The sequence below is a fragment of the Stenotrophomonas nitritireducens genome, assembly GCF_001700965.1.
GTDB classification, from domain to species: Bacteria; Pseudomonadota; Gammaproteobacteria; order Xanthomonadales; family Xanthomonadaceae; genus Stenotrophomonas; species Stenotrophomonas nitritireducens_A.
The window spans coordinates 1,667,271-1,723,719 of the sequence record NZ_CP016756.1; the positions used below are offsets into that span (position 1 = coordinate 1,667,271).

The following is a 56,449-nucleotide window of genomic DNA, read 5'->3' on the forward strand; positions in this document are numbered from 1 at the left end:
GGCGTCAACTGGGCCGAGTATCACCGCGACGGCAACAACGGCGTCGCCTTCAGCCAGACCGAGGACAACGTCAGCCCGTACGCCGGCCTGACCTGGGACTTTAACGACAGCGTGCTGGGTTATGTCAGCTACTCCGACATCTACCAGCCGCAGGACCAATACGACATCAAGCATGTCTACCTGGACCCGACCAAGGGCGTGAACTACGAAGTCGGCGTCAAGGCCGAATGGCTGGACCAGCGCCTGCTGACCACGCTGGCCGTGTTCAAGGCCAAACAGGAAAACCTGTCCACCTATGGCGGCTATGACTTCGCCACCGCCAACTACTGGTATTACGGCGTTGACGTGGAGTCCAAGGGCGTCGAGTTCGAAGCCACCGGCAAGCTCAGCGACAACACCAGCCTGGTACTGGGCTATACACAGTTGAAGATGAGCAACCAGGACGGCGGCAGCACCTATACCTGGGTGCCGCGCCGCACCGCAAACCTGATGCTGACCTCACGCCTGCCAGCTTATGAAGCGCTGTCGTTCGGCCTGGGTGGCCGGTGGCAGAGCGATACCTCCACCAAGGAGAGTTACACCAACATGGTGGTCCGCCAGGGCAGCTACGCGGTGCTCAATGCCTTCATCGCCTGGGATGTACTGCCCAACGCGACGGTGCGCGCCAACATCAACAATCTCACCGATCAGAAGTACATCAACAGTCTGTATCAGATTGGCTACTACGGTGCGCCGCGCAACTACCAGTTGAGCTTTGACTGGCGGTTCTGAGTGAGGCTGATGGCAGCAAGGCCGTAGGTTTGCTTTTGCTGTTTGGCTTTTGCTGTTTGGCTTTTGCTGTTTGGCTTTTGCTGTTTGGCTTTTGCTTTGGCTTTTGCTCCATCCCCTCTCCCCTTGCGGGAGAGGGTGCCCAACGGGCGGGAGAGGGGTTGCACTTCACGGCCAACCTCGCCCTCTCCCCAACCCCTCTCCCGCAGGGAGAGGAGCTTCAAGCAACGCTCCGTCCTTCATCGATACCCGAGACCACCCCACACCATGTCCCAACCCTCCACCCTCGCCGCTCCATCCCGCTCACGTCGCCTGCAGATCATGCTGCGCGTGCTGATGGCCATGCTCGGCGGCTACGTCTTTGCCTGGGGCACGGTGGCGTTGGCGACCTGCCTGTTGTTCGCGGCCAAACTGGATTTCCACGATGCCGAGTTCCTTGGTGCCTTCATCGGCCTGCTCGCCTATGTGCTGGTGTTCCTGTGGAGCATCGCAAGCAGGCAACTGTTGCGGGTGGGCATCGTATTGCTGGGTGGCGGTCTGCTGATGGCGGGCCTGGCCTCCCTCGTGCAAACCCTGCTGGTGTGAACGGAGAAACCCATGTTCAATAGTTTCCGGCAAGCCATGGCGTGGCTGCATACCTGGTTCGGTCTGGTGCTCGGCTTCGTGCTGATGGCAGCGTTCTTCTTCGGCGCCTTGTCCGTCTTCGATCGGGAAATCGACCGTTGGGCGATCCCGGCAACCCGCATCGAGCCGCAACCGATGCCGTCCTTCGAAAAGGGGCTGCGGCCTGCCTTCGAGCGCATGCAGCCGAACAAGCAAGCCATCGACGCGATGCGCCCACGCGTCAACGGGCCGATGCCGGAGCACTTCGACAAGGTCGCCAGCTGGAGCGCCTACACCACCCACCGCGATCCGGTCCTGGCCCTGTATGCCGGCTACCAGGTACCCAACGCCAAGGACCCGGAAGAACTCATCTGGGCTTACGCCACCATCGATCCACGCGATGGCAGCGTGCTGCCCGACGACCGCCTGAAGATCGGCAGCGGCTTTTTCTTCCCGCTGCACTATGGGCTGACCCTGGACTGGAAAAACCTGGGCATCTGGATCGTCGGCTTCTCCGCGTTGATGATGCTGGCCGCACTGATCAGCGGCGTGGTGATGCACCGCAAGCTGTTCCGTGAATTCTTCACCTTCCGCCCTGGCAAGGCGCGGCTGCGCAGCGTGCTGGACCTGCACAACCTCACCGGCGTGGTGGCATTGCCGTTCCACTTCTTCTTCGCGCTCACCGGCCTGCTGATCTTTGCCGGTACCTATTATTTCCCGGTCGGCCACACCCAGCTGCACGATCTGCATGACCTGCACGAGCGGACCGAGGCACAGGAAACCGGCCTGCCACACCAGCGCGCCAGGGTTGCCGCAGGGCTGGCATCGGTCGATGCGATGGTCGCGCAGGCACAACAGCGCTGGCAGGCCAATGACAAGGCCGGTGACGTTGGCTTCCTGGTGCTGCAACACGTGGGCGATGCCAACGGCTACGTCAGTGTCTATCGCGCCGGCACCGACCGCATCGCGCTGGTTGGCGATGGCATCCACTTCAATGCCGCCGACGGCAAATTGATCCGCGAGGACCCGGCTGCAACGCCGGTGGCACGCATGAGCGAGTTCCTCACCGGCCTGCACCTGCAGCACTTCCGCCATTGGCTGCTGCGCTGGCTTTACGTGTTCGGCGGCCTGGCCGGGGCTGTGTGCATTGCCACCGGCTTCGTCTTCTTCGTCGAGAAGCGCAAGCGCCAGCACGCACAGCAAGGCAGCCAGGGCGCGCGCATCGTGGATGCGCTGGCGGTGACCACGGTGACTGGCATGGTATTGGCCACGCTCGGCATCCTGATTGCCAACCGCCTGCTACCCGACGCGCTGCCCGGCCGGGGTGACTGGGAGCGTTATGCGTTCTGGGCAGTGTGGGCGCTGGCGCTGGTGCATGCCGGCATACGCGGCGCGCCGGTGGCGCGCGGCCTGAGCAACCCGGCGTGGCGCGAGCAGACCTGGGCCATCGCGGTATTGGCGGTGGCGGCGGTTGCACTGAACTGGATCACCACCGGCGACCACCTGCTGCGGACGTTGTCGCAGGGTTACTGGCCGGTAGCCGGCATCGACCTGTTCCTGCTCGGCACGGCAGCCGTGGCGATTATTGCCGGGCGCAAGCTCGGCCAGCGCGCGCACGCCAGGCAGCTGAGCCACAGCCAGAATGAGAACGCCCATGCATGAGTCACTCTCCGCCAATCTGATGCTCACAGCCGCGCTGTTGCTCAGCTTCTGCGGCATGGCCTGGCTGGCGCTGTCGATGCAGGTGCATGCCGCGCAGGTATGGCAATACCAGCCCTCGCCCGCCGTCCTGCGCCTGCTGCGCATCCTGGGCGGCTGCAGCATCGGCGCCGCGCTGCTGCTGTGCCTGGCCGTCGATCACGCAACGATGGCAGTGCTGGTATGGGTCATGGCCCTGAGCGGTGGCGCATTGTTGGTGGCGTTCACCTTGTCGTCGCGGCCGCAGCGCCTGCGTGTTCTGGCACCGTGGATCAGGTAGGCGTGCGAGTCGCTCGCGTCAGGCTGCGATTGCAGGCGCCGACGCGCGGCTCACTGTTGCTGCTCACCCATCATCACCCGGTATTCGGCCGCTTCCGCATGCAGCCATTGCCGGAATGCCTGAAAGCCAGCATGGCTCTTCGATCGTTCGGGATAGACCAGCCAGTGCGACCACGCCGTCTTCAGACGGTGATCGGACAGCAACTGCAACTGGCCTGACTGCAGCAGCAGTTGTGCGCGTGTCACCCGCCCGAGTGCTACGCCAACGCCCTCCAGGGCAGCACGGTGGTGTGATTCGGAGTCATCAAAGATCGCAACGTAGCGCTTGGGCGCTTTTGAACCGGTCAATGCGAACCAGCGGTCCCATTCGCCATCCGGGTCACCCAGCAGCGGCCATTCCGCCAGCGGCTTCGCGCCGATGCCGCCCATGCGTTGCACCAGTGCCGGGCTGGCCATTGGCACCAGCCACTCGTCGATCAAGGGTTCTGCGATCACTCCCGGCCAGCGACCATCGCCGATACGCATCGCCCCATCAAACTGCAGTTGCCGTTCGAAATCGATCAACAGCTGGTTGGATTGCAGATTGATCTCAATCTGCGGATGCGCCGCCACGAAGCGACCCAGGCGCGGCACCAGCCATGCCGAGGCCATGGTCGGCACCGCGCTGACCGACAACACGCAATCACGCCGTGCCTGGAAGGGGCGGAACGCCTCGTTGATGGCATCCAGGTGCGGCCCGACCTGATCGAGCAGGCGCCGCCCTTCCGGCGTGGCTTCAACGCCACGCGCCTGCCGCAGCAACAATGGGTAGCCAAGCCGCTGCTCCAGCTGCCGCATCTGATGGCTGAGCGCGCTGACAGTGACGTTCATCGCTTCGGCCGCACGCGACATGTTGCCCATGCGTGCGGCAAGCACGAAGCCGTGCAGGAACTGGAGGGGTGGCCCGCTCATATGCCTTTAATAATGCTCAACCCTTGCTTGAGGAATGCTCGCTTTTGCGGACTATAGCGCGGAACTAACCTCAGTCCCTCTCAAGACGGAGCAGGGCAATGAGCATCTATACCGATCTGCTGTTCATGCATGGCCACATCACCAATGTCGCGTTGGCCAAGCAGCTGGCAGAAGACGCGGCCACGCCCCCAGCCCGTGAGGACATCGTTGCTGCGGGCGAGCCGCCGCCGCGTAATGGACGCGAGCGCAGGCAAGCTGACGAACCGATGCGGAAGTTGCCCCGGGCAATCGATGCCTGCTCGAATCGGTGAATCGGCACCTGTCCCGCTGTGGTAGCCCGGATAAGCGCAGCGCGCCCGGGGCTTTGGAGCAGAGCGGCAATACCTGCCGAGCATCATTCCCCGGGTGCGCTGCGCTTACCCGGGCTACTGCCCTTGTGGGAGCGGTGTAAACCGCGAAGCTGATGTTGCTGAAGCCGTTGGAACCCGTCCCAGCTGACGATGTATCTGCTTCGCGGCTTACGCCGCTCCCACAAGAAACATCAGGCCATTTCACCAGAACGCTGGATTGCCGTAACCCTGGGACGCACAGCACATTGGCGGCTTTTTCAGCACAGCCGCAATCCTGCCGAGCATCGTTCCCCGGGTGCGCTGCGCTTACCCGGGCTACTGCCCTTGTGGGAGCGGTGTAAACCGCGAAGCTGATATTGCTGAAGCCATTGGAACCCGTGTCAGCTGATGGTGTGTCTGCTTCGCGGCTTACGCCGCTCCTACAAGAACCATCAGGCCTTTTCACCAGAACGCTGGATTGCCGTAACCCTGGGGCGCACAGCACATTGGGGGCTTTTGCAGCAGAGCCGCAATCCTGGAGCATCGTTCCCCGGGTGCGCTGCCCTTACCCGGGCTACCTTGCTGCATTGAAGCGCAAGTGTTCCAACGGCGCTTATGATGCCTCCATGAAAACCAGCAACTGGCGCGGCCGCGCGGCCGCCTTGCTTACCACCGTCGTGATTCTGTGCATCGTTTCCAACCCGGAACTGGCTACGTTGGTGCCTGTGCTGGATGCGCTGGGGCTGGAAGTGTTGCTGGCGCTTTTCTCCGCACAGTTGATGGTGATCTTTTCGGATGTGCTGCTGCCCTACGCACGGCATATCCATCAGCGCTGGGGCAGGCGCGTACTGAAACCTGTTGGCGACGCGCTGTGGTGCTTTGCAGGCAACTACCTGCGGGAGCTGATCAGGCATATGCGGCTTGCCGGGATGCCAGCGCGGATTGGTTGAGCGCTCATTTGTAGGAGTGGCGTAAGCCGCGAAGCTGATGTTGCTGAAGCCGTTGGAACCTGTGCCAGCTGACGGTGTATCTGCTTCGCGGCTTACGCCGCTCCCACAATGAGCCAAACAGCCAGAAAGCCAGAAAGCCAGAACAACAAAGACCCGCCAATGGCGGGCCTTTGCGTTTATTGCCTGTTGCGAAGAAACCGCGGCTGCGATTACTTGGCGGCAGCTTCCTCGGTCTTCGGGATCGAGGCTTCGGTGGTGATGCGGATCTTGACGTCGTCGCTCACGGCCGGGGCGTAGGCGCCGATGCCGAAGTCGCTGCGCTTGATGGTGGTGGTGGCATCAAAGCCCACCGACGGCACCTTCATCATCGGGTGCTCGCCGGCGCCGTTGACGGTCACGTCCAGCACCACCGGCTTGGTCACGCCCTTGACGGTCAGGTCGCCGGTCACGGTCAGCTTGTTGGTGCCGGCCGCTTCCACCTTGGTGCTCTTGAAGGTGGCGGTCGGGAACTTGGCGGCGTCGAAGAAATCAGCGCTGCGCAGGTGCTCGTCGAACTTGGCGGTGAAGCTGTTCAGGCCCGACAGCGGCAGGGTCACTTCCACGCTCGACTTGCCGACATCGGCAGCGTCGTACACCAGGGTGCCGTCAGCATTGCCGAAGTGTGCGGTCGGGTTGGAGAAACCCATGTGGTTCCACTGCACCAGCACGTCGGTGTGGCTTGGGTCGAGCTTGTAGGTACCCGCTGCGATCTGGATCGCAGCGGCTTCCGGAGCAGCCGGCGCGGCGGCAGCGGCGTCGGCCGGAGCAGCAGCGGTTTCGGCCGGGGCGGCAGCCGGGGTGGCGGTGTCAGCCGGCTTGGAGCAGGCGGTGATGGCAGCAGCAAGGGCCAGCGGGAGCAGCAGCTTGGACAGGGTGGACATGGGTCTCTCCTTGGAGGTGATAGACGGAACGCGATCAGTTTCAACAAGCACGGCGTCAGCCGATGTGACGGGCGCCGCGTGCAACACTTCGGTACTCAGGCAATGCGCGCGGCTTCATCGAAGGAAAGGCGCGGCAGCCGGGGGAAGATGCCGGACGGGTCGCCATAGCCCAGGTTGACGAGGAAATTGGACTTGATGGTGGTGCCGGCAAAAAACGCTTCATCCACCTTGGCCGGATCGAAACCCGACATCGGGCCGGCATCCAGCCCCAGCGCGCGCGCGGCCAGGATCAGGTAGGCGCCCTGCAGGCTGCCGTTGCGGAACGCGGCCTCGTGGCGGCCTTCGCGCGGGCCGTCGAACCAGGCCTTGGCGTCGGTGTGCGGGAACAGGTACGGCAGCTTTTCGTGGAAATCCAGATCAAACCCGATGATCGCGGTGACCGGCGCGGCCAGGGTCTTGGCCAGGTTGCCTTCGGACAGCGCCGGCGCCAGCTTCTGCTTGGCTTCGGCCGATTTGACGAACACGAAGCGCGCCGGGCTGGTGTTGGCGGACGTGGGCGCCCACTTCAACAGGTCGTACAGGGCACGCAGCTGGCTGTCCTCGACCGGGCGGTCCTGGAATGCATTGTGGGTGCGGGCCGTGCGGAACAGCTGGTCAAGCGCGGCATCGTTGAAGATGTCGGACATGGAAACTCCGTGATGAATTGGCTACGGTCGTGACATTGTCCCAACAACCCCCGGACAATGACCCGCCGATCAGAGAGCCCAGTGTAGAGCCCTCTGGCTGTTGCAACACCCAGCCTTATTGAAACGAATTAATGCCATACGCGAAACGATCGACGCTCCCCTGGACGATCACCGACGGCCGCGCCGGCAACGTGCGCCAGGCGGTGGCGCTGGCGTCCGCGCTGGGCCTGGGCGGCCAGCAGCGCCTGCAGCTGCAGCCCCAGGCGCCCTGGCGCTGGCTTGCGCCGCGCCTGTTGCCGGGTGCGGCACGCGGGTTTGGTCCGCTGTTCACGCAGCTGGCCTGCAACCCCCCGGGGCTGGCGATCGGCTGTGGCAGGCAGGCTGCAGGTGCCCTGCGGGTGCTGGGCCAACGCGGGACCCGCACCGTGCAGATCCTCGACCCGCGCATTGCACCGCGCCACTGGGACCTGCTGGTCGTCCCGGAGCACGACCGCCTCCAGGCGGACAACGTGCTTACCCTGCTGGGCAGCCTCAACCCGGTCAGCGATGACTGGCTGGCCTGGGGCCGGGCCGCGTTCTCCAGCTTCGAACAGCTGCCGGGGCCACGCACCGCGCTGCTGGTCGGCGGCCCCACCGATCACGCGCCTTGGCAGGAAGACGAGATCCAGCCCCTGTTCCAGCAACTGGCCGCGCGCATCCGTGCCGAAGGCGGCAGCGTGCTGGCCACCACCTCGCGGCGCACCCCGCGCGCGGTCACGGCCGCCCTGCTGCATGCCTTCGACGACGTGCCCGGGGTGATCTGGGCCGATGGCGGCGACGGCTCCAATCCCTATGCCGGGCTGCTGGGCTGGGCCGATCGTATTGTCTGCACGCCGGATTCGGTCAACCTGCTGTCGGAGGCCTGCGCCACCCGCGTGCCGGTTGGCGTGCTGCTGGGCGGTCGCGCACAGGCGCGGATGGCGCACTTCCAGCAGGCCCTGCGCGAACGCGGCCGCCTGCTGGATGGCCTGGCAGCACTGGATGCCGATCCACAGCAGCCGGTTGAACCCCTGCGCGAAACCACCCGGATCGCCGCTGAAGTAAAACTGCGCCTGGGTTTGTAAGCAGGGCCGGCACCGCGCCTGATGGCGGCAGCTGCAGTGGTCAGGATTCTTGCGGATGGCAGCGCCACCGGGCGCTGCTGCGGCTACACGCGCAGCAGCGGACTCCGCCGCCACACGGAGGCCACGCGGCACACAGGCGAAGCGGGCGCGAAAGCGCAGGTGAACGCAGCAAGCGCGGGCGCGGCCTCTGCAGCAGCCCGCCGCCGTGCACCATGCGCAGCCCACCAATCGCCTAGAATGGTGCCTGTTTTTCTGATTGGAGCAGGCCCCATGCCTTCCTTTGACGTCGTATCCGAAGTTGACAAGCACGAGCTGACCAACGCCATCGACCAGGCCAACCGCGAGCTGTCCACGCGCTTCGATTTCAAGGGTGTGGCTGCGAGTTTCGAGCAGGACGGCGAGAAGCTGATCAAGCTTACCGCGCCCACCGATTTCCAGCTCAAGCAGATGGCCGACATCCTCAAGCAGCGCCTGGCCGCGCGCAGCATCGATTTCCGCTGCATGGAGTTCGGCGACATCGAGACCAACCTGGGTGGCGCGCGCCAGCAGGTGACGGTCAAGCAGGGCATCGAGCAGAAGCTGGCCAAGCAGATCGCCGCCAAGATCAAGGAATCCAAGATCAAGGTGGACACCCAGATCAACGGCGACAAGCTGCGCGTGAACGGCAAGAAGCGTGATGACCTGCAGGAAGTGATGGCGCTGCTGAAGAAGGATGACTTCGAACAGCCGCTGCAGTTCGACAACTTCCGCGATTGATGCAGCCTGGCTGCAGCAGGCTCAACCGGCCTGCTGCAGTTTGCGGTACAGCGTGGTGCGCGAGATGCCAAGTTGGCGCGCCGCCGCGCTGAGGTTGCCGGCATGCGCCGCGACCGCTTCCCTGACCGCGTGTACGCCCTGCATCCGCAGCGATCCCGTTGCTGTCGCCGCTGCAACCGCAAGCGCGCGGGTACTGCTACGCGCATGCACCGGCCCACGCAGATACTGCACCTGCACGGCGCTGTCGGCGTGCAGCTGCACCCGATGCACAGGACCGGCCTGCAGCAGGCGACGGCGCTGGTGCACGCTGGCATTGGCAAACAGGCCTTCCAGCGTCATCAATGGCAATGTGCCGCTGCGCGGCAAGCGCAGGATGCGCCGCGCCACGCTGTTGGCGGCGCGCAGCTGGCCGTCCTCGCCCACCGCCAGCACGCCCTGCAGCGGCGTTCCCAGCCAGCGTGCGTCGTGCTGCAGCGCCAACAGATGGCAGTTGCGCTGCTGCTGGATCAACTGGTTCTCGATGGACAATGCCGCCTGCCGGAAATAACCACGCAGCAGTTCGCTGTCGCGTTCGCCGATGCCGGTGATGTCCAGCGCACCCAGCACCTCACCGTCCACGCCGTGCAGCGGCACGCTCAGGCAGTAGACCCGGGAAAATTCGTCGAGGTAGTGTTCGTTGCCACGTACCAGTACCGGCGCGTCCTCGGCCAGTGCACAGGATGGCGCGGTGGTGCCGATCTCGATCTCGCGCACCCGCCGCCCGACCTGGATCGGCCGCAATATCGCCACGTCGGCCAGGCCATGTTCGCGCTGGGCAATGATCAGGCCCTCGCGGTTGACGCATAGCAGGGTCCAGCGGCGGCCGCCGAAGGCTGCCCACAGATCATCCATGTCCTGGCGCACGCATCGCGCCAACAGGCGATCGGCCGGGTCGTCCAGGCGCAGCTGGCGTTGCCCCAACGGCGCATATTCCGGCGCATGCTGCGGGCGTATGCCGGCCTGCCGCGACCGCTCCCAGGAGCGCAGCAGCGCCGGAGCCAGCAACTGTGCGGGCAGGCGTCCGCCTTCGGCAAAACGTTGCCGCGCGGCAGCCAGGCGTTGCTGCTGTTGCACGAGCGTGGTGGCCATGGGCATCCTCCAGACGACTGGCCCCAGCCTACACCGCGCCCGCTGACTGGTTAACCATCGCGGGCCGGCATGGCCCGCGATGGTTTGTTCCATCAGCCGATCTTGAGAATGGGCTTCAAGGTGATGCCCTTGGTGCTGTCTTCAGCGGCCTGGTTGATCTGCTCCAGTGGATAGAACTTGACCAGTTTGTCGAACGGGAAGCGGCCTTGCTGGTACAGCTGTACCAGCTGCGGGATGAACACCTTCGGCACACTGTCACCTTCGACGATGCCGCGGATGCTGCGTCCGCCCAGCAGCAGGTCGTTGATGTCGAACTCGGCCTTGGTGCCGAGCTTGGGCGCGCCGACCACGCCGATCACGCCCAGCCCGGCCAGCGCCGCGATGCCCTGTTCCAGCACCTCCGGCCGGCCAGTCGACTCCAATGCGTACTCGGCGCCACCGCCGGTGATCCCGCGCACCGCCTCGACCACATCCACCTCGCGGCTGTTGATCACATGGGTGGCGCCCAGTTCGGTGGCCAACGCCAGCCGCGATGGCACCACGTCGATGGCGATGATGGTGGTGGCGCCGGCCACGCGCGCCGCCATCACCGCGCTCAGGCCCACCGCGCCCGCGCCATAGGATGCAAAGCTGCTGCCAGCGCCGACCTTGAGCGAGTTGATCACCGCGCCGGCACCGGTCTGGATGCCGCAGCCAAGCGGACCGAGCAATTCGATCGGCGCATCCTCGGGCACCTTGATCGCATTGTTCTCGCGGCTCAACGCATAGGTGGCGAACGAGGACTGAGCGAAGAAATGATCATGCAATGGATGGCCGTGCGGGTCCTGGATGGCGGTACTGCCGTCCAGTTCACCGCCACCGAAATTCAGGCCGTAGAAATCCTTGCAGTACGCGCCGTGGCCGCTGCTACAGGGATTGCAGTAGCCGCAGGCGCCGTAGGTGAGCACCACATGGTCGCCCACCCGCAGGTCCTTGACCGCCGGGCCCACCGCTTCGATCACACCTGCGCCTTCATGGCCAAGCACCGCCGGCAGCGGCACCGGGTAGTACTGGTCACGCACGATCAGGTCGGTATGGCACAGGCCGGTGGCCACCACCCGCACCAGCACCTCGTCATCCTTGGGCCCGCGGATGCGCGCCTGTTCGATGGTGAAGGGTTTTTCCTTCTCGCGCACCACCGCCACGGTGATGTCGCGCAGTTCTGCAGATGCACTCATGGTTTTCTCCTGTTCACAGCGGATAGGCGGGGGCTTCGCCCTTGATGCTCAGCCATTGCCATTGGGTGAATTCCTCGATGTTGGCCGGGCCACCGATGCTGCTGCCATTGCCCGATGCGCCGACACCCCCAAAGGGATTGATGACCTCATCGTTCACGGTCTGGTCGTTGATATGAAGAATGCCGGTGTGCAGCTGTTCGCCCAGCTTCAAGGCACGGCCGACGTTGCTGGAGACGATGGCCATCGACAAGCCGTACTCGGTGTCGTTGGCCAGGGCGATCGCGTCCGCGTCGCTGTCGAACGGCACCACCACCGCCACCGGCGCGAAGATCTCCTCATGGAAGGCCGGGTTGCCGGGGCTCACATCGCTGAGCACGGTCGGCTCGAAGAACAGATCCTGATAGGTGCCGCCGGTTTCCAGCGTTGCGCCGGCGGCGGCGGCCTCGGCAACCACGCGTGCGGCATGGTCACGCTGCTGGGCGTTGATCAGCGGCCCCAGCGCGACATCGGAAACGGCCGGGTCACCGACGGTCAGCGATTGCGCCTTGGAGATGAGTTTCTCCAGGAAGCGGTCATAGATACCGCGCTGGACCAGCACGCGGCCGGTCGCCATGCAGATCTGACCCTGGTGCAGGTAGACGCCCCATGTGGTGTTGGCGATGGCAAGATCAATGTCCGCATCGTCGAGCACGATCAGCGCGTTCTTGCCGCCCAGCTCCAGCGACACCTTCTTCAGATGCCGGCCTGCGGCCTCGCCGACCTTGCGCCCGGCAGCGGTGGAACCGGTGAACTGGATCATCGCGATATTGGGATCGCTGGTCAGCGCCGCGCCCGCGGCACCATCACCCGGCAACACATGCAGCACCCCGGCCGGCAGGCCGGCCAGCTCGAACAGGCGGGCAATGACAAAGCCACCACAAACCGCCGTGCGCGGATCAGGCTTGAGCACCACCGCATTGCCCAGCGCCAGCGCCGGCGCCACCGCGCGCATCGCCAGATACAGGGGGAAATTGAACGGTGAAATCACCCCCACCACACCCAGCGGGCGGCGCCGTGCAAGATTGAGCCGCCCCGGTACCGACGGCAGCAGTTCACCCACGCTGCGCGAGGGCAGCGCTGCCGCCTCGTGCAGCGCCTTGGTGCTCACCTTGTTCTCGAAGCCGGCCTTGAGCCGGGTAGAGCCGGATTCGCGCACGATCCAATCGATGATGTCGGCCGCGTATTCATCGGCAAGCTGCGCCGCACGGCGCAGCACCTGCGCGCGGGTTTCATGGGGCGCGTTGGCCCAGTCGCGTTGTGCCGCGGCCGCAGCGGCAGACGAGCGCGCGATCTGCGCCGGGTCCGCCATCGCGATGTTGCCCAGCACCTTGCCGGTGGCCGGCTCGATCACCTCGTGGGTGGTGCCACCTGCTTGCCACTGGCCGTCAAACTGCTTGCCCAGCCACAAATCCGGTGGAAGAAACGCCTGTTTTGCCATTGCCGTACTCCTTGCGTGGTCAGTGCCGACATTGAATACCTGCGCCCGGCAGCTGCCTATTAGCCAACGGCCAGAACGCCGCAAGCCGCTGAAACGATGGGGTTTTCAACAATGCGCCGTGTCCAGTTTGTGGACAGTGAACGTCAGCGCGATGACAGCCGCGCGGCAGCGGGCCCGGATGCCCTCTACAATCGCCTGCCCTGCCAGCGCGAGCGCCAGCCATGAACGAACACACCGCCACCGATCCCATCGCCGTCACCCGCAACTGGGTGGAAAAGGCGGTGATCGGTTTGAACCTGTGCCCGTTCGCAAAGGCGGTGTACGTCAAGCAGCAGGTGCGTTTCGTGCTCAGCGATGCGAGCACGCCGGAGGCACTGCTGGAGCAGCTGGCCGAAGAACTGGTGTTGTTGCGCGACACCCCGGCCGAGCAGACCGACACCACGTTGATCATCCACCCGCAGGTGCTGGAGGATTTCCTGGACTACAACGATTTCCTCGAAAACGCCGATGCCGCGGTGGAAGCGCTGGATCTGCAGGGCATCCTGCAGGTGGCCAGCTTTCATCCGCAGTACCAGTTCGCCGGTGCCGCCGTGGATGACGTGAGCAATTACACCAACCGCTCGCCCTACCCCACCCTGCACCTGCTGCGCGAAGACAGCGTAGAGCGCGCGGTAGCCGCGTTCCCGGACCCGGACGTGATTGTCGAACGCAATATCGCCACGCTGGACCAGCTGGGCGTGGATGGCTGGCATCGCGTGCTGGCCGGTGGAGAAGGCAACGCCTGATTGATGACCTGTAGTGCCGAGCCATGCTCGGCATGAGGCTTTACCGGTAACGCCCATGCCGAGCATGGCTCGGCACTACAGGTGAAGCGCCTGGCTGCGGCATTGCTGGTAATGCCTCTGCCGAGCATGGCTCGGCACTACCGGTCAGGCGTTACGCTGCGCCTACCGGCAGCCATTGCTGCAGCAGTTCGCGCACGTCATGCAGCGAGGCGGTGATGTGGTGACCGTAGCCACGCACTTCTTCGTCCGGTTCCAACAGGTCTGGAATCTGGATGGTGGTCATGCCGGCGGCCAATGCCGCGCGCACGCCGGTGGGTGAGTCTTCCAACGCCAGGCAATGCGCCGGAGCGATGCCCAGCCCGTGCGCGGCATGCAGGTAGATGTCCGGCGCCGGCTTGGAATGGGCCACATCGCTGCTGGTGGCAACGAACTGGAAATACGGCAGCAGGCCCGCCGCCGCCAGCTTGCGCTGCGCCAGCGGTGAGCGCGTGGCGGTGGCAACCGCACGCGGGATGTCGTGCTCGCGCAGCAACTCCAGCAGCTCGATGATGCCCGGCCGCAACGGCACCCCGGCATCGACGATGCCCGCGTAACGCGCGTAGGACTCGGCCAGCAGCGCATCGGTGCGCTCCAGCCCCAGCACATCGGCCAGCTTCTGCCGGGTGGTGGCATCGGAGGAACCAATCAATGACAGCAACAGGCTGCGCGGCAGGACGTGCCCCTGCAGCTGCGCCACCTGCTCCAGGCAGCCCATCAGCGCGCGCTCGCTGTCCAGCATCAGGCCGTCCATGTCGAACACAACGGCCTGCGGGCGGACCAGCAATCCCATCAGGCGGGCTCTCCAAACAGCACGGCCAGATCGGCGGCATCCAGCTGACGCCATTGGCCTTCGGCCAGATCGCCCAGGCCCAGCCCGCCAATACGCAAGCGGTGCAGTGCCTGCACGTGGTTGCCCACTGCGGCAAACATGCGCCGCACCTGGTGGTAACGACCTTCGTGCAGCGTCAAGCGCGCGGCGCGCGGGCCAAGCACCTCGAGCTCCGCCGGCAGCAAGGGCTTGTCGTCCGATTCCAGCAACAGCGTGCCACTGCCGAACTGCACCGCTTCGCTGCCGCTCAGATCTTCCGCCAGCTGCGCCTCGTAAACCTTGTCCAGCTTCGACTTGGGCGACACGATCCGGTGCAGCAGCTGGCCGTCATCGGTCATCAGCAACATGCCTGAGGTGTCGCGATCGAGCCGGCCGACGCTGGACAGCACCGGGTCACGGTCGCGGAAACGCGGCGGCAGCAGCTCATAGATCAGGCGGCCATGGTCCTTGGTGGAACAGGTGTAGCCGGCCGGCTTGTGCAGCATCAGGATCAGGCCCGGCGGCGGGTCCAGCACTTCGCCATCGATACGGATGTTGGCGTGCTCCACCTTGTCATCGGCATACAGCACCTCGCCCTGCGCATCACTGACGCGGCCTTCGCGAAACAGCTGCTGCACCTGCTTGCGGCTGCCGTAACCCAGGTTGGCGATGTGCTTGACCAGCTTCATGCACGGCCCCGGGTGCCGACGATGACCTTGAAGCCATCACGCTCGGCGGCCACACGCACTTGGCCGAAACTCTCGGTGAGGATCTGCTCGTACGGCAGGTGGCGGTTGGCGACCATGAACAACTGCCCGCCCGCACGCAGCGACTGCGCGGCGACGGCGATGAAGCGGCGGCCGATGTCGGGCCGGTCTTCGCGTGCCGGGGTGTGGAACGGCGGGTTGGAAACGATGAAGTCGTAGCGGTCGTCGATACCGGTGGTGACGTCCTGCCAGCGGAAGTCCAGCTTCACCTGCGCACCAGCGTCGGCCAGGTTGTGACGGGCCAGCGCCAGCGCGCGCGCCTCGGCTTCGTACAGATCCAGCGCGGTGACCTTGGGGCAACGCGCCAGCACTTCGGACGAAAGATAGCCCCAACCCGCGCCCAGATCGGCGCCACGGCCGGCCAGGTCGGCCGGCAGCTGCTCCACCAGCAGGGCCGAGGCCGGATCGATGCGGTCCCAGGCAAACACGCCGGGGCGGCTGAGGAAGCGCCCATCGACGATCTTGCGCGGCGCATCCAGTGCGGCCCAGCGCGTGTGCAGGGCGACGTCGTGCTTGCCCTCGGCCGGCTGCGACCAATAGGCGCGGCAATGGTTCTTGGTCAGCGTGCCGCCCAGGCCGGCCAGCTGCTGCAGATCGCTTTCGCCGGAGCGCGCGCCTTCGTTGTTGGACTGGCAGGCGACGATGATGCCGCCCGGGGCCAGCTTGCTCAGCGCCTGCGCAAACAGTGCGCGGGCCTCGTCACGCTGACGCGGCGGCAGCACCAGCACCACCGCGTAGCACTCATCGGACTGCTCCAGCGCCTGTTCGTCACGCACTTCCCAGCCGCTGCGCTGCAAGGCCTCGGCAAACGGACGGAAACTCTGTGCGCAGACCAGCTGGGTGCTGCCGGCGTGCTCGCGCAGCGGCCAGCCATCGCGCGCGCGCAGGAACAGGACCGGCCCCTGCGGCCAGCGCAGGCCAGCCTTGGAGAACGGAAGGAACAGGGTTTCCAACGGAGCGTCGTGCGGAGCAGGCATGCCGGTAATTCATCAAGCAGGGCCGGCCATTCTACCGGGCCGGCCGCCGCCACCGGCCGCAGCCAGCTGAATGAGGCGCCGAACCGTGCTGGCTCAGGCTTCGGCAGCCGGCAGGTGCAGCACCTGCAGCACGCTGTCCAGCCAGACCACGTGCTGCTGGCAGGCGCGCAGCAGGTCCTCCAGGCGCACGGTGGCATTTACCCCGGGCTGCTCGTTGTGGTCGGCGAAATGCTGCAGCGCCGGCTGCGTGGTGACGGTTCCGGCTACCCGGCTGCCGTCCTTGAGAACCAGCATCACCCGCGCCTGCTCAGGCAATTGGCCGAGCAGCGCCTCCAGCGACGCAATGAACACCGGGTCGGAATAAACATGGGGCGCGTACAAGGGCATGGCAGCGTCCATGGGTGAACGCCATCACATTACCGTCTTTGCGCGTGAAACCCACGAAAAGAAATCAACGCGGTAGACGCGCGTCGCGGATGGCCGAAATCAGCTGGGCCACGCTGTAGGGCTTGGCCACATGTCCCTGGAAGCCGGAAGAGAATGCGCGCTCGCGATCATCTGCCCGCGCCAGCGCGGTCACCGCCACCGCCGGCAGCTCGTCCCCGCTCACGCCCAGGTTCTGCCGCAGCGTATGGATCAGGCCATAACCATCCATGCCCGGCATGCCGATATCGCTGACCAGCACATCGAATGCGGTATGCCCGCGCAGATCCAGCAGTTCCAATGCCTCGCCGGCAGTGCTGGCCGTCACCACCGAAGCGCCCTGTTCCTCCAGCAGGCGGCGCACGTAGCCGAGCATGTCGACCTGGTCTTCCACCGCCAGCACCCGCAGGCCCTGCAGCGCATTGGGCACCAGCACCTGCTCGCCGATGCGCCCGCGCTGTACCCGCCGTCGCGGGTGGCTTGCTGCCTTCTGGGCCTGGAATTCCGGCAGCCGCACGCGGAACGTGGCCCCGCGCCCGGAGCCGGCACTGGCCGCCGAAACGGTGCCGCCATGCAGTTCGGTCAACTGCTGGACGATGGCAAGCCCCAGCCCGAGGCCACCATGGCGACGGGTGGTGGTGCTGTCGGCCTGGCTGAAACGGCTGAACAGGTGTTCAAGGAACTCCGGCGCGATGCCGTCACCGTCATCCTTGATCTGCACCACCAGGTGGCCAGCTTCCTGCAGCAGGCTGACCTCGATCCGCCCTTCGACCGGGGTGAACTTGATCGCGTTGGACAGCAGGTTGCCCAGGATCTGCTGCAGGCGCGTGGCGTCGGCCAGGACCGGCTGCGGCAGCTCGGGCAGCTGCACGCTCAGCGTCTGCGCCTTGCCCTCGACCACCAGTTCCTGGGCACGCACGGCTTCACGCACCTGCTCGGCCAGGTCCAGTACTTCCACTTCCAGCTGCACCTTGCCCAGCAGCATGCTGCTCAGGTCGAGCATGTCCGACATCAGGTTCTTCTGGGTCATCGCGCTGCTGGCGATCACCTCCATGCCACGCCGCATCGGGTGATCAGGCTCCATCCGCTGCAGCAGCAGCTCACTCCAGCCCAGCACCGTGGTCAGCGGGGTGCGCAGTTCGTGCGACAGCGTGGCCAGGAACTCGTCCTTCATGCGCGCCATGCCCTCGGCTGCGTTGCGCGCCACGCGTTCGGCGGTGAGCAGGTCCTCGCGGGCCATTTCGATCTCGCGCCGCTCGGTGATGTCCGAGCTGTTGCCGGCCAGGCCGATGAAACGCCCATCGGCGGAAAAACGCGGCACTGCGTTCATTTCCAACCAGCGCCATTGGCCATCGTGGCGGCGCATGCGGGTATTGGTGTGCAGCTCGGTACGCTCGCTCAAGGCGGCCTGCAACTTGAAGCCGAACGAAACCTGCTCATCCGGGTGCAACAGCCGCTGCCAGGGATTGGTGCCCAGGTCCTGATCGGCATGCAGCCCGAAGAAGGTGAAAAACGCGGTATTGGCGAAACGCAGCTGGCCCTGGTCACCTACCACCCAGACCGGCATCGGCAGGCCGTCGGCCAGGGCGCTGAAGCGCGCCTCGCTTTCGGCCAGCTCAGTTTCAATACGTTTGCGCGCGGAGATATCGAAAAGAAACACCGCTACCCGGTGTTTGTCCGGCTCACCAATGCGTACCGCCTCCACCGAATACCAGCGTGCCGGGTCGGAAACCTCCCGCTCGAACTGGCTCACCCCGCCGTCCTTGACCACCCGGCCGAAGGCCTCGAACCATTCGCTGCCCATCGCCGGCACCACTTCACTGGCACGGCGGCCGGTGACATCGCTCAGCCCGGTGACCTTCTGAAAGCCGCCGTTGACCTTGCGGTAGATGAAATCCACCGCCGCGCCACCGTCAAACACCAGCTCGATGACGCACAAGCCGCTGCCCACCGCATTGAATACCTCCCGATAAAGGCTGGAATTTTCCAGGTCCTCTTCATCCAGAGACAGCATCGAAAGGGGGGAGTCCAGGCTGGAAGCAGGCATTGTCTGAAAAGAAGCAGTTCACGTCAGAAAAGGGGGGGAGGACGTCCAGCAGTCTGGGTGATGGGCCATCCACACCCCGTGATGATGAACCATCGCGCAATCTGCCGCAGCGCAGCGTTGCGTGCTCATTGCAGCCTATTCCTATCGGCCGCACACTTTAGTCATCGAAGTCCCCAGGAGTACGTCATGAAAACCCTGACCATCACCGGACTTGCCTTGGCCTCCCTGCTGGCCGTTGCTGGCGCCGACGCCAAGCCGCGCACGGTCACCGCCCCGGAAGCCCCGCGCGCACTGAGCGTGGAAGGCCCGGTGCAGGTGCAATGGACCGATCCATCCCAATTCACCGAGCTGCGCTACAGCCGCAACCGCTGGGATGCACAGCGCGGCAACTGGGTGGAAACCCTGGCCGAACACCTGCGCAAGCAGGCCAGCAAGCAGCTGCCGGAAGGACAGAAGCTGGAGGTGACCATCACCGACATCAAGCGTGCCGGCGATTACGAGCCGTGGCACGGGCCGCGTCTGGACGATGTGCGCATCATGCGCGACATCTATCCGCCACGGATCGAGCTGCAGTTCACCCTCACCGATGCCAACGGCCAGGTCATCGACCAGGGCGAGCGCAAGCTGGCCGATACCGGTTATCTGCTCAACAGCAGCCTGCCCAGCAACACCGACCCGCTGCGTTACGAGAAGCGCCTGCTCGACGATTGGGTACGGCGCGAGCTGCGCAACGATGGCACTACTGCCGGGCTGTAATCCGCAGTTGCCGGATTGGAATTGAAAAAGGGCCGCATCGCGGCCCTTTTTGCGTTACCTGTAGTGCCGAGCCATGCTCGGCATTGGGCGTTACCGGTAATGCCCCTGCCGAGCATGGCTCGGCACTACAGATCCATCTCTACTGGTAAAGCCCCTGCCGAGCATGGCTCGGCACTACAGATCCATCTCTACTGGTAAAGTCCCTGCCGAGCATGGCTCGGCACTACAGGGCTACTGCGATAGGTACACCCGCGGGGTGCGCTTGAGGCTGCATGGCAGCCGGTAGGCACTGGTATTGCAGCGCGGTGCCAGTTCCGAAATGGTCGGTGCATTGCCCCACAACTGCACGATGCTGCCGCGTGCGGCCTGCGGGTGGTCGGTGAGGTCCACGGTCAGCATGTCCATCGATACACGGCCGATCAGCCGGCCCGGCACGCCATCGATCAATACCGGCGTGCCATTCGGCGCGAACTGCGGATAGCCATCGGCATAACCCATCGCCACTACGCCGACGCGGGTCGGCGCTTCGGCAACAAAACGCGCGCCGTAACCCAGCGGCTCGCCCACCGCCAACTCACGCACGGCGATCACCCGCGACTGCAGGGTCATTACCGGGCGCAGCTGCGCCGCGTGCGGGCTGGGCTGCGGATACAGTGGATCGGCGCCGTACAACATCAGCCCCGGCCGCACCCAGTCGCTGCGCACATCCGGCCAGCCCAACAGTGCCGGCGAATTGCACAGGCTGGTTTCGCCGGCCAGGCCCTGCACCGCATGCTTGAACACGTCCAACTGCTCGCGGGTACGGTTGCTGTCCAGTTCGTCAGCGCGCGCCAGGTGGCTCATCAGCACCAACGGGCCAACCTGTGGCAGCGCGCTCAGCCGCGCATGCGCATCGCGGAACTCTTCCGGCGACAAACCCAGCCGGTGCATGCCGCTGTCCAGCTTCAACCAGATACGCAGCGTGGCATCGGTCTTGAACGCTTCCACCGCCTCCAGCTGCCAGGAGGTCGCTACCACTACCCAGAAATCATGCTCGACGATCAACGGCAACTCAGCCGCGTCGAAGAAACCTTCCATCAGCAGGATCGGGCCACGGATACCGGCCTGGCGCAGCTCCAATGCTTCCTCGATGCAGGCCACGCCAAAACCATCGGCTTCGTCCTGCAGCGCGCGTGCGCAGGCCACGGCGCCGTGGCCGTAGGCATCGGCCTTGATGATCGCCAGCGCCTTGCCGCCGCCCAGCTGTCGCGCCAACTGATAGTTGTGGCGCAGTGCTTCCAGGTCGATCAGTGCCTGTGCCGGGCGCATCAGTGCTGCCCCTTGCCGTAACGGAAGATATCCAAGCCTTCGGTGCTGATCTGCGGCTGCTTGCCGCTCATCAGATCGGCCAGGTAACGGCCGGAGCCGGCCGCCATGGTCCAGCCCAGGGTGCCATGGCCGGTATTGAGGAACAGGTTGCGATACGGCGTAGCGCCGATTACCGGCGTGCCGTCCGGGGTGGCCGGGCGCAGGCCGGTCCAGAAGCTGGCCTGGCGCAGGTCGCCACCGTCCGGGTACAGATCCTTGACCACTTTTTCCAGCGTGGCGCGGCGGCGCGGTTCCAGCGATAGGTCAAAGCCGGCCACTTCGGCCATGCCGCCGACGCGGATGCGGTCTTCGAAGCGGGTGATGGCGATCTTGTAGCTCTCGTCCAGGATGGTCGAGTTCGGTGCCATTGCCGCATTGGTGATCGGCAGGGTCAGCGAATAACCCTTCAACGGATACACCGGCAGCTGCATGCCCAGCGGTGCCAGCAACTGCGGCGAATAACTGCCCAGCGCGAGCACATAGTGATCGGCGGTTTCCAGCTTGCCGTTGATGCGCACGCCGGTGATGCGGTCGCCATCGGACTGGATCGAGGCGATGTCCTGGTCGAAGCGGAACTCGACGCCGGCTGCCTCGGCCAATGCCGCCAGCTTGTTGGTGAACAGCTGGCAATCGCCGGTCTGGTCCTCGGGCAGGCGCAGTGCGCCGACCAGCATCTCGGTCTTGCCGGCCAGCGCCGGTTCGACCCGGGCAATGCCCTGGCGGTCCAGCACTTCATAGGGCACACCGTATTCGCGCAGCACTTCGATGTCCTGCGCGGCGGCATCCAACTGCTGCTGGGTGCGGAACAACTGGGTGGTACCCAGCTGGCGGCCTTCGTAATCGATGCCGGTGGCCGCGCGCAGCTCGTTGATGCAATCGCGGCTGTAGTCGGACACGCGCACCATGCGCGCTTTGTTGACCGCATACCGGGCGGAGGTGCAGTTGCGCAGCATCTGCCACAGCCAGCGGTACTGGGCGATGTCCGCGGTCGGGCGGATCGCCAGCGGCGCATGTTCCTCGAACAGCCACTTGATCGCCTTGAACGGCACGCCCGGAGCGGCCCACGGCGAGGTATAGCCGAACGACAGCTGGCCGGCATTGGCGAAGCTGGTTTCCAGCGCCGGGCCAGGCTGCCGGTCAACCACGGTGACATCAAAGCCGGCCTGCCGTAGATACCAGGCACTGGTCGTGCCGATCACACCGCTGCCAAGCACCAGAACGCGCATTTTCATTCTCCGGACCACATCATTCCCTGCGCATGGGATGGCAGGGGCTAGGAACGGCGCAGTATATTCAGGGTCAACCAGTGTTTTTACCTTTATTGATGCACTCCATCAGGGTAATTTCCTGTTTCGTTCATCAAAAGCAGAGCCGCCATGGCCACCCGCAGCCGCGAACTGGACAAGATCGACCGCAAGATCCTGCGCATCCTGCAGCAGGAGGGGCGCATCTCCTTCACCGAGCTGGGCGAGCGCGTTGGCCTGTCGACCACGCCCTGCACCGAGCGCGTGCGCCGGCTGGAACGCGAAGGCGTGATCACCGGCTACTACGCGCGGCTGGACCCTTCTTCGGTCAAGGCCAGCCTGCTGGTGTTCGTGGAGATCAGCCTGGCCTACAAGTCCGGCGACATCTTCGAGGAATTCCGCCGCGCCGCGCTGAAGCTGCCCAACGTGCTGGAATGCCATTTGATGTCCGGCGATTTCGACTACCTGCTCAAGGCGCGCATCAATGAGATGGCCTCCTACCGCAAGCTGCTGGGCAGTACCTTGCTGACCTTGCCGCATGTGCGTGAATCCAAGAGCTACATCGTGATGGAAGAAGTCAAAGAAACCCTTTGTCTGCCAATCGCCGAGTAAACGATGCCCGGCTCGGCAAATACCGGCTCCTGTAGTGCCGAGCCATGCTCGGCAGAAGCCTTACCGGTAATGCCCCTGCCGAGCATGGCTCGGCACTACACGGGCAAACGCCTGCCGAACATGGTTCGGCACTACAGGCAATCGCTTGCCTAGCGCGTGCCGGCCGGCGGCGGCACCACCTGCTGGCCCATGCCGCTGGGCACCGTGTCGTAATAACGATTGGTCCGCGTATCCAGCACCCGGCCTGGGCTGGTCTGGCGCATATGCGGCGCCGGCTGGCCCTTGCTGTCGTAGATCGGCCGCGCACGCTGTGGCGGTTGCGTGATCGGTTTGAACTTCGGCACCGGTTTGGCCGGAATGGTCGGACGCGGTGGAAGCACCTCTTCCTGCTGCTCGCGCGGCACCGTTGGCGGAGGCAGCGACGGCGTCAGGGTCACCGGACGCGTTGCGGTCGGTGCCGGGGGCTGCTTCAGCTGGGCCTGCAGCAACAACGGCCAGCTCGCCAGCACTGCCAGCACCAGATACATCGCCCGTTTCATCGGCCCCTCCTGTTGTTGCACGCAAAAAGCATGCGCCGGCACAGCTTGCGCCGGCATGAATGCGCCCTTGGACTGGACCCTGCCCGCCCCTACCATTGATACCTGTCCCACGGATGCCGCCCATGACCGCTTTCGACCTCACTCCCCCCAGCGACGCCCAGCGCGACGCGCTTGTTGCCGGCCTCAGCGCCGACGAACAGCGCGTGCTGCTGCAGCACGGTACCGAGGCGCCGTTCTGCGGCGTGTTCCTGGATAACAAGCGCGATGGCGTGTATTGCTGCCGTCTGTGTGCGCTGCCGCTGTTCCGCTCCAGCACCAAGTTTGATTCGGGCACCGGCTGGCCAAGCTTCTTCGCCCCGTTCGACCCGGCGCATGTGCGCGAGATCCGTGACATCAGCCACGGCATGATCCGCACCGAGATCGTCTGTGCACGCTGCGGCAGCCACCTCGGCCATGTGTTTCCGGATGGCCCGCCGCCGACCTTCGAGCGGCATTGCCTGAATTCGATATCGCTGGGTTTCGTCGAGAACGGCCAGCCCTACCCGGACCCGCTGCAACGCGGCGGTGCCGAGGCACAGCCAGCGGCGTAGCACATAGTGCCGAGCCATGCTCGGCAGAAGCGTTCCCGATAGAGCCTCAGCCGAGCCTGGCTCGGCTCTACAGGGCTTTCTGCCCCCGGCCCATCAAGGCAGCGCTCTACAGATTCTGCTCTGGCGGCCGACAACGGGATATCCCCATCCCCGCGTCTGTTTCCCATGCTCATCATCGTTGGCCTGCTCGTTGTCATCTTCGCTGTCCTGGGCGGTTACGTCGGTGCGCACGGCCGCCTGGCCGCGCTGTGGCAGCCCTACGAACTGGTCATCATCGGTGGCGCGGCGCTGGGCGCGTTCCTGATCGGCACCCCGCTCAAGACCGTCAAGCAGACCCTGCGCGCCACCGTCAGCGTGTTCAAAGGCCCGCAGTACAAGCGCCAGGACTATCTGGACGTGCTCAGCCTGCTCTACGAACTGCTCAACAAGGCACGCCGCGAAGGCTTCATGGCGCTGGAAGACCATGTCGAGAACCCGCAGGACAGCGCGGTGTTCGCCAACTACCCCAAGGTGCTGGCCGACCACCATCTGCTGGACTTCATCACCGACTGCCTGCGCCTGATGATCGGCTCCAACATCGAGCCGCACGAGCTGGAACCGCTGCTGGAAATGGAGCTGGAAAAGCACCACCACGAGGCGCTGGAACCGGCCCACGTGCTCAACAAGGTGGCCGATGGCCTGCCCGGTTTCGGCATCGTCGCTGCGGTGCTCGGCATCGTCATAACCATGGGCGCGATCGGCGGTGACATCAAGGAAGTAGGCGCCCACGTCGCCGGCGCCTTGGTCGGCACCTTCCTCGGCATCCTGCTCGGCTATGGCTTCATCGGCCCGCTGGCCGCTGCGGTGGAAGCGCGCGCCGAACAGGACGCGCGCATCTACGAATCGGTGAAGACCGCGCTGCTGGCCTGCCTGCGCGGCTACAACCCGAAGATCGCGCTGGAGTTCGCCCGCAAGACCGTGCCGTCGGCACTGCGCCCGGGTTTCAGCGAGTTCGAACAACATCTGAAGTCGGTCAAGTAAGGCGCCACGCATATGAGCGAGAACGCCAAACCCACGGTGATCGTGCGCCGGGTGAAGAAAGTCCAGGGTGGTGGCCATCACGGCGGCTCGTGGAAAGTGGCCTACGCCGACTTCGTCACCGCGATGATGGCCTTCTTCCTGGTGCTGTGGCTGATGGCCGCCACCACCCGGCCCGAGCGCGCGGCGATTTCCGAGTACTTCCGCAACCCCAGCCCGCTGAGCGGCACCAGCAGCACGCCGGCACCGGGCATGGCCGGCCCGGGCGGCGCCAGTACGTCGATGATCAAGCTGGGCGGCGCCACCGACGTGTCGCGTGGCAACAGCGATGACCCGTTCCAGAACAAGCAGGAATCGATGCCCACGCCGGTGCAGGAACGCGAACGCGACCGGCAGCGGCTGGAGGCGCTGAAGCAGGAATTGCAGGAAGCAATCAGCAAGAGCCAGGCGCTGGAACCGTTCAAGGACCAGCTGCTGCTGGACATCACCCCCGAAGGCCTGCGCATCCAGATCGTGGACAAGCAGAACCGGCCGATGTTCGACCTCGGCAGCGCGCGCCTGATGCCGTATACCAAGACGATCCTGCTGGAGCTGTCGCACTTCATCAACCAGGTGCCCAACCACGTCAGCATCACCGGCCATACCGACACCACCGCCTATTCCACGCAGCTGGGCTACGGCAACTGGGAGCTCAGTGCCGACCGCGCCAACGCCGCGCGCCGCACCCTGCTGGAAGGCGGCATGGAAGAAGTGAAGGTGGCGCGTGTGGTCGGCCTGGCCTCCTCGGCGCTGTTCGACAAGGCCAATCCGCAGAACCCGATCAACCGTCGCATCAGCATCGTGGTGATGACCAAGGACGCCGAGGCCGCTGCCCTCAACGAGACCGCCACACTGGCCTTGCCGCCCAACGCGACGGCGCAGCTGGAAGTGGATGGAGTGCCTTCGGCGGTGGATTGAGGGCTGTTGTTATCTCGGTGATCGGCGGCCTGAAGCTACCCCTCCCCAACCCTCCCTTTGGCCTTTGCCCAAAGGGAGGGGGCGAAAGCGGGCTTGCCGCCCAATGCAACCGCGGATGTGGAAGTGGACGGGGTGCCGTCGGCGGTGGATTGAGGGCTGTTGTTCTCTCGGCTATCGGCGGCCTGAAGCTACCCCTCCCCAGCCCTCCCCTTTGCCTGCGGCCAAAGGGAGGGGGCGAAAGCGGGCTTGCGTCCAGATTCCGCCGGGCTGCACGAACAGCCCCCTCCCTTTCGCGCAGCGAAGGGGAGGGTTGGGGAGGGGTGCTTTAAGCACCAGGTGCACAAGATGAAACCTCCCTGCCCCGCCCTCTCAAACGCCAAACCGGCTTGGCGCCTACAATAGGCATCGTTTTCCACTAGCCGAATCTCATGTCCAAGCTCTCCAAAGCCAAGCGCGACAAGCGCAAGAAGCAGGCCCCGCGCCGTCCATTCGCCCGTCTCAACGGCCAGCAGCAGGTGCAGAACCACGCTGTGCTGGTGAATGAAGAAGGCCAGGTTGTTGCCGCTATCGGCATGCAGGGCAATGAATGGCTGCTGGCCATCGGTGGCCAGACCATGGGCAATGCCGACAACCCGGTGCCGATGCTGGCCATGCTCAAGCACCTGGCCAATGTGCAGGAGAAGGAAGGCCGCAAGGTCACCCTGGAATACTCCGCAGCGCTGCAGCAGATGATCGACGACCTGGCCGCCGACGAAGGCAAGACCGCCGACGACTATCTGGCCGGGCTGGTTTCCGAATTCGAAGGCATCGAAGGCGAAGAAGCCACTGACGTGACTGACGACGCCGTCGCCATTGCCGAAGAAGTGCCGGACGCTGAAGTCGACGCCGACGACAAGCCCAAGGCCTGAGCCCAGGGCCTGCCGTGACGGTCTATATCGACGATGCGGTACATCCCTGGCGCGGTGAGCGCTGGGCGCATCTGATGGCCGACACCTTGCCCGAGCTGCATGCGCTGGCGCAGCAGCTCGGGATTCCACGCAGGGCCTTCCAGAACCGCCCCAGCGGCGTGCACTACGACGTGCCGGCAGCGCTGCATGCGCAGGCCATACTGCTCGGCGCGCAAGCGATATCGCGGCATACCGACCGCGCGCTTGTGCGGCTGGTGATTGCCAATGCGCGGGCGCTGTACCAGCCCGGCTAGTGCGTAGTGCCGAGCCATGCTCGGCAGAAGCTCTACCGGTAAAGCCCCAGCCGAGCATGGCTCGGCTCTACACAGGTGCTACTGCCTCAAAAAGGGTCGCTGCCCGGGCGCACTTCCACACCCAGCAACGAGCACAGCGCCAGCATCGCTTCGTCGTCGCGGCTCAGCGCCACCCAACCGGCGTAGGCGTCTCCACCGGTGTTCCAGTTCCACACCGTGTAACCGTGCTCGCGCAGGCGGTCATGGGCGGTGGTCATCAACATGGGCACGTCCAGATCGGCGGTGAAGTCTTCATCGTCGAAATCACCGCCCCAGGCGATGTCCAGGTTCCAGCGCGCGGCCATTTCGTCCAGCGCGGCGACAAAAGAATCGGTGTCCTTCCAGTCCACGTAGAAACCTGAACGCCAGTCGATGGCGTCCTTCAGGTCCCACAGCCATTGCTCGTCGCTGGCGTCGTCCTCGGCGCCGGCGCGCGTTTCGCGCCAGGCATCGAACTGCTGCAGGGCGGCGTCTTCATCGCCTGGGTTGATCAGCCACAACAGGTTCCAGACCCGCGCCGGATGGTCGTCTTCTTCAAAGTCCGGTTGCAGTTCGTCAGAATCTTCGTAATCGGCGCTGTTGTCGGGCATGAGGCGGTTTCCACTACGTAATGCCGCGCATTCTGCGGCCAGCGGCGCGCCAGCGAAAGCCTTGGCGCGTTACAGCGGTTATCCTTGCGCCCCGAAGAGGGCCATGGTGGCCTTCACTGAAGCACTGATATGAGCGATACCCCTCCCGATCATCTGGCGATCAACCCGCAGAGCCCATTCCACAATGCAGAAGCCCTGCAGCGTGGTGTTGGCGTCCGTTTCAACGGCGTCGAGCGCGATGACGTGGAAGAGTATTCCGTGCAGGAAGGCTGGATCCGCGTGCAGGCCGGCAAGGCCCGCGACCGCCGTGGCAACCCGATGACGCTGAAGATCAAGGGTACGGTCGAGCCGTATTTTCTTGAGTTGAAGAACGCTTAAAGCTTGCACTGCTAGCTAGGAGCCTCCCCTCACCCCAACCCCTCTCCCGTGAACGGGAGAGGGGCTAAAGCGAGGTTGCTTGCGCTCTGAGAGCCCCTCTCCCGCGCGCGGGAGAGGGGCTCGGATTGTGGCGGCTCGTAGTGCACTAGCCCCTCTCCCGCTTGCGGGGTGAAAAGAGCAGCTTGCGAACCACTGGTTCGCTGCTCCTTGAACGGCCTTGCGCCAGCGCAAGGACCGGGGCGCGGAGCGGGGGTTGGGGTGAGGGGAAGCTTCTAACAAGCAAACCCTACAACACGCACCCTCAATCCCTTTGCCGGGTCTCCAGCAGATCCAGATTGCGGATCAGCTTGCGCGCGATCTCATCGGAGACCTGCCCGCGCCGGGTCAGCCGGAACAATTCCTCACGCTCGGCATTCAAGCCGGCCGTGCGCAGGCTGCGATAAGCCTGCTCCATGCGCCGCACCTTCTCCGGGTCTTCGTCCGGGCCCTGGCCCTTTTCCAGGTTGCGCTGGTACAGCAGGCTCACCCGCGCCGCCGCGTCGTTAAGCAGCTGCACCGCGCCGGTGGATTGCCCCTGCACCAACTCCTGGCGGGCTTTTTCCACGGCCGCCAACGCCGCCTTGGACGAGGATCTACGCGCCAGATCCTCTTCGCGCCGGCTGTCATCGTCCTTGGGCAGTTCCAGGCCCTTGAGCAGGCGCGGCAGCGTCAGGCTGGCGCCCACCAGCGATACCAGGATCACCGCCGCAGCCAGGAAGATCACCAGATCACGCGCTGGGAACGGCTCGCCACCGGGGATCATCAGCGGCAGGGTCAACACGCCGGCCAGGGTGATGGCACCGCGCACACCGGCCACAGACATCGCCAGCACCACGCGCCACGAGGTACTGGTTCCCTTCTCGCCGCGCATCCGCGCCCTGAGCAGGTTCCAGCGCAGCGACAGCCATACCCAGACCAGCCGCAGCACCACCAGCACCGCGTTGATCGCCAAAACGTACACCACCAGCCACCAGGCATTGTGGTGGCCGGCAAGCGACATGGTCTCGATCGCACGTTCGACGATGCCCGGCAACTGCTCGCCCAGCAGCACGAAGATGATGCCGTTGAAGCTGAACTGCACCATGTTCCAGACCGCATTGCGCTGCACGCGCATGCTGCCGCTGATGCGGCCGGTCAACTCCACGTAACTCATGGTCACGCCGGCCGCCACTGCGGCCAGGATGCCCGATGCGTGCAGCTCTTCGGCCAGCAGGTAGGCCGCGAACGGGATCAGCAGATTCACCAGCAAGGCGGCGCCGGGTTCTTCGCCGAAGCTGCGCCACAACCAGCGCTGGAAGGTGGACACGCCCCAGGTCACCGCCACGCCGATGGCCAGGCCGGCCAGCGCCACCCATAGGAAGGTCAGCGAGGCCTGGGCCAGCGAGAATGTACCGGTCATCACCGCCGCCACCGCAAACCGGAAGCAGACCAGGCCGGAGGCGTCATTCAACAGCGACTCGCCTTCCAGAATGTGCATCAGGCGCTTGGGAATGGGCGCGCGCGAGGCAATGGCACTGACCGCCACCGGATCGGTCGGCGAGATGATGGCCGCCAGCGCGAACGCCACCGCCAGCGGCATCGAGGGAATCATCCAGTGGATCAGCAGGCCGGCACCGACCACGGTGAACACCACCAGGCCGAACGCCAGTTCCAGGATCGCGCCCTTGTCGCGGAACAGGCCCTGCTTGGGAATGCGCCAGCCATCGAGGAACAGCAGTGGCGGCAGGAACAGCAGGAAGAACATATCCGGTTCAAGCGCGTGCCCGCGATTGAACACGCCCGCGATCAAGGCGCCCAAGCCGATCTGCACCAGCGGCAACGGCAATGAGAAAGGGAGGATTCTTACCAGATAACCGCTGGCAACAACCGCCACCAGCATCGCCAGAACAACTTCGATCGTGTGCATGCCCGTTCCACGGATTCACTACCACGACAGCAGGCTGCCGACTGGCAGTGGCGGATGAATACCGGGAAATTACCACAGCAATCCGCTGTTGCTGGTGTCGATACTGATGCTGATTACGTGCAGATGCATGAAAGCCGTGACTGGCGGCAGCCGGATCGGCCACCGCCAGCTACGCAGCAAGGTCTGCGGCAGCGCCGTACCCTTGCCGCCGCAGCAACGTCACTCAACGACAGTTATCAGGCCTTGCCGTCGAAGCGATAGATGTCCATCGCCAAGAACCCCATATCGATGCCGGCATCGATGCGTTGTGCGCCGAGCTGGTCGCTGCCGGCCGCGCCCATGGCGAAGTACAGCGGCAGCAGGTGCTCATCAGTGGGATGTGCCTGCGTCGCGAACGGGGCCTGTTGGCGGTAATCCAACATCGCCTGCAGGTCATTGGCTTGCAACTTTTCCTCCACCCACTGGATGAAGGGGCGCACATACGGCGCCTCCTTGCCGGCCTCGTAGTGGTGCCAGTCGTGCAGATTGTGGGTGATGCTGCCCGAGCCGATCAGCAGCACGCCCTCATCGCGCAGCGGCGCCAGCGCACGGCCCAGATCAAACTGATGCCTGGGCCCGAGCGACGGCTGGATCGACACCTGCAGCACCGGAATGCCGGCCTGCGGGTACAGGTAGCGCAGCGGCACCCAGGCGCCATGATCGAGTCCGCGCTGCGGATCGATGCTTGACTGCAGGCCGGCAGCGGCCAGCCGCTGGGCCACGTCCCGGGCCAGTTCCGGCGCACCCGGTGCCGGGTAGCGCAGCTGATAGAGCGCCTCGGGGAAGCCCCCGAAGTCATGGATGGTCTCCGGCTGCGCCGCTGCCGACACCTGCGGCGCGCGCGCCAACCAGTGCGCCGAGGCCATGACGATGGCGCGCGGACGTTCCAGCCCCGCGGCCAGTTCCGCCAGGCGCGGCCCCACCAATCCCGGCTGCAACGCGGTCATCGGTGAACCATGCGAGATATAGAGGGAAGGCAACCGGCTGTTCATTGAACGCTCCCGGACAGTTGGGGAAGTGCACAGGTTATTGCGCGGAGACCCGGCAACAAATAACCTCGGCCTCAACGTTTTATTTCAGAAACGGAAACAATGGACACCATCGACGCCATGCGTGTGTTCGTCACGGTAGTGGAGCGCAATGGTTTCAGCGCCGCCGCCGATGCCCTGGATATCTCCACCGCCGCGGTCACCCGGCAGATCGCCGCGCTGGAAAAGCGCCTGTCCACGCGCCTGCTCAACCGCACCACCCGCCGGGTCAGCCCGACCAGCACCGGCGCGGCCTATTACCAGCGCTGCGTCCAGCTGTTGGCCGAGTTCGACGAACTGGAAGCCTCCGTGGGCGCGCAGGCGCTGCAGCCGTCCGGGCGGCTGCGGATCAACGCACCGGTCAGTTATGGCATCGCCCGGCTGGGTGCGCTGCTGCCCGCCTACAGCGCGCGTTACCCGCAGGTGGAACTGGACCTACAGCTGGCCGACCGCCTGGTGGACATGGTCGAGGAAGGCTATGACCTGGCCATCCGCATCACCCGCAACCCCGCGCCCAACCTGATCGCGCGGCATCTGGCGCAGGTGCGCATCCGCCTGTGCGCCGCACCAGCCTATCTGGCCAGGCGCGGCACGCCCGCCACACCGCAGGATCTGGCCGCCCACGATTGCCTGTCCTATACCTACTCGGCTGGCGGCGACAGCTGGCAGCTGCTGGGGCCGCAGGGCGAAATCGATGTGCCGTTCGTGCCACACCTGCGCGCCAACAATGGCGAAGTGCTGCGTGAAGCCGCCATCGCCGGCATGGGCATCATCGCCCAGCCCGACTTCATCATCGAACAGGCGCTGGCCGACGGACGCCTGGTGCCGGTACTGCCGGAATGGGAAAGCCCGGCCATCGGCATCCATGCGGTCTATACCAGCCGCAGCCACCTGGCGCCGAAGGTACGCAGTTTCATCGACTATCTGGTCGAATGCCTGGACGAGGGAACCGCCGGCTCAGGCTGAGCGGGTCTGCTCCAGCAGCACCAGGATCTGTTCCAACGGCATCGGCCGGCCCAGCAGGTAGCCCTGCACCTGGTCACAGCCATGCGCGGCCAGCCAGCGCCGCTGGCCTTCGGTTTCCACGCCTTCGGCAATCACCGACAAGCCCATGCTGTGGCCCAGCGACAGCAGCGCACGGCAGATGGCGGCGTTGCGTGGGTTGCTTTCCACGTCGGTGACGAAACCGCGGTCGATCTTCAACGAGTCCAGCGGCAGATGCTGCAGGTAGGACATGCTGGAGAAGCCGGTACCAAAATCGTCCAGCGCCACGCCCACGCCGTTGGCATGCAGATGGCCAAGGGTCTGCAGGGCCTGGGTCGGGTTGCGCATCAGCACGCTCTCGGTGAGTTCCATCTGCAGCGCGCCGCGGGCCAGGCCATGGTCCTGCATGGCGCGGCTGAATTCACCGACCAGATCACTGTTGAACAACTGCACTGCCGAGACGTTCACCGCGATCGGCAGGTGCTGCCAGCCGGCAGCGGACAACTGCTGCTGCGCGCGTGCAGCCGCGTGGATGACCCAACGGCCCAGCGCGATGATCAGGCCGGTGTCTTCGCACAGCTGGATGAAGTCGGCCGGCGGAATGAAGCTGCCGTCCGCCTGCGGCCAGCGCAGCAAGGCCTCCAGCGCCACCGGGCTGCCCTCGGCCGCATCCATGATGGGCTGGAAGTGAAGGATGAACTCGCCGCGGTCGATCGCGATATGGATGCGCCCGGCCAACTGCAGGCGTTCGGTGTAATGGGCCGCCATGCCTGCATTGAAGTGCAGCAGGGCCACGCCGCTCTCGCGCGCGGCATGCGCGGCCTGCGCCGCCCGCCCCAGCACCTGCTCGGCCAGTTCGCCATCGATCGGGCAGCTGGCCACGCCGATGCGCGCTTCCAGCTGGTGATAGGTGTCGCGGCCACGGATTGGCTCGGCTACCGCCGCCATCAGCGCATCCAGTGCCAGCTGCGGATCACGCTCGCCTTCAATGGCCAGCACGAAATCCTCGGCCGGCTGGTGCGCCAGCAGGCCATAACGTGCGGCCAACCCGCCCAGCCGCACCGACACCGCGCGCAGCGCTTCCTCACCGGCATCGCGCCCCAGGGTATCGGTGATCATCTGCAGGCCACGCAGCTGCACGTGGGCGATGGTGTAGCCGCGGCTGCCGGCGTCCAGCCGCTCGGAAAGCGCACGCACGGTCAACAGGCCGGTGCCGGCATGGTGACTGGCGCGGTAGGCCAGCTCGTTCTCGTAGCGCAGCCGCTGGCTGACATCCTCGGCCAGCACCAGGCAGGCATTGCGGCCGGCAAATTCCAGCTTGGCGAAGTGCCCCTGCACATGGAACGCACTGCCGTCCTTGCGCAGGTGGGTGCTGACTTCCAGCCCCAACAAGTCACCGTTCAAGGCGCGGCCGGCGCTCTGCCGGATCTCGTCCCATTCCACCGCAGGACGGATATCCAGGATCGACATCGCCAGGAATTCATCGCGGCTGTAGCCGTACTGGTCGATCGCGGCCTGGTTCACTTCCAGAAAGCGCAGGGTGACCAGGTCGAAGATCCAGAACGGTGCCGGGTTGCGGTCGAACACCAGCCGGAACTGCCGTTGTGCCTCCTGCGCGCGCGCCTCGGTGCTGACCCGCTCGCTGATATCCACCACCGCGCCCGCCAGCCGCTTGCTGTCTCCAACGTCGTCCACCAGCTCGCCGCGCGCGGACAGCCAGCGCAGTGAGCCATCACCGCTGCGCAGCCGGAACATCGCGTTCAAGGCGCTGGTGCCGGCCAGCGCGCGCGTCAGCATGTCCTTCAACCAGGCGCGATCTTCCTCATGCACCCGCGCCAGAAACCCCTCCAGCGTGGTACTGCGCCCGGACAGGCTCAACATCTGCTGGGTCAGCGCCGACCAGTACACGATCGGCTTTGCGCCGTGGATGGACCAGGTGCCGACCTTGCCCACTTCATGCGCCAGCGCCAGCTCGGCATTGCCTGCCAGCAGCTCTTCGCTGAGTTGCTGCTGGTGGCGGGTGCTGCGGCCAACCCGGTACAGCAGGTAGGCAAAACCGGCCAGATACAGCAGATAGACGCCGATCGAGGCGTACAGCAGCAGATACCAGCCAGCCATCACTTCCTGGTAGGACAGCGAGGCGAACAGGCTCAAGGGGAAATCGGTGGGCACGCTTACCGCGGCGATGCGCCGCTGGCCATCGTAGGGGCTGATCACCACGCCCTGCTGGATCACCTCCGGCGAGGGTGGCAGGATCTTCATCGGCCGCGCCAGCTTGTTGCCCACCAGTTTGCCGGGGTCACGGCTGTGGGCGAGCAACTGGCCGTAGCGGTTGCCGATGGAGGCGGTGCCATCGCGCCCCAGATCCAGGCCACTGACCACTTCCTGGAATGCACCCAGCCGCACCCGCGTCAACAGCCACTGGCCGGGCTGCACCTGCAGTGCTGCACGCAGCACCCAGTGCTGGTCGGGCATCTGCTCCAGCGCGCCCAGATACAGACCGCCACTGAGCAGGCGGTTCTCCGCGATCACCCAACTCTGCAGGGTGGGATCCCCCGCACCGGACGAGACCGGCGTGCCGCGATCATCCACCAAGGTGATCGAGACCAGATCCTGGTTGCGCTGCAATACCCCGCGCAGGCTGGCCTCAAACAAGGCAGGCGCCTGGGCAGGCACCTGCCGGTAGTATTCCCTGCAGTCACTGGCGCTGCCGCGCAGGGCGCGTTCCCAGGTGACCAGCTGCGCGCGCAGCAGGCGGCTGCTGCCGCTGGCAAGCGCCATCGACTGCCGCTGCGCTGCCTCCATGCGGCTGTTGCGGTCGTTCCACAGCATCGTGATCAGGGCGCCGGCAAGCAGCAAGCCCACCACCACTCCGGCAATGACCATGACCCGCAATGGATGCGCCGGCGTTCTCGTCACCGGTTCGTCCAACGTATCAGTAGGGGATCAGCTGGCATTGCGTATGTTGGTCCTGGCATCTCTACAACTAGGAGCCGTCAGGTGGGGACCTGCAACGGCTGCATGCGAACACCACATACTCCGCACTGCCGCTGTCTCCCCAGACACCATCCACAGCACGTTCTCTCAAGCATGCAGCACAACTACCGTCGGCGTGAAGAGTTCGTAATCAATTTTCTCGCATTCCCCGCACTTGTGCACATTCGTCAAGTGCCAGAATCGATATCTTTATGAACGGGGTTCGAGGTCTAGACTTGTCGCACCTACCCTCCGGATACCGTCATGGTCCTGCAACGTTCTTTCCTGGCACTGGCAATCGGCGCCGCGCTCACGCTCAGCGGCTGCAACAAGGAGGCAGACAACAGCGCTTCTGCTGACAGCAACGCGCCCGCCAAACCCGCCACCGCCGCCAAACCGCAACTGGGCAGCTTCGGGTTTGATGCCGATGGCATGGACCGCAGCGTCGCTGCCGGCGACAACTTCTTCGATTTCGCCAATGGCCAGTGGGTGCAGCGCACCGAGATTCCGGCCGACCGTTCCAACTATGGCAGCTTCAATGTGATCGCCGAGAAAACCCTGGCCGACACGCGCAGCATCATGGAAGAGGCCGGCAAGGGCGGTGACGGCGAGGTCCGCAAGATCGGCGACTATTACGCCGCGTTCATGGACGAAGCCGGTATCGAGGCACGCGGTACCGCGCCGGTGCAGCCCGAGCTGCAGGCCATTGCCGGCATCGCCGACAAGCAGGCGCTGGCCAAGGCACTGGGCGCAGGCATGCGCGCCGACGTGGATCTGCTCAATGCCACCAACTTCTATACCCCGCACCTGTTCGGCGTGTGGGTATCGGTGGACCTGCTGCAACCGGACCGCAACGCGCCCTACCTGGTGCAGGGCGGCCTGGGCATGCCCGACCGCGACTTCTATCTGCAGGGCGGCCGCATGGCCGAGATGCGCAAAGCCTATGAGGCGTATGTCGCCCAGTTGCTGACGCTGGCCGGCGACAAGGACGCTGCGGCCAAGGCCGCGCGCATCGTCGCGCTGGAAACCAAGATCGCCCAGGCCCACGCCACCCAGGAAGAAACCAACGACGTGCAGAAGGGCGCCAATGCCTGGAAGCAGGCCGACCTGGCCGGCAAGGCGCCGGGCATGGACTGGAATGCCTTCCTGGACGGCGCCAAGCTCGGTGCGCAGCAGGACTTCATCGTCTGGCAGCCGAAGGCGGTGGCCGGCCTGTCCAAGCTGGTGGCCAGCGAGCCACTGGATGTGTGGAAGGACTACATGACCTTCCATGCACTGGATGAGGCCGCCGTCTATCTGCCCAAGGCCTTTGCCGATGCCCGCTTCGCCTTCCACGGCACTGCGATGAGCGGCACCCCGCAGCAGAGTGATCGCTGGAAGCGCGCGGTAGCCGACACCAATACCGCGCTTGGCGAAGCGGTGGGCAAGATCTATGTCGAGCGCCATTTCGACGCCACCACCAAGGCCCGCGCCGATGAAATGGCCAGGAACATCATCGCCGCGTTCGCCAAGCGCATCGACGCACTGGAATGGATGTCACCGGAAACCAAGGCGCACGCCAAGGCCAAGGTTGCCGGGCTCAAGGTGGACATGGGCTACCCCAGCAAGTGGCGTGACTACAGCGCGCTGGAGGTGAAGCGCGACGATGCACTGGGCAATGCCCAGCGTGCCTCGCTGTTTGAATACCAGCGCAATATCGCCAAGCTCGGCCAGCCGGTCGACCACAGCGAGTGGGCGATGCTGCCGCAGACCATCAATGCGATGAACGTGCCGCTGGAGAACCGTCTGGTGTTCCCGGCCGCCATCCTGCAGCCGCCGTTCTTCGATGGCGCCGCCGATGATGCGATCAACTACGGCGCCATTGGTGCGGTGATCGGCCACGAAATCAGCCATGGCTTCGACAATGCCGGCGCGCTGTTCGATGAAACCGGCAAGCTGCACAACTGGTGGACGGCCGATGACCTGAAAAAATTCAACGCCGCTGGCGACGCGCTGGCGATGCAGTTCGACAGCTACGAGCCGTTCCCGGGCGTGCACGTCAACGGTCGCCTGACCTTGGGCGAGAACATCGCCGACGTTGCCGGCCTTGGCACCGCCTATGACGCGTACCGGCTGTCATTGCAGGGCAAGCAGGAGCAGACGCTGGAAGGCTTCACCCCGGACCAGCGCTTCTTCCTCGGTTTTGCCCAGGCCTGGCGCAGCAAGGCGCGTGAGCAGGCGCTGCGCAATTCACTGCTGACCAATGTGCACGCACCGGGCCAGTTCCGTGCGCTGACCGTGCGCAACGTCGACGCGTGGTACCCGGCATTCGAGGTCAAGCAAGGGCAGAAGCTGTATCTGGCGCCGGAGCAGCGGGTAAAGGTCTGGTAACAGGATGCGCGTTTGATTTGTGGAAGCAGGCGCCGATGGCGCCTGTTTTCTGCTTCATGTTTCCTGTAGTGCCGAGCCATGCTCGGCAGAAGCCTTACCGGTAATGCCCCTGCCGAGCATGGCTCGGCACTACACACGCGTTGGTCAGGCCCGCTCAGGCCAGGCAGACAGCACCGCCGGGTCCTGCCCTACCCGTTTGCAGGCGCGGGTCGAGATGCCGTCGTTCAGGGCGATCCGGAACAACGGCGCCACGCTGCGCAGCACCCGTGCCGCCACCACCGACTGCAACTGCTGGCCACGGCTGCGTCCGAGCAGCTGCACTGCCCAGTCCGGCAGCAAGGCCGCACCGGCAGCCAGAAACACATCGCGCGACACCCCTGGCAACGGCACCGGCAGGCGCACCTCGCTGAGCACGTCCAGCACTTCGCGCGAACGCGCGTCCATGTTCAACTCGGCCTGCTGCGACTGGAAGTACGCACGCACCTGCGCTTCGCTGGCCGGCACATCACGCGCGCCCAAGGCCTCGGCCACACGCCGGTACTCGTCGTAATAACGGTCGGCAATGGCCGCCGGCACCTCGCGGCAATAACGCCGGCAGCCTTCCAGAAAACCATAGGCTTCGGTGACATGCACCCAGGTCAGCAACTGCGGATCATCCGCAGCATAGGTACGGCCATCGGGCAGCGTGCCTACCACCTGGGCGTGAATCCGCCGCACCTTGGCGATCAGCTTCTCGACCTCGGCCACCGGTGCATAACTGGTGCCGGCGACAAAACTGGTGGTGCGGCGCAGCCGCCCGACCAGATCCTCGCGGAAGTTGGAATGGTCATAAACGCCGGCCAGCGCGCGCGGGTGCAGCAGCTGCAGCATCAGCGCGCACAGCCCGCCTGCCAGCATGCCGGGGAATTCGGAATGAATACGCCAGGTGACGCTGCCCGGGCCGAACCAGCCCGGATCGCCCAGCGGCGTGTCGTATTCCACGCCATTCTGGTTACGTGGAAAGGCATCCAGCACCCAGCGGCGGATGTGGGCGGTGGCGGCGGCGGAAACGGGACTGAACAGGGATGACATGGCGCCTATCCTACCGTCCCGGCTGCGCAGCTGGCCGGCCTGAGCGCTTGATCCGGCTGCTGTACAGCCACCATCAAGGCCCAGCGCCGGGTCGTGACGCTGCATGTGCAACTGCAGCACGGAATTTCACGGGAATTGAAACGTCCTTCATGCTGGGCCATGACGCACCGCAAAAATTTCATGCCCGGATGGCGCCCCGAACGGTAACGACGGCCGCAACTTCGCACCGCCCCCATTGCCAAGCCGCCCGAAAGTGCTAGAACTGAGCCTGCCTGACCGCTTCAACCTGCATCCGTCGCTCGTTCCAGCAAGTATCTGCAAGGAGCTCAACATGATCGCACTGTTCAAAGGTTTGGGATTGCTGTTGCAAGACAACGAGCTGTACAACAGCCCGTTCGAGAAGCAGGTTGATCATTGGAAAAATCTGAGCGATCAGCAGATACGCGAGGAAGTGTCGGTGCTGGCCAAGGCCAAGTGCCAGTGGTTGATGGCATCGATCGTGCTGTGGCAGGCCTCGTCGCTGTTGATCCTGGGCCTGATCACCAACTACCTGTGGCGCGATGACTTCCATATCACCTTCACCCGCGTGGTGATCGTGCTCGGCTCATGGGTGTCAATCCTGTTCGTGATCTGGTTCATGGCCAATATGTTCGACCACACCGCTGGCTTCGAGCGCTGGATGAAGGCCTTCAACAGCCGCGCCCGGATCAGCTCCGATGCCGACAGCGTGGACGAAGTGGCCGAAGCGCTGGAGATGGCCAAACATTATCCGGAAGTGCTGGATTACAAGCAGGCCGTCACCAACACCCGCGAGCTGCGCCACGAAGATGTGCGCATCATGCGTGAGCTGGGCCGCATGCGGCAGCATTCGGAACTGGTCGGCAAGCTCAACCACATCGGGGACGATGGCTTGCGACTACAACCGGCTTTCTGAGCCAGCCGGGGTTTCCTGCTGCGAGTCGCCGCGCTTTGTCGCGGCGATTTTTTTGCGAGCGGTGAGGCTTCCCCCCTCTCCCCAACCCCTCTCCCGCAAGGGGAGAGGGGCTTGAAACTCCGCGAGTTCAAGCTGCACGTGCAACTGCAACTGCAACTGCAGCTGTAGCCCCTCTCCCCTTGCGGGAGAGGGGTTGGGGAGAGGGGTTGGGGAGAGGGGTTGGGAAGTCTGCACAAATGCCCAAGGCCTCCTCAACGCCGAATACTCACCTGCTGCGCAAAACCCACCGGCAAGCCATCCACCTCCCGCGTATTGCCCACCACCACCACGAAATCCTGAAGCACTTCGCGGCCACAAACTTGGCCATTGCCATCGGCGCGTGAACTGCACTGCTCGCGATACAGCTGGTAACCGCAGCGGCCACTGTCACTCTGCAGGCATTGGAAGCGGCTGACGCCGTCGGCCACGGTGGTACGGCTTAGCAGGCTCTGCTCGCCGCTGATGCGGGTAATCGAGGTCTGTCCTGCGGGTTCATGGATGCCCAGCATCGACAGCAGGCTGCCAATTAGAACGGTCAGGTAATGCATGGCAATACTCCGGCAGGCGACGCGGCATCACATGCCGCGGAACAGACTCATGAAGGGTTGGCTGACGACCAGGGTTTCACTGCGGTGCTTGAGCCGCAGTACGCCACGACCGTTGTCTTCGCGGCTCACCGCAGCCACCGCCTTCATGTTGACGATGGTGCCGCGGTGGATCTGGCGAAAACTGGCCGTATCCAGCGCGGCGGCCAGCTCACGCAGCGAGCTGCGCAGCAGCAGTTCTTCCTCGGCGGTGACCACCACGGTGTATTTGCTGTCGGCGCGGAAATACAACACGTCGTCCAGCATCACCAAGCGGGTTTCGCGGCCGTTGCTGGCGGTAATCCAGGCCAGCGGCGGTGCGGCCAGCGCGGCGACGGGCTGCCGTGCCAGCTGCTGCAACAGGCGTTCCAGCACACCCGGGTCGGCATTGCCGGCCTGGCGACGGGCCAGCACACGTTGCCGCGTCGCCAACAGGCGTTCATCGCTGACCGGTTTGAGCAGGTAGTCCACCGCACCCTGTTCAAACGCGCTGATCGCGTACTGATCGTAGGCGGTGACGAATACCACCTCGGTCTGCGGGCTCAGCTGCTGCAGCGCGCGGGCTACGTCCAGGCCGGTGATGCCGGGCATGCGGATGTCGAGGAAGGCCAGGTCCGGCTTGTGCGTTTCCAGCGCTTCCAGTGCGGCGGCACCGTCCTCGCATTCGGCCACCACCGCAAGCTCCGGCCACAGCCGTTGCAGCTGCGCCAGCAGCGCCTGGCGCAGCAGCGGCTCGTCTTCGGCAATGAGGGCTTCAAGGTGCATGCGGCAACTCCGGCATGTTCAGCGGTGCCGATGTGGTGGCGGCAACGGCGCTGCTGGGCAGCGGCGCTGCAGCTGCAGCTGCAGCGGCGGCTGGCGTCGATCCGGCGCGCCTGGGCAGGCTGATGGTGGCGGCCATGCCACTGGGGAAGTTGGATACCAGCGCCAGCGTGGCCTGCTCGCCACAGCTCAGGCGCAGACGCTCGCGCAGGTTTTTCAGGCCGATGCCGGTGCCGCTGTTATCGGTGCTGATGCCCTGGCCGTCGTCGGCCACGGTGATGGTCAACTGACCGTCCAACTCGCGCGCCAGTATCCACACCGTGCCGCCGCCACTCTTGGGCTCCAGGCCGTGCTTGATCGCGTTCTCTACCAGCGTCTGCAGCGACATCGACGGCAGGCTGACGCCGTGCAGCGATTCGGGAACGTCGATCTGCAGGGCGAGCCGCGAGCCCATGCGGATCTGCAGGATTTCCAGATAGGCCTGCACCCGTTCCAGCTCCTGCCCCAGCGTGGAGACCGACTGGTCGATGCCCGGCAGCGAACTGCGCAGGTATTGGATCAAGTGGCCCAGCATCTGCTCGGCGCGGGCCGGATCGCTGCGGGTCAGCACCTGCGCATTGGCCAGCGTGTTGTAGAGGAAATGCGGCTCCACCTGCGCATGCAGCAGGTTCAGCCGGGCCACGCTGAGCTCCTTTTCGGCCTCCGTGCGTGCGGCGTGTTCGCGTTCTTCGCGCCGCTGCTGGGCGACCTTTCCGCTCAGCGCATGGGTGACGGCTTCGGCGTTTTCGTAGTTGCTGCCTTCATCGAGCAGCAGCAGATCGACCCAGGCGCCGGCATCGGGTTCAAAGAACAGGGTGACGCTGCTGGTATCGGCGCCGGGAATGACGCGTGCAGTGATCTGGTTGTGCTTGATGGCCAGCCGCGCCATCGGGTTCCAGCGTGACGGCGGGCGTTCGCCGTAAGGATCGGCGCGGCGCTGGGTGGCACGCAGCTGCAAGGTGCCGGCCGAACGCTCCAGCTGCTCGATCCGCGGCATCTGCCCGATCACCTGTTCCAGCAGTGCAAAGGCAGTGGGCGCATCCAGCGGCAGCTCGACCTGACGGCGATGGCGGTTGGCCAGCGACTGGGCGTCCAGGCGGTCGGCGATCAGGGTGACCCGGCGGATATGGCCGACCACAGCGGTCAATGCGAACACCGTCAAGGCCATGGCGGCCAGGCCGAAGATCCAGCCCGGCGACTGGTCCATGCCGCTGAACAGGCCGCTCCACAGGAAGGCGGCAACCAGGATGGTCAGTGCCCAGGCGGCGAGGATGCGGAAACCCAGAAAGAGGCTGGCGAACATGATCAATCACCGTAGGGATTGGGGCTGAGCATAGGCATCCCCGGCAAGGCCGCAAGCAGCCTGCGACGAAACCCGGAAAAGCGCGACCAGACCCGGATTGGCCGCGACGGAAATGCCGGAGGTCTTGTAGGAGCGGCGTAAGCCGCGAAGCAGATGGAGTATCCGAGACGGCCTTGCCTGGCCCGCCAGTGGTGTTTGCTTCGCGACTGACGCCGCTCCCACAACCCCAGCCCGCTGGTAGCCCGGGTAAGCGCAGCGCACCCGGGGGTTTGGGCCACACAACCCCCGGATGCGGGTTCTGCCGGGAAGGCCCCTGCCGAGCATGGCTCGGCACTACCGATAGGGCCCTACCTGGCGTGCCAATCGGGGGGCAGCGGCCAGCGCGCAACGCCGTCGCCGCACAGGCCAACGAGCGCATCGCCCTGCGGCGCCCAGTGCAGCTGGCGCAGGTCCCAGCAGGCCGAGCGGCTGGGGTTCAAGCTGAGCGACTTGCCGCTGTCCAAGTTCCATATCGCCAGCACCGGGGTGCTGCCGTCGTTGCTGCCCAAGGCAAGCAAACGGCCGTCGGCCGACGCGGCAGCGGCGTTCAAGGCGTTCAGCCCCGGCAGTACCAGGGAATGTTTCAGTTTGCCGCTGGCCACATCGATCACGTGCATGCCCGGATTCCGGCGTTCACCTTCCATCAGCACGAAACCCACCGCGATCCAGCCACCGGCCGCTGAACCCAACGGCGCCGGCACCCATTGCGCCATGCCGGCATCGTCATTGCCATCGGCCTTGCCAAAACGACGCGGCAGCGACAACACGCGACTGACCCGACCGCTCGCAGCATCCAGTTCGGTCAAACCCGCCGGGTCCTCGACCCAGAAGCCCTGGCCCGGCCCATCCCAGCGCACCGGCTTGATCCGGGTGTTGCCCGGATAGCCTGCCAGCACGCCTTGCCGCGGCGCGTCGAAGCGCGGCGCGTAGATCCAGGCCGCGCCCTCGGCCGGCGGGGTCGTCTGCAGTTGCAGCACCCGCAATACCTCGCGGATCGGATTGCGCCCGTCCAGCGCGTGGTCGTACGGCACGGGCCGCCCCTGCGCATCCGGCAGCCAGTTCCAGCCACCGCTGATCGGCTGGCGTACGTTCGCCGCCCATTGCAGCGGATGCGATGTCGCGGTGGGCTGGCCGACGGCATAGGTGACCATGTGTTGCTGCACGGCCAGCCACGCATTGCGCCCTTGCAGGTCGGTGCTCAGGCCGGCGCGACCGGCATCACCCTCGGCCTGCCACAGGCGCTGCGGCGTAGTGCCCATGCCTGGCGCCCAGCGCCACAAGGCATCGGGATGGCCGCTGAGCAGCAACACGCTGCCGTCGGCCAGCGGCCGCATGTCGTAGTACTGGCCGCTTTCCGTCTTGAGCAGCCGCTCTGCGCTGGCAGCATCCTTGGCACTGCCTGGGGCTGTCAGCGTCGGCTCGACGATGCGGCTGTCAGCGGCCAACGGCGGCTGCCAATCACCGGCACCCATGCCGATCTGCAATGCCGCAGCAGGCAGCTTGCGCAGCGCGTCGTACACCGGGGTGAAGAGCGCATCCGGCACAGCACGGCGCATCAAACGCGGCGACGGACCACCGCCCATCACGTTGAACTCGCGCAGTTGATCGATCACACCGCCTTTCGGGTTGGGCCAATCATCAACGCGGCTCAAGGTGATTGCCGTAGCAGGTTTACCCAGCGCTTCGTCGATCTGCATGACGCGCACTTCGATTGTGCTTTTCGCGCGCCCGAGCAGCCCGTGCTTGTGCTCGGCGCTGGCCTGCCAGCTGGCGAAATCAACCTGCAGCTCGGTCATCTTGTCGCTCAGCGCATCCACCGTTGGGTCGCGCTGCAGGCGTTGTTCGCGTATTGGCAGTTCTTCTGCCAGCAGTGCGCCCTGCTCCACCGCCGTGCGTAGTGCCGGCATGCGGTAGCGACGGATGAAGTCAGCCTTCAATTCGGGACGGCGGGCAATCAACACATTGCCCCAGCCGTGCTCCATATAGGCCACGCGGGTGCGCTGCACCGGCGCATTGAAGGTACCCAGCGGTGCAAGGCTGGCCTGCACCACCGGCAGCACCTGGTCGAACGGCAGCGACACCACCAGTTCCACCTGGCCCAGCGGACGCTGGTTCTTTGCCAGCAGCGGCGCCTGCAGCGCGGCCGGAAGGCCTTTCTCCGGCTGCTGTTGAGTGCTGGGCAGCATCTGCCAGTTCGGCGGCAATGGCGAGGCGAGTGCTGCCATCGGGAAAAACGTGCAGGCCAGGTAGAGGATTGCGCGGCGTGCGCTGGTGTTTGTCATGGGTCTTCCTTGGTGGTGCGGCGAACGAGGATCGGGACGAGCTTCAAACGCTGTGCAGTTGCAGCCCTCTCCCCCAACCCCTCTCCGCATGCGGGGGAGGGGCTTCAAGCTCCCTTCCTTTCGCACATCGTGCGAAGGGGAGGGTTGGGGAGGGGTGCTTTTCACTTTGAAGCTTCAAAGCTGCCCTCTCCCCAACCCCCGCTCCGCGCCCCGGCCCTTGCATTGACGCAAGGGCGCTCGAGTGACCGCGAACCGGCGGTTCGCAAACGGTCCCTCTCCCCCCACAGGAGAGGGGCTTCAAGCTCTCGCCCTTTCGTGCATCGCGCGAAGGGCTTCAAGCGCACTTGCGTCATGCCTTACTTGCGCTCTGCGGCGCTCGCATCGCGGACCGCGCGGAAGCTTTCTTCCGGGCTCCAGTTCGGCCAGTCGCGTGAGTTGGCCAGCTTCTCACCGAGCGTGTACAGCACTTCCAGATCGCGGGCAGCCCCGGCAAAGGTCCAGTCAGCCTGCCACTCGTCGCCCTGCTGGTGGTAGCGCTTGGCGGTGTACTCGTCGGAGGCCTTCTTGCCGGCGGCGACGCCACCGTCGATCCAGTCCTGCCCTGCCCCGTACGACAGCGCCGGTACGCCGCGCTTGGCGAACGGGAAGTGATCGGAGCGGAAGAACAGGCCGGCCTCGGGCTTGGTGTCCGGGGTGTAGCGGATGTCCCAGCCCTTGGCGACGTCCTTGAGCTGGTCCAGCAGCTCCACCTTGGCCGTGCCGTAGATGCCGAAATCACGCGACGGGCTGTACGGCGACATGCCGTCCATGTTGATCACCGCCACCGTCTTGGCCAACGGATACAGCGGGTTGTTGGCGTAGTACTCCGAGCCCAGCAGGCCCTTCTCTTCGGCCGTCACCGCCAGGAACACCACCGAACGCTGCGGTTTCGGCTGCGAAGCAAAACCACGCGCAAGTTCAACCAGTGCCGCGGTGCCCGAGGCGTTGTCCATCGCACCGTTGAAAATACGGTCGCCACGTGCGTCCGGCTCACCGACGCCGATGTGATCCCAATGGCCGGAGTAAATGATGGTCTCGTCCGGATGGGTGCTGCCTTCCAGGCGCGCGACCACGTTGTGCGAGGTGATCACCTCGTTCTTGACCTGGTAATTGGCCGAGAAGGTCTCACCCTTCAATTCCACCGGCTGGAAGTCGCGCGACTGCGCCTGCTTCTTCAGTGCTTCGAAATCCAGGCCGGCGCGCTTGAACAGGTCCACCGCCAGGTCACGCTGGATCCAGCCTTCCAGCGCCGGGTGCGCCTCGGCCGGGTTCTGCCGGACCACATCGAACATGGTGTTGGTATTGGAACCGGCCACCGTCGCCCAGCCATAGGAGGCCGGTGCGGTTTCGTGCACGATCAGCACGCCGGCGGCGCCCTGGCGCGCGCCCTCTTCGAACTTGTAGGTCCAACGGCCGTAATAGGTCATGCCCTTGCCGTCGAAATCACCGGTGCCGGTTTCGAAATCCGGATCATTGATCAGCACCACCGCGATCTTGCCCTTCAGGTCAACGCCCTTGAAGTCGTCCCAGTTGCGCTCCGGCGCCTTGACGCCATAGCCCAGGAACACCAGCGGCGCGTTGCGGATATCGACCTGGCTTGCCCCGTTCATCGCCGCACGCACGGCGATTTCCTGGCCTTGGTTCAGCGTCTGCGGCTTGCCCTGGCTGCTCAGCGCCAGCTCCGGCTTGCCGACGATATCGCCCTTGAGCAACGGCACGGCCTGGGTCCACAGGCGCTGGCCGTCCTTCAGGTCGCCACCGGGCTGCATGCCGGCAGCGGCAAACTGCTTGCTCAGGAAGGCAATGGTCTTTTCCTCACCCGCGGTCGCCGGCGAGCGGCCTTCATAGGCGTCGGAGGAAAGCTCCCGGACGTCGGCCGAGATGCGGGCGCCGTCGAATTTCGGCGGGGCGGCCATCAAGGCCGTGGACACGGACATCGCCAACAGGCTGATTACGACTCGTTTCACGCGGTACTCCAGTGGTGAGGCAACCCCCAGAGTGTAGCCAGCCACGCGCGAAGGCGTGCAGTGTCTTAGTGCACGGCTGCCGCACGGGCCAGCAGGGCTTCGCGCTCGCGTGCATTGGCGCTCAGCGCCGCCGCATGTTCAAACGCCTGCCGCGCTTCGGCAGCACGCCCGAGCCGGGCCAGCAGGTCGGCGCGCACCGCCTGCAGCGGCGCATAGCCCTGCAGCTGCGGGTCATCAAGCAGGTGCTGCAGCAACGGCCAGGCGGCCGCTGCACCCTGCGCCTGGGCCACCGCCACGACGCGATTGAGTTCCACCACCGGCGATGGCATCACCTCCAGCAGACGACCGTACAGCGCAGCGATGGCGTGCCAGTCGGTCTGCTCGGCCTGGCGGGCGCGGGCGTGGCAGGCGGCGATACCCGCCTGCAGCACGTAGGCATCGTCCGCGCCGCCAAGCGTTATTGCCTGTGCCAACGCGGCTTGACCACGGGCGATCTGCAGCCAGTCCCAACGGCTGCGGTCCTGATCCAGCAACAGCACCGCCGCACCATCGGCAGCCACCCGCGCACGCAGTCGCGAGGCCTGCAGCTCCATCAAGGCCAGCAAGCCCAGCACCGCCACGGTGTCGGGCAACAGACCGCTCAGCACCCGTCCCAGCCGCAAAGCTTCCTCGCACAGCGCCGGGCGCACCCAGTCCTCGCCGCTGCTGGCGGCATAGCCTTCGTTGAACACCAGATAGACCACGTCCAGGACCGACTGCAACCGCTGCGGCAGCTCCTGCCGGCGCGGTACTTCGAAGGCCACCTTGCGTTCGGCCAGCAGGCGTTTGGCGCGGACGATGCGCTGGGCGATGGTGGGCTCCGGCTGCAGATAGGCACGGGCGATTTCATGCGTGCTCAGGCCGCATAGTAGACGCAGGGTCAGCGCTACCCGCGCGTCGGCGGGCAGCGCAGGATGGCAGGCGACGAACACCAGCCGCAGCAGATCGTCGCCGATGTCATCCAGATGGTCGGACTGTTCCGCGCCCATGGCGTAGTCCTGTTGTTCGTCGATGACCTGTGCCTGCCGCTGTGCATGCAGGCGCCGTTGCCGCAGCCGGTCGATGGCACGCCGTTGCGCGGTGGCCATCAACCAGGCGGCGGGGTTGTCGGGGATGCCGTGTTCCGGCCAATGCTCCAACGCCGCTACCAATGCGTCCTGGGCCAACTCCTCGGCACTGTCGAGGTCGCCCAGCATGCACGCAAGGCGTGCGACCAGGCGTGGCGATTCCATGCGCCACAAGGTGTCGAGCAACCGCTGCAGTTGTGGATCGGTCATAGGCAGCGATCAGAGCATCGTGCTGCGACGGCTGCAAGTGCGAAAAGCTGTTTTGTAGGAGCGGCGTCAGCCGCGAAGCAGGTGATATATCCGATTCAAAACTTCCATTACTGAAGCGCAGAACAGAGCAACAGCCACGCCTCCCCAACCCGTCCGGCCCGAAGGCATAGCCTTCGGTCGTTCATCAGGCCGCGCGCCAGTGGCGCGCAAACAGGCCTTCTTCACCCCCCCACGCCTTCGGCGCAAGGGAGCGGGTGCGGCCTCACAGCTGCACGAACGGCTGGAAGCCACCCCAGAACATGCGCTTGCCATCGAACGGCATGTCCTTCGGGCTCATGCCTGCCAGCCTGGGGTCGGCCATCGCTTTGGCATTGACCTTGTCGCGGTGCGCGCGCGAGCGGAACACCACGTAGGCGAACACCACCAACTCGTCCTCCTTCAACTTCACCGCCTGTGGAAACGAGGTGCGTTTGCCGGGTTTCACATCGTCGGCCACTGCTTCCACATAGGCCAAGGCACCGTGCTCTTTCCACACCTTGCCGGCCTTGCGGGCCATGCGCTTGTAGGCGTCCAGCTTCGCGCTGGGCACCGGCAATACATATCCATCCACGTAAGCCATGATCGTCTCCTGGTTATTGGCCCGGCTCGCCATCCATATGGGCGATTTCCCACAGGTGACCGTCAAGGTCGGCGAAGCCGCGCTGGTACATGAAGCCGTAATCGCGCGCCGGCATCGGTTCGCTGGCACCGGCCGCCAGGGCCTTGTCCACCAGCTCATCAACCGCCTGCCGGCTCGCTGCTGACAGGCAGGTGATCACCTCGGTCTGCCTGCGCGCATCGCTCAGGGGTTTATCGGTGAAGGTCTGGAAGAACGGCTCCACCAGCAGCATCACGAAGATGCTGTCGCTGATCACCATGCAGGCCGCCTTGTCATCACTGAACTTCGGGTTGAAGCTGTAACCCAGCGCAGCAAAGAACGTGCGCGTCGCCTGCAGATCACGCACCGGGAGATTGACGAAGATCATCTGCGGATTGCTCATGCTCATGCCCCCGCCTGCATCGGCTTCATGCAGTTGACCATCCACGGCTTGCCGTAGCGGTCCAGCAACATGCCCCAGCGGTGCGCCCAGAAGGTTTCAGCCAAGGCCATCTGTACCTGACCGCCTTCGGCCAGCGCCGCGAAGATGCGTTCGGCCTCGGCGATGCTGTCGACGTCGATGTTGATGGTGGTGGCGCTGGGGCCGGCACCTTGTGGGCCATCGGCGGCCATCAGCGTCGCGCCGTTGGCTTCCAACTGGCAATGGGCGATCTGCTCCGGTTGTGGCATGAAGCCACCGCAGCCTACCGGATCCATGTCCGGACTGGGTGGCATGTCGCTGTACTTCATTTCCGATACCACCGTGCCGCCCAATGCCTTGGCATAGAACGCCATTGCTTCATGGGTCTGCCCGTTGAAGCCCAAAAACGGAATCAATTTCATCGTCCTGCTCCTGCTGCTCGGGTGGGGGTTCAGTTGTTGCGTTCAATCTGCTCGCGCAAACGCTGCTCCTGCGCCTGCAATTCCGGGGTGAAGGCGGCACCGAAATCTTCCGCTTCGAAGAACGGGCGGATCTCCACTTCCACCGCGCTGCCGCCGTTGGGATTGAACGGTGCGCGCTTGAGCCATTCCACGGCTTCGTCCAGCGAGCGCACCTGCCACAGCCAGAACCCGGCCACCAGCTCGCGGGTTTCAGCAAACGGGCCGTCAATCACGCTGCGGCCTTCAGCCGCAAAACGCACCCGCGCGGCATGTGACGTGGGCTTCAGGCCCTCGCCGGCCAGCATGATGCCGGCCTTGACCAGCTCTTCATTGAAGGCGCCCATCGCCGCGATTTCCTCCTGCGTGGGCATGACCCCGGCCTCGGTCTCGGGGGTGGCCTTCACCAACACCATCACTTTCATCGCCGTACTCCGTTGCAGGCGGCATGCCCGCTTCACAACAGGTACGACGAGCCACCGCAGACAATCTCGACACGGTCGCGTCGTCTTTTTATGAACGGATTAATGCGGCAACGCAGCAAGGCTGTTGCGAGATCATGCGGGTCCACCTGCACGAGTCCGCGCCATGAAATTCCTGCTGCTGATCTACATCGACCCGCAATTGCGACAGGCCCTGCCCGCCGACGACTACGACACCTTGATGCGCGGCTGCCTGCAGCACGCCGATGCACTGCAGGCCGAAGGCACACTGCTGATGTCGCAGCGCCTGCAGCCACCAGCCAGCGCCCAGACCCTGCGCAGCCGCAAGGGCCAGGCCAAGGTCATCGATGGCCCCTTCGCCGAAACCCGCGAAATCCTGGCCGGTTTCAACCTCATCGAAGCAGCAGATGCAGATGAAGCCATGCGTATCGCCAAGCAGTTCCCGTGGGCGTCCTACGGCAGCATCGAGGTAAGGGCGGTGGCTGACATGGAGGTGGAGCGGAGGCGGGTGGGTGCGTGATCTGCGGAAGTAGAAATCACAGTTCGGCTGGACTAGTCGCTCCAGCTCCGCAAAAAAACTCCAGCAGGCGTTTTAAGCGTCGCATTACGTATGAGACTTGACAATCAAGTAATTGATTTTTATATAAAAAATACTTTTTTCACAACAATTTCATGAACCCCCATTAACTTTCACCCGTAACTAGGGTTATCTTTCGTTTACCTGGAATTTAGGTTGCTGACTTGCCGCCTTCCAGTAGACACCACTTTTCGGAGAGAGAGATGACCCATCGCAAGACCATTCAACGGGCTGCTTTGAGCGCAGCCTTGGCCCTATGCATCGCAGGTACTGCTTATGCCCAAAGCACCACAGGCAGCATCTACGGCACGGTCCCCTCAGCTGAAGCAGGAACTACTGTCCAGGTCACCAACAACGCGGGTTTTTCGCGGACGGTCACTGTTGGCACTGACGGCCGGTACAGCATCAGCTCCCTGCCGATCGGCAACTACAAGATCAACGTACAGCGCGATGGCCAGGTCATCGGTACTCGCGATGTTTCGGTAATAGTGGGTGCGGGTACGGACGCATCTTTCGCCAGCGGCGGCGCGTCTACACTTGAAACCGTCAATGTCACCGCTACCGCCGCTGCTGCCATCGACCTCACCGCGGTAGATACACGCACGGTCATCACCGCAGAACAACTCAAGCGCCTGCCCATCGGTCGCACAGCTGAAGCCATTGCCATGTTGGCACCAGGCGCAGTGGGTGGCGCAGGTGGCTATGCGGCGCTGGCCAACCTTGTTTCCTTCGGCGGCGCAGGCGCATCGGAGAACGCCTACTACATCAACGGCTACTTCACGGGTGAACCGCTTTCCAACCTTGGCGGCTCGGGTCTGCCATTCGTCGCTGTTGCACAGCAGGAAACTTACACCGGCGGCTACAGTGCCAAGTACGGCCGCTCCGACGGTGGCGTGATCAACCAGGTCGGCAAGAGCGGCACCAATGAGTGGCAGTTCGGTGCACAGATCGATTGGGCACCGAAATCCCTGCGCTCGCGTCGGGACGATCTGTACCTGCCCGACATCGATCTGTCGCAGTACAACTCAAACCCCAATCTTCCGTCGACCTGCGGCACGGCCAAGAACGAGAAGTGCGAATGGGGTTACTCGGATCCTAGCCTGGCTGGCACCAAGTACCAGAGCGGCAAGGGCGTCGAATTCGGCTCTACCCGCTATAGCGGCTACGTTGGTGGCCCGATCATCCAGGACAAGCTGTTCTTCTTTGCGGGTGGTGAGTGGTACAAGACCGACTCGGTCACCAACCCGAATACCCTCGGCAATGCCCGCAGCGTGCATGCTGAAGACGACAACTCGAAGTACTACGTCAAGATCAACTGGAACATCAACGACAACAACCTGCTGGAGGCCACCTGGTTCCAACAGAATGATGACTACAGTGGCAACTATCACGCGTATGACTTTGGCACCTTCACCGAAGGTGCAAAGCTCTCCACCGTGCCTACCCCGATCATCAAGGAAACGGACTACAGGGTCCTGAAGTACACGAGCTTCCTGACCGACAGCCTGACCTTCAATGCCACCTACGGGACCAGCGATTTCACAAATCGCCAGGTCAACCCCAGCATCCTGCCGAACACTCCCTATATTGCAGGCTCCGCCTTTCAGAATCCCGCCGCCAACGGCGGTAACGAGGTGAAGAACATTCAGGGTGGCTACCAGTCCATTGATGCAAAGGACAAGACCCGCGGCCTGCGTGCCGATCTGGAATGGGTGGTGGGCGACCACACCCTCAGCCTGGGTGTGGACAACATAAAGTTTGAGGCAAAGAACGAAGGCACCTCCCAGGTTGCCGATTACTGGGAATACCGCAAAGCCACCAGCGGCTCCACCAACATCTCGCCGTCACTGGGCGTAGGCGCACCGGGCGGCCAAGGCTATTACGTACGCCAGCTGAAATATTTCAACAACACCAGCATGTCGCTCGACCAGAAAGCCTGGTATTTGGAGGACCGCTGGAGTGTGACCGAAAACCTGTTGCTGTCGCTAGGCCTTCGTAACGATGAATTCACCAACAAGAACGACGCTGGCCAGGCCTACATGGATGCCAAGGACCAGTGGGCCCCGCGGCTGGGTTTCAGCTGGGACGTGATGGGTGATGCCTCGCTGAAGGTTTTCGGTAACGCCGGCCGCTACTTCCTGGCAATGCCCAACAACGTCGCAATCCGCGGCGCATCAGCATCTACCTATACCTACCAGTACTACAGCTACACCGGTATCGATGCCAGCGGCCTGCCCACCGGTCTTACCGAAGTTCCTGGCGTCGGTGGCGGCCCTGCACCTGGCCCGGTGTCATCCAACGGGGAATATGGCGTACCTGTTGATGTTCTCGCCTTTGCGCCGAAAGACATGAAGAACATGTACCAGGATGAGTACATCCTTGGTTTCGAAAAGACCTGGGGTGACAACTGGGTGTACGGCGCGAAGTTCACCTACCGTGACCTGAAATCATCCATCGATGATATCTGCGACAGCGGTAAAATCATCGACAAGCTCATTGCCAACAATATCGACCCGGACTCAGTTGAAGTTGCGAGCTGCTACATGTTCAATCCGGGCGGTTCCAATACCTTCAGCCTGAAGAACGTCGATGGCTCTGGCCGCACCGAGGTCAAGATGAATGGTTCTGACTGGGGCTTTGACGAAGGCGTCAAGCGTACCTACAAGGCAATTGACCTGTATTTGGAACATCCGTTCGACGGCAAGTGGGAAGGCCGCGTGAACTACACCTACAGCAAGAGCCAGGGCAACAACGAAGGCCAGGTGAAGTCCGAGTTTGGCCAGACCAACATCTCCAAGACGCAGGACTGGGATGCTGCCGAGATGATGCGCTTCGCCAACGGCTACTTGGCCAACGACCGTCGCCATCAGCTCAAGATGTTTGGCAGCTATGCAATCACTCCGGAATGGATGGTGGGCGGCAACATTCGCGTGATGTCAGGCTCCCCGATCAGCTGCCTGGGCTATTACAACCCGGACGGTGGCATTAACGAAGGCACTGCTGCGGGTGACCCGATCGGTTACGGCGCCGCTTATCACACCTGCCTGGGTAGCATTGCCAAGCCTGGCGCACGTCGCAATCCATGGACCAAGAACATCGATCTGGCAGTGACGTATAGGCCGTCCTATTTCGACGAGAAGGTGACCTTCAGCATGCAGGTATTCAACGTCCTGAATGAGCAAAAGGCGACCCAGGTTGATGTTACGTCGGAAGAAGACGCATACACGGTCTCGAACACCTATATGGTGCCGATAGCTCGCCAGAGCCCGCGTTACGTGATGTTCTCTGCAACGTACGACTTCTAAAAGTGTTGGCTAGGTGGTGGCCCCGGTACGGGGCCACCCTTTTGCATCGCTGCAACCCTTTCAAAGCCTCGCCCTGATTCGGACTGCCATCAACCCATATTGGGGAGGCGCAGTCATCTTCTTATCCGGGAACCACGGCAAGCGACTGAATGTCGTGAGGGGAATTCACCAAATCGGCGAGCTTTGTTTGTTGAACACCCATGTACGTCTCTGAAGCGTAGACGACCCCGGACCTCGGCCGGGGTCTTTTTTTTGCAAAAAATTCATCGACCACTCAAGAGAGCAAGTGAGACTATTGAATATGAACAGGACAAAACTCTCATATACATTAATTTCACCTTTAAAAATCAATCGCTTGAAATTAGTTTCACCTGATATTGCAAAATGCTCACTAGTGAAATTAATATTTCGTTCAGCTGTACCCGAAAATTTCATTCCAGTGCAGCGTGGTTGCAACAACAGCTTGCTAAATCAATGAACCAAGGAAATTTGATGACCCGCAGCACACAAATCACCCGGCTCAAGCGCACCGCGCTGGCCATCGTCCTTACCTCGGTCATCGGCGCCGCCGCTGCCCAGAGCACCACTGGCTCCCTGTTCGGCAACGCCCCATCCGCCGCCGGCGCCACCATCACCGTCCAGAATGAATCCGGCCTCAAGCGCAGCGTTGCGGTGGATTCGAATGGCCGCTACAACCTCGGCTCATTGCCGGTTGGCAAGTACTCGATCAGCCTGGAGCGCGATGGCCAGGTCCTGGACAAGCGCGAAAACGTGCAGCTGCGCGTCGGCGCGGGTACCGAAGTGTCCTTCGGCGGCGAAGGTGCCACCACTCTGGATGCGGTGACCGTCACTGCCGCCAACATGCCCAAGATCGACGTCAGCAGCACCGTTTCCAAGTCGGTCATCACCTCCGAGCAGCTCGATGTGCTGCCGCTGGGTCGCAGTGCTGAAGCCATCGCATTGTTGGCACCGGGCGTCGTTGCTGGCAGCGGACAGTTCAGCAATGGTTCGCGCTCTGTGCTGTCGTTCGGCGGCTCCAGCGTCACCGAGAACGCCTACTATCTCAACGGCTTCAATGCGTCCAATCCACTGAGCAACATGGGCGGCGTGAGCCTGCCGTATGGCGCAATCGACCAGCAGGAAACCTACACCGGTGGCTACAGCTCCCGGTACGGCCGTTCCACCGGTGGCGTTATCAACCAGCTCGGCAAGCGCGGTACCAACGACTGGCACTTCGGCGCACAGGTGACCTGGGCGCCGGACAGCTTGGCCGCTTCCCCGCGTGACATCAATTTCCCGGACATCGATCTGCCGGACGGCTACAAGTACAGCAATGCGACCCGGCCGGGCACCATCTATCGCTCGCGCGATGGGGACACTGCCACCCGCACAACCTACAGCGGTTATGTCAGCGGCCCGCTGATCGAAGACCGTCTGTTTATCAACCTCGCAGCCGAGGCTGACAAGACCGAAGGTGTATCAACGGCAAACCGTATCGCTTCGCAGGTGGTTCGTAACCACTACAGCTACACGGCACCGAAGTTCTACGGCAAGATCGACTGGAACATCAACGACAGCAACACGTTGGAATACACCCGCGTCCAGAACACGGACCGCCAGTCGGGTTACTACAACAAGTTTGACTACGCCACCTTGCAGGAAGGCGGTCGCGCAGGAACCTACGCCGATACCGAAAAGCTGAAGAATGAGTTCGATATCTTCAAGTACACCGGCTACCTCACCGACGACCTGACCCTCAGCGCCGTATGGGGTCGCAGCAAGGAAACCAACCTGCTGAGCAACCCGCTGGACTCCAACAATCCTTACCTCAGCGGCGTTGGCAACCAGAACACCGGCGTTACCGGTGGTCAGCTGATCCGCAACGACCAGGCGGGCCTATATACCAAGGCTGATGATGCTGGCAGCAAGACCCGCGGCCTGCGCGTGGACCTGGAGTACCGTCTCGGCGACCACGAGCTGACTGCCGGTATCGACAACATGTACTACAACGCGCATAACGAAGGCCAGCACGTCACCGGCCCCGGCTATGCATGGATCTACGGAAAATCTGCTGCTCCGGCATCGCCGATCGATCCGGAAGCGGGTGTCGGTGCCCCCGGCGGCAACGGCTACTACGTTTCCAAGTACATCTTCTCAACCACCACCAGCATGGCTGTCAAGCAGAAGGCTTACTACCTAGAAGATCGCTGGCAGGTCACGCCGAACTGGTTGCTGACGCTTGGCGTACGCAATGACAAGTTCACCAACTACAACAGTGCTGCCGTTGCCTACGTGGAAAGCGGTGACCAGTGGGCTCCCCGCTTGGGCGCCACCTGGGACGTGTTCGGTGACTCCTCACTGAAGGTGTTCGCCAACCTGGGCCGCTACTACCTGGCCTTGCCGAACAGTGTTGCCATCCGCGGCGCCTCGGCCTCGACCTTCACCTATGAGTATTTCAACTACACCGGTATCGATGCCAACGGCAATCCGACCGGTCTGACCGCACTTGGCCCGGGCCCGGTGTCCTCCAACGGTGAATACGGCCAGACTCCGGATCCGGCATCCGTCGCTCCCACCGACCTGAAATCGCAGTATCAGGATGAACTGATCCTGGGCTTCGAGAAGACCATCGGCCAGTCGTGGAACAGCGGTGCCAAGGTCACCTATCGTCGTCTGCAGTCGGCCATCGACGATATCTGTGATCCGGACCGCATGTTCGAGAAGCTGCAGTCGATGAACATCGACACCTCGAACCTCGATGTGCCGCATTGCACGATCTTCAACCCGGGCAAGACCAACACGTTCCTGGCAAAGCACCTGGATGGTTCGGGCTACACCCCGTTCCAGATGAGTGGCAGCGACTGGGGCTTCGGCGGCAACAAGGCCAAGCGCGACTATGTTGCGATCGAT

The 56,449-nt window shown here is 64.1% G+C and carries 53 protein-coding genes (2 of these 53 only partly in view); 23 read left to right on the top strand and 30 right to left on the bottom strand.

The window, feature by feature from the left end:
- Positions 1-771 carry the final stretch of a TonB-dependent siderophore receptor gene (locus tag BCV67_RS07105; protein ID WP_082746520.1) on the top strand. The gene continues 1,422 nt to the left of window position 1, outside the view, so 771 of the gene's 2,193 nt are visible here — the last part of the coding sequence; its start codon lies off the left edge, out of view; the stop codon is at positions 769-771.
- Here the strand turns inward: BCV67_RS07105 and BCV67_RS19995 are convergent.
- Positions 741-992, bottom strand: a complete 252-nt coding sequence (locus tag BCV67_RS19995) for a hypothetical protein (protein ID WP_156455786.1) — start codon at positions 990-992, stop codon at positions 741-743. The genes BCV67_RS07105 and BCV67_RS19995 overlap by 31 nt on opposite strands.
- Positions 993-1,035: 43 nt before the next feature.
- Here BCV67_RS19995 and BCV67_RS07110 point away from each other — a divergent pair, with 43 nt between their 5' ends.
- From BCV67_RS07110 to BCV67_RS07120, 3 genes are read left to right on the top strand one after another with little or no spacing between them, the layout of a single operon-like run.
- The gene (locus tag BCV67_RS07110; protein ID WP_062167115.1) at positions 1,036-1,353 is read left to right on the top strand and encodes a hypothetical protein; all 318 of its coding nucleotides are present in this window, start codon (positions 1,036-1,038) and stop codon (positions 1,351-1,353) included.
- Between the two features lie 12 nt (positions 1,354-1,365).
- Positions 1,366-3,033, top strand: a complete 1,668-nt coding sequence (locus BCV67_RS07115) for a PepSY-associated TM helix domain-containing protein (RefSeq protein WP_062167118.1) — start codon at positions 1,366-1,368, stop codon at positions 3,031-3,033.
- Positions 3,026-3,349, top strand: coding sequence for a DUF3325 domain-containing protein (locus BCV67_RS07120; RefSeq protein WP_062167120.1), 324 nt, complete (start codon positions 3,026-3,028; stop codon positions 3,347-3,349). Before BCV67_RS07115 ends, BCV67_RS07120 begins: the two co-directional genes overlap by 8 nt.
- Positions 3,350-3,399: 50 nt before the next feature.
- Here the strand turns inward: BCV67_RS07120 and BCV67_RS07125 are convergent, their stop codons facing one another.
- Positions 3,400-4,299, bottom strand: coding sequence for a LysR substrate-binding domain-containing protein (locus tag BCV67_RS07125; RefSeq protein ID WP_062167122.1), 900 nt, complete (start codon positions 4,297-4,299; stop codon positions 3,400-3,402).
- Positions 4,300-4,397: 98 nt separating this feature from the next.
- Between BCV67_RS07125 and BCV67_RS07130 the strand changes: the two genes are divergently transcribed.
- Both BCV67_RS07130 and BCV67_RS07135 read left to right on the top strand, forming a co-directional pair.
- Positions 4,398-4,610: a hypothetical protein gene (locus tag BCV67_RS07130; RefSeq protein WP_062167125.1), complete on the top strand. Its 213-nt coding sequence runs from the start codon at positions 4,398-4,400 to the stop codon at positions 4,608-4,610.
- A 395-nt stretch (positions 4,611-5,005) separates the two neighbouring features.
- Entirely contained in the window at positions 5,006-5,578 is a 573-nt protein-coding gene (locus BCV67_RS07135) for a hypothetical protein (protein ID WP_172837730.1), read from the top strand.
- Between the two features lie 209 nt (positions 5,579-5,787).
- Here the strand turns inward: BCV67_RS07135 and BCV67_RS07140 are convergent, their stop codons facing one another.
- Complete coding sequence (locus BCV67_RS07140; protein ID WP_082746521.1) at positions 5,788-6,498, bottom strand: YceI family protein; 711 nt, start codon at positions 6,496-6,498, stop codon at positions 5,788-5,790.
- A gap of 95 nt (positions 6,499-6,593) precedes the next feature.
- Positions 6,594-7,184, bottom strand: a complete 591-nt coding sequence (locus BCV67_RS07145) for a malonic semialdehyde reductase (RefSeq protein ID WP_062167129.1) — start codon at positions 7,182-7,184, stop codon at positions 6,594-6,596.
- A 131-nt stretch (positions 7,185-7,315) separates the two neighbouring features.
- Between BCV67_RS07145 and BCV67_RS07150 the strand changes: the two genes are divergently transcribed.
- Both BCV67_RS07150 and BCV67_RS07155 read left to right on the top strand, forming a co-directional pair.
- Entirely contained in the window at positions 7,316-8,287 is a 972-nt protein-coding gene (locus BCV67_RS07150) for a mitochondrial fission ELM1 family protein (RefSeq protein WP_062167131.1), read from the top strand.
- Positions 8,288-8,557: 270 nt separating this feature from the next.
- The gene (locus BCV67_RS07155; RefSeq protein WP_057626773.1) at positions 8,558-9,043 is read left to right on the top strand and encodes a YajQ family cyclic di-GMP-binding protein; all 486 of its coding nucleotides are present in this window, start codon (positions 8,558-8,560) and stop codon (positions 9,041-9,043) included.
- Between the two features lie 21 nt (positions 9,044-9,064).
- Here BCV67_RS07155 and BCV67_RS07160 read toward each other — a convergent pair whose 3' ends face one another.
- From BCV67_RS07160 to BCV67_RS07170, 3 genes are all read right to left on the bottom strand, one after another.
- Entirely contained in the window at positions 9,065-10,171 is a 1,107-nt protein-coding gene (locus tag BCV67_RS07160) for a helix-turn-helix domain-containing protein (protein WP_062167133.1), read from the bottom strand.
- 92 nt (positions 10,172-10,263) lie between these two features.
- A complete protein-coding gene (locus BCV67_RS07165) occupies positions 10,264-11,388 on the bottom strand; it encodes an NAD(P)-dependent alcohol dehydrogenase (RefSeq protein ID WP_062167135.1) in 1,125 nt (374 codons plus the stop codon).
- A gap of 13 nt (positions 11,389-11,401) precedes the next feature.
- Positions 11,402-12,865: a benzaldehyde dehydrogenase gene (locus tag BCV67_RS07170; protein ID WP_062167137.1), complete on the bottom strand. Its 1,464-nt coding sequence runs from the start codon at positions 12,863-12,865 to the stop codon at positions 11,402-11,404.
- A 221-nt stretch (positions 12,866-13,086) separates the two neighbouring features.
- Between BCV67_RS07170 and BCV67_RS07175 the strand changes: the two genes are divergently transcribed.
- Positions 13,087-13,650 (top strand): DUF1415 domain-containing protein, encoded by a 564-nt coding sequence (locus tag BCV67_RS07175; protein WP_062167139.1) that lies wholly within the window; start codon positions 13,087-13,089, stop codon positions 13,648-13,650.
- A gap of 151 nt (positions 13,651-13,801) precedes the next feature.
- On the opposite strand, the gene BCV67_RS07180 is transcribed toward BCV67_RS07175, so the two are convergent.
- From BCV67_RS07180 to BCV67_RS07200, 5 genes are all read right to left on the bottom strand, one after another.
- Complete coding sequence (locus BCV67_RS07180; protein ID WP_062167141.1) at positions 13,802-14,479, bottom strand: HAD family hydrolase; 678 nt, start codon at positions 14,477-14,479, stop codon at positions 13,802-13,804.
- Complete coding sequence (locus tag BCV67_RS07185) at positions 14,479-15,186, bottom strand: pseudouridine synthase (RefSeq protein WP_062167143.1); 708 nt, start codon at positions 15,184-15,186, stop codon at positions 14,479-14,481. Before BCV67_RS07185 ends, BCV67_RS07180 begins: the two co-directional genes overlap by 1 nt.
- Positions 15,183-16,241, bottom strand: coding sequence for a class I SAM-dependent methyltransferase (locus BCV67_RS07190; protein WP_062167145.1), 1,059 nt, complete (start codon positions 16,239-16,241; stop codon positions 15,183-15,185). Before BCV67_RS07190 ends, BCV67_RS07185 begins: the two co-directional genes overlap by 4 nt.
- Before the next feature lie 93 nt (positions 16,242-16,334).
- On the bottom strand, positions 16,335-16,640 hold the full coding sequence (locus tag BCV67_RS07195; RefSeq protein WP_231732466.1) for a DUF3247 family protein: 306 nt from the start codon (positions 16,638-16,640) through the stop codon (positions 16,335-16,337).
- Between the two features lie 52 nt (positions 16,641-16,692).
- Positions 16,693-18,678 (bottom strand): ATP-binding response regulator, encoded by a 1,986-nt coding sequence (locus tag BCV67_RS07200; protein WP_062167147.1) that lies wholly within the window; start codon positions 18,676-18,678, stop codon positions 16,693-16,695.
- 219 nt (positions 18,679-18,897) lie between these two features.
- Here BCV67_RS07200 and BCV67_RS07205 point away from each other — a divergent pair, with 219 nt between their 5' ends.
- Positions 18,898-19,467 (top strand): DUF3016 domain-containing protein, encoded by a 570-nt coding sequence (locus tag BCV67_RS07205; protein ID WP_062167149.1) that lies wholly within the window; start codon positions 18,898-18,900, stop codon positions 19,465-19,467.
- A 231-nt stretch (positions 19,468-19,698) separates the two neighbouring features.
- Here the strand turns inward: BCV67_RS07205 and alr are convergent, their stop codons facing one another.
- Both alr and BCV67_RS07215 read right to left on the bottom strand, forming a co-directional pair.
- Positions 19,699-20,775, bottom strand: coding sequence for an alanine racemase (gene alr, locus BCV67_RS07210; RefSeq protein WP_062167151.1), 1,077 nt, complete (start codon positions 20,773-20,775; stop codon positions 19,699-19,701).
- Positions 20,775-22,040, bottom strand: coding sequence for a D-amino acid dehydrogenase (locus BCV67_RS07215; protein ID WP_062171504.1), 1,266 nt, complete (start codon positions 22,038-22,040; stop codon positions 20,775-20,777). The genes alr and BCV67_RS07215 overlap by 1 nt, the downstream gene beginning before the upstream one ends.
- A 150-nt stretch (positions 22,041-22,190) precedes the next feature.
- Here BCV67_RS07215 and BCV67_RS07220 point away from each other — a divergent pair, with 150 nt between their 5' ends.
- On the top strand, positions 22,191-22,670 hold the full coding sequence (locus tag BCV67_RS07220; RefSeq protein ID WP_057626761.1) for a winged helix-turn-helix transcriptional regulator: 480 nt from the start codon (positions 22,191-22,193) through the stop codon (positions 22,668-22,670).
- Positions 22,671-22,819: 149 nt separating this feature from the next.
- Here BCV67_RS07220 and BCV67_RS07225 read toward each other — a convergent pair whose 3' ends face one another.
- Positions 22,820-23,209 carry a hypothetical protein gene (locus tag BCV67_RS07225; protein WP_065868070.1) on the bottom strand — a complete coding sequence of 130 codons (390 nt, stop codon included), beginning with the start codon at positions 23,207-23,209 and terminating at the stop codon, positions 22,820-22,822.
- Between the two features lie 122 nt (positions 23,210-23,331).
- Between BCV67_RS07225 and msrB the strand changes: the two genes are divergently transcribed.
- From msrB to BCV67_RS07250, 5 genes are all read left to right on the top strand, one after another.
- Entirely contained in the window at positions 23,332-23,799 is a 468-nt protein-coding gene (msrB, locus tag BCV67_RS07230) for a peptide-methionine (R)-S-oxide reductase MsrB (protein WP_062167155.1), read from the top strand.
- Positions 23,800-23,964: 165 nt separating this feature from the next.
- Positions 23,965-24,819: a flagellar motor stator protein MotA gene (motA, locus tag BCV67_RS07235; protein WP_062167157.1), complete on the top strand. Its 855-nt coding sequence runs from the start codon at positions 23,965-23,967 to the stop codon at positions 24,817-24,819.
- 12 nt (positions 24,820-24,831) lie between these two features.
- Entirely contained in the window at positions 24,832-25,773 is a 942-nt protein-coding gene (gene motB / locus BCV67_RS07240) for a flagellar motor protein MotB (RefSeq protein ID WP_062167158.1), read from the top strand.
- Between the two features lie 428 nt (positions 25,774-26,201).
- Positions 26,202-26,681 (top strand): hypothetical protein, encoded by a 480-nt coding sequence (locus tag BCV67_RS07245; protein WP_062167160.1) that lies wholly within the window; start codon positions 26,202-26,204, stop codon positions 26,679-26,681.
- Between the two features lie 14 nt (positions 26,682-26,695).
- Entirely contained in the window at positions 26,696-26,974 is a 279-nt protein-coding gene (locus BCV67_RS07250; RefSeq protein WP_062167163.1) for a DUF4031 domain-containing protein, read from the top strand.
- A gap of 86 nt (positions 26,975-27,060) precedes the next feature.
- On the opposite strand, the gene BCV67_RS07255 is transcribed toward BCV67_RS07250, so the two are convergent.
- Positions 27,061-27,603 (bottom strand): DUF6630 family protein, encoded by a 543-nt coding sequence (locus tag BCV67_RS07255; RefSeq protein WP_062167165.1) that lies wholly within the window; start codon positions 27,601-27,603, stop codon positions 27,061-27,063.
- A 129-nt stretch (positions 27,604-27,732) separates the two neighbouring features.
- On the opposite strand from BCV67_RS07255, the gene BCV67_RS07260 reads away from it, so the two are divergent.
- Positions 27,733-27,981, top strand: coding sequence for a DUF3297 family protein (locus BCV67_RS07260; protein WP_057630893.1), 249 nt, complete (start codon positions 27,733-27,735; stop codon positions 27,979-27,981).
- A gap of 301 nt (positions 27,982-28,282) precedes the next feature.
- On the opposite strand, the gene BCV67_RS07265 is transcribed toward BCV67_RS07260, so the two are convergent.
- Positions 28,283-29,926: a Na+/H+ antiporter gene (locus BCV67_RS07265; protein ID WP_062167167.1), complete on the bottom strand. Its 1,644-nt coding sequence runs from the start codon at positions 29,924-29,926 to the stop codon at positions 28,283-28,285.
- 236 nt (positions 29,927-30,162) lie between these two features.
- Positions 30,163-30,957: a DODA-type extradiol aromatic ring-opening family dioxygenase gene (locus BCV67_RS07270; RefSeq protein WP_062167169.1), complete on the bottom strand. Its 795-nt coding sequence runs from the start codon at positions 30,955-30,957 to the stop codon at positions 30,163-30,165.
- 99 nt (positions 30,958-31,056) lie between these two features.
- On the opposite strand from BCV67_RS07270, the gene BCV67_RS07275 reads away from it, so the two are divergent.
- Positions 31,057-31,959 (top strand): LysR family transcriptional regulator, encoded by a 903-nt coding sequence (locus tag BCV67_RS07275; RefSeq protein ID WP_062167171.1) that lies wholly within the window; start codon positions 31,057-31,059, stop codon positions 31,957-31,959.
- On the opposite strand, the gene BCV67_RS07280 is transcribed toward BCV67_RS07275, so the two are convergent.
- Positions 31,951-34,896 (bottom strand): bifunctional diguanylate cyclase/phosphodiesterase, encoded by a 2,946-nt coding sequence (locus BCV67_RS07280; protein WP_231732467.1) that lies wholly within the window; start codon positions 34,894-34,896, stop codon positions 31,951-31,953. The genes BCV67_RS07275 and BCV67_RS07280 overlap by 9 nt on opposite strands.
- 321 nt (positions 34,897-35,217) lie before the next feature.
- On the opposite strand from BCV67_RS07280, the gene BCV67_RS07285 reads away from it, so the two are divergent.
- Positions 35,218-37,323 carry a M13 family metallopeptidase gene (locus tag BCV67_RS07285; protein WP_062167175.1) on the top strand — a complete coding sequence of 702 codons (2,106 nt, stop codon included), beginning with the start codon at positions 35,218-35,220 and terminating at the stop codon, positions 37,321-37,323.
- Between the two features lie 144 nt (positions 37,324-37,467).
- Here the strand turns inward: BCV67_RS07285 and BCV67_RS07290 are convergent, their stop codons facing one another.
- Positions 37,468-38,394, bottom strand: a complete 927-nt coding sequence (locus tag BCV67_RS07290) for an oxygenase MpaB family protein (protein ID WP_062167177.1) — start codon at positions 38,392-38,394, stop codon at positions 37,468-37,470.
- A gap of 331 nt (positions 38,395-38,725) precedes the next feature.
- Between BCV67_RS07290 and BCV67_RS07295 the strand changes: the two genes are divergently transcribed.
- Positions 38,726-39,328 carry a hypothetical protein gene (locus tag BCV67_RS07295; RefSeq protein ID WP_057629895.1) on the top strand — a complete coding sequence of 201 codons (603 nt, stop codon included), beginning with the start codon at positions 38,726-38,728 and terminating at the stop codon, positions 39,326-39,328.
- A 251-nt stretch (positions 39,329-39,579) separates the two neighbouring features.
- On the opposite strand, the gene BCV67_RS07300 is transcribed toward BCV67_RS07295, so the two are convergent.
- The 10 genes from BCV67_RS07300 to BCV67_RS07345 form a co-directional block, all read right to left on the bottom strand.
- Positions 39,580-39,915 (bottom strand): hypothetical protein, encoded by a 336-nt coding sequence (locus BCV67_RS07300; RefSeq protein ID WP_062167179.1) that lies wholly within the window; start codon positions 39,913-39,915, stop codon positions 39,580-39,582.
- Positions 39,916-39,942: 27 nt separating this feature from the next.
- Positions 39,943-40,716, bottom strand: coding sequence for a LytR/AlgR family response regulator transcription factor (locus BCV67_RS07305; protein WP_062167182.1), 774 nt, complete (start codon positions 40,714-40,716; stop codon positions 39,943-39,945).
- A complete protein-coding gene (locus BCV67_RS07310) occupies positions 40,706-42,055 on the bottom strand; it encodes a histidine kinase (protein WP_062167184.1) in 1,350 nt (449 codons plus the stop codon). The genes BCV67_RS07305 and BCV67_RS07310 overlap by 11 nt, the downstream gene beginning before the upstream one ends.
- 347 nt (positions 42,056-42,402) lie before the next feature.
- Positions 42,403-44,376 carry a hypothetical protein gene (locus BCV67_RS07315; RefSeq protein ID WP_062167186.1) on the bottom strand — a complete coding sequence of 658 codons (1,974 nt, stop codon included), beginning with the start codon at positions 44,374-44,376 and terminating at the stop codon, positions 42,403-42,405.
- Between the two features lie 356 nt (positions 44,377-44,732).
- Positions 44,733-46,382 (bottom strand): M28 family metallopeptidase, encoded by a 1,650-nt coding sequence (locus BCV67_RS07320; RefSeq protein ID WP_062167188.1) that lies wholly within the window; start codon positions 46,380-46,382, stop codon positions 44,733-44,735.
- Positions 46,383-46,447: 65 nt separating this feature from the next.
- Positions 46,448-47,698, bottom strand: coding sequence for an RNA polymerase sigma factor (locus tag BCV67_RS07325; RefSeq protein ID WP_062167191.1), 1,251 nt, complete (start codon positions 47,696-47,698; stop codon positions 46,448-46,450).
- A gap of 262 nt (positions 47,699-47,960) precedes the next feature.
- Positions 47,961-48,317, bottom strand: coding sequence for a DUF1428 domain-containing protein (locus BCV67_RS07330; protein WP_062171507.1), 357 nt, complete (start codon positions 48,315-48,317; stop codon positions 47,961-47,963).
- A 13-nt stretch (positions 48,318-48,330) separates the two neighbouring features.
- Complete coding sequence (locus BCV67_RS07335; protein ID WP_062167193.1) at positions 48,331-48,744, bottom strand: VOC family protein; 414 nt, start codon at positions 48,742-48,744, stop codon at positions 48,331-48,333.
- Positions 48,741-49,178 (bottom strand): VOC family protein, encoded by a 438-nt coding sequence (locus BCV67_RS07340; RefSeq protein ID WP_062167194.1) that lies wholly within the window; start codon positions 49,176-49,178, stop codon positions 48,741-48,743. Before BCV67_RS07340 ends, BCV67_RS07335 begins: the two co-directional genes overlap by 4 nt.
- 29 nt (positions 49,179-49,207) lie before the next feature.
- Positions 49,208-49,639 carry a YciI family protein gene (locus BCV67_RS07345; protein WP_062167196.1) on the bottom strand — a complete coding sequence of 144 codons (432 nt, stop codon included), beginning with the start codon at positions 49,637-49,639 and terminating at the stop codon, positions 49,208-49,210.
- Between the two features lie 163 nt (positions 49,640-49,802).
- On the opposite strand from BCV67_RS07345, the gene BCV67_RS07350 reads away from it, so the two are divergent.
- The 3 genes from BCV67_RS07350 to BCV67_RS07360 all read left to right on the top strand — a co-directional run.
- Positions 49,803-50,177, top strand: a complete 375-nt coding sequence (locus tag BCV67_RS07350) for a YciI family protein (protein WP_062167199.1) — start codon at positions 49,803-49,805, stop codon at positions 50,175-50,177.
- Between the two features lie 260 nt (positions 50,178-50,437).
- Positions 50,438-53,539, top strand: a complete 3,102-nt coding sequence (locus tag BCV67_RS07355; protein WP_062167201.1) for a TonB-dependent receptor — start codon at positions 50,438-50,440, stop codon at positions 53,537-53,539.
- A 492-nt stretch (positions 53,540-54,031) separates the two neighbouring features.
- Positions 54,032-56,449 carry the 5' portion of a TonB-dependent receptor gene (locus tag BCV67_RS07360; RefSeq protein ID WP_062167203.1) on the top strand. The gene runs 612 nt beyond the window's last position, so the window shows 2,418 of its 3,030 coding nt (coding positions 1-2,418); the start codon lies at positions 54,032-54,034; its stop codon lies beyond the right edge, outside the window.

Excerpts from the sequence above, each read along its gene's own strand:
- BCV67_RS07270 (WP_062167169.1), bottom strand. The coding sequence starts at position 30,957 with ATGAACAGCCGGTTGCCTTCCCTCTATATCTCGCATGGTTCACCGATG.
- BCV67_RS07125 (WP_062167122.1), bottom strand. The coding sequence starts at position 4,299 with ATGAGCGGGCCACCCCTCCAGTTCCTGCACGGCTTCGTGCTTGCCGCA.
- BCV67_RS07300 (WP_062167179.1), bottom strand. The coding sequence starts at position 39,915 with ATGCATTACCTGACCGTTCTAATTGGCAGCCTGCTGTCGATGCTGGGC.
- BCV67_RS07195 (WP_231732466.1), bottom strand. The coding sequence starts at position 16,640 with ATGGACGCTGCCATGCCCTTGTACGCGCCCCATGTTTATTCCGACCCG.
- BCV67_RS07155 (WP_057626773.1), top strand. The coding sequence starts at position 8,558 with ATGCCTTCCTTTGACGTCGTATCCGAAGTTGACAAGCACGAGCTGACC.
- motB (WP_062167158.1), top strand. The coding sequence starts at position 24,832 with ATGAGCGAGAACGCCAAACCCACGGTGATCGTGCGCCGGGTGAAGAAA.
- BCV67_RS07225 (WP_065868070.1), bottom strand. The coding sequence starts at position 23,209 with ATGAAACGGGCGATGTATCTGGTGCTGGCAGTGCTGGCGAGCTGGCCG.
- BCV67_RS07200 (WP_062167147.1), bottom strand. The coding sequence starts at position 18,678 with ATGCTGTCTCTGGATGAAGAGGACCTGGAAAATTCCAGCCTTTATCGG.
- BCV67_RS07140 (WP_082746521.1), bottom strand. The coding sequence starts at position 6,498 with ATGTCCACCCTGTCCAAGCTGCTGCTCCCGCTGGCCCTTGCTGCTGCC.
- BCV67_RS07115 (WP_062167118.1), top strand. The coding sequence starts at position 1,366 with ATGTTCAATAGTTTCCGGCAAGCCATGGCGTGGCTGCATACCTGGTTC.
- BCV67_RS07345 (WP_062167196.1), bottom strand. The coding sequence starts at position 49,639 with ATGAAAGTGATGGTGTTGGTGAAGGCCACCCCCGAGACCGAGGCCGGG.
- BCV67_RS07330 (WP_062171507.1), bottom strand. The coding sequence starts at position 48,317 with ATGGCTTACGTGGATGGATATGTATTGCCGGTGCCCAGCGCGAAGCTG.
- BCV67_RS07350 (WP_062167199.1), top strand. The coding sequence starts at position 49,803 with ATGAAATTCCTGCTGCTGATCTACATCGACCCGCAATTGCGACAGGCC.
- alr (WP_062167151.1), bottom strand. The coding sequence starts at position 20,775 with ATGCGCCCGGCACAGGCACTGATCGACCTGGAAGCACTGCGCCACAAC.
- BCV67_RS07335 (WP_062167193.1), bottom strand. The coding sequence starts at position 48,744 with ATGAGCATGAGCAATCCGCAGATGATCTTCGTCAATCTCCCGGTGCGT.
- BCV67_RS07295 (WP_057629895.1), top strand. The coding sequence starts at position 38,726 with ATGATCGCACTGTTCAAAGGTTTGGGATTGCTGTTGCAAGACAACGAG.
- BCV67_RS07160 (WP_062167133.1), bottom strand. The coding sequence starts at position 10,171 with ATGGCCACCACGCTCGTGCAACAGCAGCAACGCCTGGCTGCCGCGCGG.
- BCV67_RS07290 (WP_062167177.1), bottom strand. The coding sequence starts at position 38,394 with ATGTCATCCCTGTTCAGTCCCGTTTCCGCCGCCGCCACCGCCCACATC.
- BCV67_RS07275 (WP_062167171.1), top strand. The coding sequence starts at position 31,057 with ATGGACACCATCGACGCCATGCGTGTGTTCGTCACGGTAGTGGAGCGC.
- BCV67_RS07190 (WP_062167145.1), bottom strand. The coding sequence starts at position 16,241 with ATGCCTGCTCCGCACGACGCTCCGTTGGAAACCCTGTTCCTTCCGTTC.
- BCV67_RS07265 (WP_062167167.1), bottom strand. The coding sequence starts at position 29,926 with ATGCACACGATCGAAGTTGTTCTGGCGATGCTGGTGGCGGTTGTTGCC.
- BCV67_RS07305 (WP_062167182.1), bottom strand. The coding sequence starts at position 40,716 with ATGCACCTTGAAGCCCTCATTGCCGAAGACGAGCCGCTGCTGCGCCAG.
- BCV67_RS07245 (WP_062167160.1), top strand. The coding sequence starts at position 26,202 with ATGTCCAAGCTCTCCAAAGCCAAGCGCGACAAGCGCAAGAAGCAGGCC.
- BCV67_RS07310 (WP_062167184.1), bottom strand. The coding sequence starts at position 42,055 with ATGTTCGCCAGCCTCTTTCTGGGTTTCCGCATCCTCGCCGCCTGGGCA.
- BCV67_RS07110 (WP_062167115.1), top strand. The coding sequence starts at position 1,036 with ATGTCCCAACCCTCCACCCTCGCCGCTCCATCCCGCTCACGTCGCCTG.
- BCV67_RS07215 (WP_062171504.1), bottom strand. The coding sequence starts at position 22,040 with ATGCGCGTTCTGGTGCTTGGCAGCGGTGTGATCGGCACGACCAGTGCC.
- BCV67_RS07285 (WP_062167175.1), top strand. The coding sequence starts at position 35,218 with ATGGTCCTGCAACGTTCTTTCCTGGCACTGGCAATCGGCGCCGCGCTC.
- BCV67_RS07180 (WP_062167141.1), bottom strand. The coding sequence starts at position 14,479 with ATGGGATTGCTGGTCCGCCCGCAGGCCGTTGTGTTCGACATGGACGGC.
- BCV67_RS07315 (WP_062167186.1), bottom strand. The coding sequence starts at position 44,376 with ATGACAAACACCAGCGCACGCCGCGCAATCCTCTACCTGGCCTGCACG.
- BCV67_RS07145 (WP_062167129.1), bottom strand. The coding sequence starts at position 7,184 with ATGTCCGACATCTTCAACGATGCCGCGCTTGACCAGCTGTTCCGCACG.
- BCV67_RS07120 (WP_062167120.1), top strand. The coding sequence starts at position 3,026 with ATGCATGAGTCACTCTCCGCCAATCTGATGCTCACAGCCGCGCTGTTG.
- BCV67_RS07355 (WP_062167201.1), top strand. The coding sequence starts at position 50,438 with ATGACCCATCGCAAGACCATTCAACGGGCTGCTTTGAGCGCAGCCTTG.
- BCV67_RS07185 (WP_062167143.1), bottom strand. The coding sequence starts at position 15,186 with ATGAAGCTGGTCAAGCACATCGCCAACCTGGGTTACGGCAGCCGCAAG.
- BCV67_RS07175 (WP_062167139.1), top strand. The coding sequence starts at position 13,087 with ATGAACGAACACACCGCCACCGATCCCATCGCCGTCACCCGCAACTGG.
- BCV67_RS07130 (WP_062167125.1), top strand. The coding sequence starts at position 4,398 with ATGAGCATCTATACCGATCTGCTGTTCATGCATGGCCACATCACCAAT.
- motA (WP_062167157.1), top strand. The coding sequence starts at position 23,965 with ATGCTCATCATCGTTGGCCTGCTCGTTGTCATCTTCGCTGTCCTGGGC.
- BCV67_RS07255 (WP_062167165.1), bottom strand. The coding sequence starts at position 27,603 with ATGCCCGACAACAGCGCCGATTACGAAGATTCTGACGAACTGCAACCG.
- BCV67_RS07260 (WP_057630893.1), top strand. The coding sequence starts at position 27,733 with ATGAGCGATACCCCTCCCGATCATCTGGCGATCAACCCGCAGAGCCCA.
- BCV67_RS07340 (WP_062167194.1), bottom strand. The coding sequence starts at position 49,178 with ATGAAATTGATTCCGTTTTTGGGCTTCAACGGGCAGACCCATGAAGCA.
- BCV67_RS07220 (WP_057626761.1), top strand. The coding sequence starts at position 22,191 with ATGGCCACCCGCAGCCGCGAACTGGACAAGATCGACCGCAAGATCCTG.
- BCV67_RS07165 (WP_062167135.1), bottom strand. The coding sequence starts at position 11,388 with ATGAGTGCATCTGCAGAACTGCGCGACATCACCGTGGCGGTGGTGCGC.
- BCV67_RS07205 (WP_062167149.1), top strand. The coding sequence starts at position 18,898 with ATGAAAACCCTGACCATCACCGGACTTGCCTTGGCCTCCCTGCTGGCC.
- BCV67_RS07150 (WP_062167131.1), top strand. The coding sequence starts at position 7,316 with ATGCCATACGCGAAACGATCGACGCTCCCCTGGACGATCACCGACGGC.
- msrB (WP_062167155.1), top strand. The coding sequence starts at position 23,332 with ATGACCGCTTTCGACCTCACTCCCCCCAGCGACGCCCAGCGCGACGCG.
- BCV67_RS07325 (WP_062167191.1), bottom strand. The coding sequence starts at position 47,698 with ATGACCGATCCACAACTGCAGCGGTTGCTCGACACCTTGTGGCGCATG.
- BCV67_RS07170 (WP_062167137.1), bottom strand. The coding sequence starts at position 12,865 with ATGGCAAAACAGGCGTTTCTTCCACCGGATTTGTGGCTGGGCAAGCAG.